Origin of the sequence: Arthrobacter sp. NPDC057009 (assembly GCF_042673905.1) — a bacterium.
Classification (GTDB): domain Bacteria; phylum Actinomycetota; class Actinomycetes; order Actinomycetales; family Micrococcaceae; genus Arthrobacter.
This window is the reverse complement of the sequence record NZ_JBHUSB010000026.1, coordinates 1-52,283: the sequence shown is the minus strand read 5'-3', so window position 1 is coordinate 52,283 and position 52,283 is coordinate 1. Positions and strand designations below refer to the sequence as shown.

The following is a 52,283-nucleotide window of genomic DNA, read 5'->3' as shown; positions in this document are numbered from 1 at the left end:
GTCGCCGACAGGGCACCCGCGCCTCTGGACCAAAACTATCCAGCACCGCCCCTTCGGAGCGCTTCTGTGAAAGGACCAAAGGTGCCCCTCCCGCCCGGCCAGTTCGGCTCCACGGAACCTGCGAAGCCCTCGAGCCCTTACCGGTGGATGCGTTGGCCTGAGCGCTGGATCCCGACGTCCTGGCCAGTCGATGCCGTAACCCCTCGGTCCGGCGTCCAAAACGCGGAAAGCGCCGGAGACGCGACGGCTGAACTTCGAGGGTTCTATAGCGCTCTGTCGAATTTTTAGATCAACTGGTTCATGTGGCTCACGGCAGCACCTACTTGAACTTTGAAAGCTCCATTCTGGCCTCCCCGGTCCTCCCGGGGATGGATCCCAGCAAGCACCCCTCTGGCAAGTGCCCCTACAGCAAACAGGAACAATTCATGACCACTACCCCACACATGTCCGGTCCGCCGGGTACCCCGGCAGCCCGTCCGCTCGGCGTGGCCGCCATCGGCTATGCCTTCATGGGGAAGGCGCATTCAAATGCGTGGCGGAATGTGGCCAGCTTCTTCGATGTCCCGGCCTTTGAACAAAAAGTCCTCGTCGGCCGGGATGCTAAAGCCGTTGCCGACGCCGCCACGAAATATGGCTGGGCCGAGTTCGCCACCGACTGGCGGACCGTCATCACCAGGGACGATATCGACATCATTGATATCTGTGCCCCCGGCTGGATGCACGCCGAGATCGCCATCGCCGCGCTGGAAGCGGGCAAGCACGTGCTGCTGGAAAAGCCGCTGGCCAACACCTTGGCAGAGGCCGAACTCATGACCGCCGCTGCTGCGAAGGCCCGTGCCCGCGGTGTCCAATCGATGGTCGGGTTCAACTATCGGCGGGTTCCTGCCCTGGCACTGGTCCGTGAGCTGATCGAGGAGGGACGTCTCGGCACGGTACGGCATGTACGGGCCGCTTACATGCAGGACTGGCTCGCCGACCCGGATTCACCCATGACCTGGCGGCTGAACAAGGAAACCGCAGGCTCCGGGGCGCTTGGTGACATCGCCTCCCACGCCATAGACCAGGTGCTGTTTCTGCTCGCAGATTCCGTCACAGAGGTATCCGGCCGGCTGCACACCTTCACGCCGGTGCGGCCGGGCAAGAACGGTCCAGAGGATGTGACGGTCGACGACGCCGCCTGGGCCACTTTGTCCCTCGCTTCCGGGGCCATCGCCTCCGTCGAAGTTTCCCGGGTGGCCACCGGCCAAAAGAACTCCCTGAAGCTGGAGATTTATGGCGACAAGGGCGCAGTACTCTTCGACTTGGAAAACCTGAACGAACTCACGTTCCTGGACGCTACCGTCCCCATGCGGGAACAGGGCTTCCGCCGGATCCTTGTCAATGAACCCGCGCACCCCTACATGGACGCGTGGTGGCCGCAGGGGCACATCATTGGCTGGGAACACACCTTCACCCACGAAATCCGCGACTTCCTGGCCGCGATCGGCAGCGGCGGTTCGCCGTCGCCCTCGTTCGAGGAGGGCCTTACCGTGCAGCGCGTGCTCGCAGCCATCGAAGAGTCCGCCAACGCCAAGTCCTCCATTATCCAACTCACCAACCCCGGACCAACAGACACGGCCGGCACCACCGAAGGAGCCTGACATGCCTCGCCCGTACACCCTGTTCACCGGCCAGTGGGCCGACCTCCCCTTCGAGGAAGTCGCCAAGCTCGCCTCCGGCTGGGGCTACGACGGCCTGGAAATCGCCGTCTCCGGCGATCACCTGGACGCCTGGCGCTGGGACGAACCCGGCTACGTCGAATCCAAGCTCGCCGTCCTCGAGAAGTACAACCTGAAGGTCTGGGCCATCTCCAACCACCTCAAGGGCCAGGCTGTCTGCGATGACCCGATCGACTTCCGGCATGAAGCAATCGTTGGGGCCAAGGTCTGGGGCGACGGCGACCCCGAAGGCGTTCGCCAGCGCGCTGCCGAAGAAATGAAACACACCGCACGCCTGGCCAAAGCACTCGGAGTGGACACGGTCGTCGGCTTCACCGGCTCCTCCATCTGGCAGTACGTTGCCATGTTCCCTCCCGTCCCCGAGAAGGTCATCGACGCCGGGTACCAGGACTTTGCCGATCGCTGGAACCCGATCCTGGACGTCTTCGACGAATGCGGTGTCCGCTTCGCCCACGAAGTACACCCCTCCGAAATCGCCTACGACTACTGGAGCACCGTCCGCACGCTCGAAGCTATCGGCCACCGCGAAGCGTTCGGCCTGAACTGGGACCCCTCCCACATGATGTGGCAGGGCATCGATCCCGTCTCCTTCATCTGGGACTTCAAGGACCGGATCTACCACGTCGACTGCAAGGACACGAAGCTCCGGTTCACCGGCCGGAACACCGTCATGGGCTCCCACCTGCCCTGGGGCGACCCGCGCCGCGGCTGGGACTTCGTCTCTGCAGGCCGCGGGGATGTGCCCTGGGAATCCTCCTTCCGGGCCCTTACTGCGATCGGTTACGACGGACCCATCAGCATCGAGTGGGAAGACGCAGGGATGGACCGCCTCCACGGCGCCCCCGAAGCCCTCGCTGCCCTCAGGAAGTTCGATTTCCCGGCCTCCCAGACCAGCTTCGACGCCGCCTTCAGCAGCAAGGACTGAAGCCGGAGGGGGCCGCACAAGCGCTGTTGCCAGGCGAACTTGGGTGCGCTTGGATGAAGGTGACACGTTGATCAAAGCGCATAGAACTGTGGCTCAACGTTTGCAGACCCGAGACTCGCAGCTTTCCAATACTCATGTCAGGGGAAAATCATGTCCTACTCGCTCCAGCTGTACACCGTCCGCAACCAGATCCAGGCGGACCTGAGCGGCACCATCCGGAAGGTGGCGGAGATCGGCTTCACGCAGGTGGAGCCCTACAACTTCGTGGCCACAGCCCAGGAGTTGGGCGCCGCCCTGAAGGACAACGGACTCACCGCCCCGTCCGGCCACGCTCCGCTGCTCAGCCAGGACCAGGACGAAATCTTCGCCGCCGCCAAGGAGCTCGGCATCAGCACCGTCATCGAGCCGTACATCACGGCTGAGCACTGGCAGGACGCGGAGGCCATCCAGGCCACCGCGGCCAAGCTCAACACCGCCGCCAGGAAGGGCGCCGAATACGGCATCCGCGTGGGGTACCACAACCACGCCTGGGAGCTGGAGGCCAGCATCGAGGGCCAAACGGCGCTGGAGTACTTCGAAGGGCTGCTGGACCCCGAACTGGTCCTGGAAGTGGACACCTTCTGGGTTGCCGTGGGCGGCCAGGACCCGGTGGACATCCTGACCAAGCTGGGTGACCGGGTGAAGTTCATCCACATCAAGGACGGTCCCCTGACCACGGACACCAAGGCACAGCAGCCTGCCGGCCAGGGCAAGATCCCGGTGCGGGACGTCATCAACGCCGCCAGGTCGCTGGAAGTCGGCGTCGTGGAATTCGACGACTACTCCGGGGATATCTTCGACGGCATCACCCAGTCGCTGAACTTCCTGAACTCCGGCTCCGCCAAGGCCACTGAACGGGCCCAGGCATGAGCGCCCCCGCATCCACGCCGTCTTCCCACCGGGGTCCGGTCGGCGTCGGCCTCATCGGAGCCGGCAACATCAGCAAGCAGTACCTGGACAACCTGACCGTCTTCCCGGACCTGAAAGTCCACGTCATCGCCGACCTCTTCGAGGAGGCTGCCGAGGCCCGCGCCAAGGAATACGGCATCCCCGAGTGGGGCGGCGTGGATGCCGCACTGAACCATCCCGACGTCGAAATCATCGTCAATCTGACCATCCCGGCCGCACACGTGGAGGTCGCCACCGCCGCCGTCCACGCCGGCAAGCACGTCTGGACCGAGAAGCCCTTCTCGCTGGACCGCGAATCGGGACTGGGGCTGCTGAAGACTGCCGACGCCGCCGGCATCCGCCTTGGCACGGCGCCGGACACCTTCCTCGGCGCCGGACTCCAGACCGCCCGCCGGCTCATCGAACGAGGCGATATCGGCACCCCGCTCACCGCCATGACCACGTTCCAGACCCCCGGCCCGGAGTCCTGGCACCCGAACCCGGCGTTCCTGTTCCAGTACGGCGCCGGGCCGCTGTTCGACATGGGACCGTACTACCTCACCACGCTCATTCAGACGTTCGGCTCGATCCGCAAGGTGGCCGCCATCGGCTCCAAGGCCAAAGAGGTCCGCGTCATCGGCTCCGGCCCGAAGGCCGGCGAGGAATTCACCGTGGACGTCCCCACCCACGTCTCCGCGATGGCCCAGTTCGAAGGCGGCCAGTCCTCGCACAGCGTCTTCTCGTTCGAATCACCCCGCCAGCGGATGGGCTTCGTGGAGATCACCGGCACCGAGGCCACCATCTCGCTCCCGGATCCCAACTATTTCGACGGCGACATCAGGCTCTGGCGCGCCGGTGATGAGGACTGGACAGTCATCCCCGCCACCGGACCGGCCAACGGCCGCGGCATGGGGGTCCTGGACATGGCCCGCTCCATCCGCGCCGGCGTTCCGCACCGCGCCACCGGTAACCTCGCCTACCACGTCCTGGACACTATGGTCTCGATCGCCGAGTCCATCGAGTCCGGAACATTCGTCGACGTCGCAAGCTCCGCACCCGCGTCCGCGGCCCTCCCCGAGGACTGGAACCCCACAGCGCCCACCGTCTAGAAGGCCTCGGAAACGCTCCTACCGCGCCTGCCCGCCGAGAATCCGCTCATAAAGGGCCAGATGGTCGGCCACCATGCGGGCCGAGCTGAAGCGCTCTTCCGCCGCGGCCCGGCAGGCCTGGCGGCTGAGGCCGCCAGCCTCGGCGGCAAGCGCCGCCAGCTGGTCGATGCCGCCCAGGTATCCCGTGACGCCGTGCTCCACGATTTCCGGGGCAGCACCCGCAGGCGTTCCCACCACGGGTGTCCCGGTGGCCAGTGCCTCGATCATCACGAGGCCGAAGGGTTCGGGCCACTGGATCGGATTCAGGAAGGCGACGGCGCCGCCCACCAGCTCGTATTTTTCGGCGTCGGACAGCTGTCCCATGAACTCGACGTCCGGTCCGAGCGCCGGCCGGATGACGTCGTCGAAATAGCCCTGTTCCTCGGGTCCCTGGATCCGGGCACTGGCCCGCAGCGGGATCCCTGCCGCCCGCGCAATGTGGATCGACTCGAGGATGCCCTTGTCCGGGGACAGCCGCCCGACGAAACACAGGTAGCCGCCCGTTCCCTTGCCGACGGGAACGGACGCCACATCCATGCCGTGGTGGATCACCTTCACCACCGGCACCTCCGGCGACCGGCTGACCTGGTCATGGGAAATGGCGATAATTCCGGTGGTCTTCCCGATGGCACGGTACAGATCCGCGGCCTGCCGGGCCAGGCGGATGTGGATCGTGGTAACCACCGGGATTCCGGCCGGCCGATGGGCGTACAGGGGGCCACTCAGGGTGTGGTCATGAATGATGTCGACGCCGCCCATGCCGTCGTAGGCCCGAATGATGTGGCTCAGTTCAGACAGGGCGAGGCCCAGGTCGGCTGGTTCGGAGGGGCGCATCCGCGGGGCAAGGGGTACGGGGCAGGTGCTGTCGGAAGGGGCGGCCAGCAGGACGTCATGCCCTGCCGCCGCGAACCCGCGCGCAAGACTGTCCACCACCCGTTCTGTGCCGCCGTACCCCGGCGGCGGAACCGGGATCCACGGAGCCGATATCAGTCCAATGCGCATTGTCATCTTCCGCAGATCTGTGGCGTGCCCGCCGGGAGTTAGTCCAAACACTATGGCGGGGCCCTCCCTCCGGACAAGGGCTACGTGAAATCCGGCTCCCAGATGGCAGTACCCAGCGAAGTGACCAAAGCAACTGTCCGGGACAGGAATGCCGGGGAAGCCGCGGAAGTTGTCGCAGGCATGAAGATTGAGATCTGGTCAGACGTCGCCTGCCCGTGGTGCTACATCGGCAAGCGCCGGTTTGAGACCGCCCTTGCCGAGTTCCCGCACCGCGACCAGGTGGAGGTGCAGTGGCGCAGCTATCAGCTGGACCCGACCGTGCCCGATCACTACGACGGCACCGAACTCGATTACCTCAGCAAGCGCAAGGGCCTGGCCCCGGACCAGGTCACACAGATGTTCGACCATGTAGCAGCCCAGGCCAAAGGTGAGGGTCTGAACTACCGGTTCGACGCCGTCGTGGTTGCCAACAGCTTTACCGCCCACCGGCTGATCCACCTGGCCGCCGCCCACGGCAAGCAGGACGCCGCGAAGGAACGCCTGCTCAGCGACCACTTCGAACACGGCAAGGACATCGGCAGCCGCGAGTACCTGACGTCGCTCGGCGCGGACCTGGGCCTGGACTCCGGCGAAATCAGCGAGCTGTTCACCACGGATAAATACGCCGACGACGTCCGCCGCGACTTCGCCGAGGCCCGTGCCCTGGGCATCAGCGGCGTTCCGTTCTTCGTGATCGACCGCAAGTACGGACTGTCCGGAGCGCAGCCGGCGGCTACATTCAGCATGGCGCTGGAGCAGGCGTGGCAGGAAGCGCACCCGCTGGTGATGGTGGGCTCGGACAGATCCGGCAACGTGGCGGGAGACGCTGAGGCCTGCGGCCCGGACGGCTGCCCCGTCTGAACCGGCAGGATTACGAACGGAAAACTCGGGAGCGGTTTGGTGACAGATCGCGGTAAGGTGTCCCCATGCCCCGGATTTCGGCCCCCAGCAACGCTGCACAACGCGCCGAGACCCAGCGCCGTATCCTGAACGCCTTCGGCGAGCTTCTGTTCTCCCACGGGCTGCCCGGGCTCACCATGACGGATGTGGCCCGGCACGCTGGGGTTGGCCGCACAGCCGTCTACAACTACTACGCGGACATCGAAGAGCTCCTGATCGCCTACGCCCTCGTGGAGACGGAGCGGTTCATGGCGGGGCTGCGCGAGTCGCTGTCCCGGCTGGACAACCCGGTGGACCGGCTGGCCCTGTACGTGCGGGCGCAGGTGGAGGACCTCAGCCGGCGCCACCTTCCGCCGGGTCCAGCCATGGGTGCCGTCCTTTCGCCGGCGTCGTTCGCCAAGCTGGCTGACCACGTGGGCGGGCTCAGCGACATGCTGCAGGACATTCTCCGCGACGGCATGGACCAGGGCTACTTCCCGGCGGCCGACCCGCTCCAGCAGGCGCAGCTGATCCACGGCACGCTCTCCTCCAGCGCCGCCCGCGGCGGCGACGACTCCGAGGACCTGGAGGAAAGGATTTCGCGCACGGTCCGCTTCATCCAACTGGGCGCCGGGGCACGGTTCGACGACGGCGGCCGTCCCGTACGACTGCACCCGCCGGCCGCTGCGGCCGGCTAAGCGTCAGCCGTCCCCGCCCAGGATCAGCCCGCCCAGGATCAGGGCGTGGCGCCCTGGGTGGGCATGACCGGCCACTGCGAATCGTCGGCAACCCGCCGGCTTTCCCGCGGGCAGCTGAGCTGGCCCGGGGTCTGGTCGACAAGCTGTGGCTTGACCAAACCGCGGTAGTCACTGGTCAGGATCACATCCACGCTGGCATCCTTACGGCCGTCCTGGAAGTAGTCAGAGCCCGGGAGGTTCCGCTGGACAGTGAAGGCCGCCGACTGTCCGGCAGCACCCGAGACGATGGCCGCCACACCGCGGTACCCGGTCTCGGTGTTGGCCACATTGCCAACAACGAACTTCCGGGCCTTGAATTCATTGGCTGCCGCCTTGGCCAGGCCGTTGCGGTTCGTGGCGTTGAGGACGTTTACCTTCACTTTGGCCGGCGGCGTGTAGTCGAAGGTTGTGGCGGGGCAGGCGGAAGAATTCTCCTGGGCCTGGATGGCGGACGGAAACTTGATCTGCCCGCTCATCACACCCATCGCCCCCATGATCCCTGCGACAATGAGGCCCAGCAACAGCACGAGGACCACGCCGTGCAGGATCCGGCGGCGCAGCCGGCCGGGGTTTTCCGCGTTCCCGTCATCATCGACGAACGTGGCCCGGAGCTCCGGGCCCGTAATCACGCGGTGACCGTGCAGGACGGTCAGGTCCTTGGGTTTTCTAGCCATCGATCACGAGCACCCTTGCATGTATCGCGGTGCGCTGGTGGAGTGCTGTCCTCACCGCCCGGTGCAGGCCGTCCTCCAGGTAGAGGGTGCCCTGGTACTGCACCACGTGGGGAAACAGGTCGCCAAAGAAGGTGGAGTCCTCGGCAAGGAGCGCTTCAAGGTCCAGGGTCCGCTTGGTGGTCACAAGTTCATCCAGCCGCACGGGACGGGGCGGAAGGGCCGCCCAGTCTTTGGGGGTACTGAAACCATGGTCGGGGTAAGGGCGTCCCTCGCCCACAGCTTTGAATATCACCCTGCAAGCGTATGCAACCGGCCGGTTCAAGGGAATGTGGTATCAGCGTGCCGCGGGAGGTTGTGGCCAAACAGTAACTATGTGTCACATCCGGGCGGCCAACCCGGACCGGAACGGGTTCGCCGGTGCCGGCTGACAGAATGGAAGCATGACTGCACCCTCTGCGCATGCTGCCCCGCGCTTCGGCACCCACAGGCCGTCGGAACCGGCCCTGGCCCTTCTCCTGGACGTTGACGGACCCGTTGCCAGCCCGGTCACGAGGGATGTGAAACCGGAGATCATTGCCGACCTGGTTGCGCTCGCGAAGGCCGGGGTGCCGGTCATCTTCAACACGGGACGCTCGGACACGTTTATCCGCGAGCAGGTCATGGAGCCCATGATCGCGGCCGGGATGCCGAGTGGAACCTTGATCCACGCCATCTGTGAAAAGGGCGCCGTGTGGTTCAGCTACACCTCGGCCGGTCCGGGGCCCATCCACGTGGACCACGAGCTGGCCATGCCCGCGGCCTTCGGCGATGACATCCGGCGCATGGTGGCCGAGGACTACTCGTCCCACATGTTCTTCGACGAGACCAAGCGCGCCATGGTGTCCGTGGAACAGCACATTGAAGTGCCCAACAGTGAATACCTCGCCGAGCAGAAGCTGTTTGATGCCGAGGCCCTGAAACTGATGGAGCGCCACGACCTGGGAGTCGTGCGGCTGGACCACCATGCACCCAATTCCGACGACGAGATCGACTACCGCCTGGACCCCACCATCATTTCCACTGACATTGAGTCGGTCCAGCTGGGCAAGGACCTCGGCGCGAGCCGCGCCGTGGAGATGCTGGCGGCCCAGGGCATCACACCGCAGGCCTGGCGGACGGTCGGGGACTCCCGCACGGACTACGCCATGGCGGACTGGCTGCACCACAACGACCACGCCGTCAAACACGTCGACGTCCGCCCTGCAGACGGAGTCCCGGCCAAGCCCTACGGCATTCTCACCGCCGCCGACCTGGGCCTGCCCGAAACGGTCATTCACGACGACGCCGGCGCGGCCTTCCTGTCCAGCTGGCGCCAGGCGCTGCTCGGCTAGCTCCCCCTGCCCTGCACGTTTTCCGAGCAGGACTATCATGCAAGTAAGACTTCACCCCCAACAGCATGGGAGAAACACCATTACCGACGTGACGGTTCAGGACGATATCTACTACGGCGCCGAGGCATCCGAGGACATACCCGTACTCGCGGAGGCAACGTCGCCGGCGGCTGTCGCGCGCCTCAAGCACCGCCCCGACGTCATTCGCCGATCGGGCCGGTACGCGCTGATCAATGACACCCGGACGCCCTACCAGGCCATGGTGGAGGACCTGCTCTTCCTGCGGAATGTGCTGGATGGTGCCGGGCTGGATTACCTGCTGGTCCGCGGCAACAATGACCGCCCGGTGATCGCCCTTGACTGGAAGGACCGCAAGAAGCTGCGGTCCGCCCTCGTTGCCGCCTGCCGGAACGAGCCGTTCTACTCCATGACCGTGGACGCGAAGAAGAAAATGTCCGTCCTGGTCGCCGACGGCGAACTGTCCGTCAACCGGCAGGCACGTATTTTCCGGCTGTACCGCCCGCGGGTCGAGCCGGTGGGCGGCTTCGAATTCGGTGCCTCCGCCGGCGTCCAGGTTGAGCTGTGGAGCTTCCTGGGCAACGAAGTGATCCTGCCGATCGAAAACTCCCTCACCCGCCGCACCATGATGGCGCACGAGGCCGTCCGCGGAACGGTTGAACGCTACGGCCACACGTGGCCCACCATCGAGAACATGTTCGCTGACCACGCGAGCGACATCAGCTTCGACATCGACATGGTTTTCTCCTGGGTGGACGGTAGCTCGCCGGAGTACATCGCCGCCCGCCGTGCCCGGCAGTCGCAAGCCGTCCTGGGCGAGGGCGACGACCACGAGGCACGCTACCGGCAGATCAATGAGCTCAAATATGCGCTCCGGTCGGTGTACATGTTCGCGCCGTGGGTCCGCCGAATCTTCATCGCCACGGACTCCCCCGCGCCCGAGTGGCTGAGCGACCACCCGTCAGTGACCATCGTCCGCAGCGAGGAGTTCTTCGCCGACCCGTCGGTGCTGCCTACCCACAACTCGCAGGCTGTGGAGTGCCAGCTGCACCACATCGAGGGGCTCTCCGAGCACTTCCTCTACTCCAACGATGACATGTTCTTCGGGCGCCCTGTGGGCCCGGACATGTTCTTCACCCCGGGCGGCATCACCAAGTTCATCGAGGCGGAGACCCGCATCGGCCTCGGCGAGAACGATGCCGAACGCAGCGGCTTTGAGAACGCGGCCCGGGTCAACCGGAAGCTGCTCTGGAACCGCTTCGGCCGGATCACCACCCGCCACCTGGAGCACACGGCCGCCCCGCTGCGCCGGAGCCTCGTGGCGCAGATGGAGCAGGAGTTCCCGGCGGAGTTTGCAAGCACTGCCGCCAGCACGTTCCGTGCTGCGGACAACATCTCCGTCACGAACTCCTTCTACCACTACTACGCACTGCTGACCGGCCGGGCCGTGACCCAGACGGCGGCCAAGGTGCGGTATGTGGACACCACACTCCGGTCGGGGCTGAAGTACCTGCCCAAGCTGCTGAACAAGCGCAACATGGACTTCTTCTGCCTCAATGACGGCAGCTTTCCGGAAGTTCCGGCGGAGGAACGCGCGGAGCTGGTTACCGAGTTCCTGGAAAAGTACTACCCCATTAAGGCGCCCTGGGAGAAGTAAAACCGGGAAAGCCGAGGCCCCTGCAATGCGGAAAGAACCCCGCCAGGCTACTGGCGGGGTTCTTTCGTGGGTAGTGACGCTACTTCCGCGTGAGGATCGGGCGTTTGGCGCCCTCGGGGATGCGGATTCCGGCTGCGGCCAGGCGGCGTTCCGTCTCCTCAGGGCTGACGTACTCGCCCACAGTCGGTGTGGAACCCAGCGGCACCACTGAATGCACCACGGTGTGCTCGTAAACGTGCACCAGGTTGAAGGCCTGACCGCCGTCGCGGCCGCGCGTGCCGCCCACCGGAACATTCAGGTCCTGGGTGTAGCACGTGGCTGAGGCCACGGACACAGGGATGCCGGCGAAGCTCGCCGTCGTGGAGTAGTGCAGGTGGCCGGCCAGGATGCTGCGCACATCCGAGTTCCGGACTACGGCGGCAAGCGACGCCTGGTCGCGGAGTTCCACCAGCACGGACAGGTCGAGCACCGACGGCACCGGCGGATGGTGCAGCGCCAGGATGGTACCGTCCGGCGCGGGGGTCTCCAGCTGCCCTGCCAGCCAGTCGAGCTGGTTGTCACTGAGTTCGCCGTGGTGGTAGCCGGGCACGGACGTGTCCAAGGTGATGACCCGAAGCCCGTTGACGTAGTAGCTGTGGTCCACGGGATCGTCGTTGCCATGCTGGCCGAAGAGCCCCGCCCGGAAGTTGGCCCGGTTGTCGTGGTTGCCCATGGCCCAGATGACCTGCGCACCGAGATCCTGGCAGGCAGGCTCGACGATTGCGCGGAGCTTGGCGTAGGCCTCAGGATCGCCTTTGTCCGCCAGGTCGCCGGTAAAAATCACGGCTTCGGGGCGGGCACCGGACGCCTTGACCTCGTCGAAGAGCTGAATCAGGCGGGCTTCGCTGTCAACTGCGCCGTATAGGGGGTCCGGACCTCCCAACAGATGGGGGTCACTCAGGTGGAGTAGAAAATGGCGTGGCCGGGGGTGCTCGGCCTCGATGAGCTCCATTGCTGCCTTCGCGGTAGTGAGGAAGCGGGGCGCCTCCTGTGTTCCCTCTCAGTACGCTCCATCCAACCAGATAAAAAGCGAACTATGGGGAAACGGGAGTTAGCATGTTGAAAAATTACGACACCGCCGCCGCGTCCAGGCTACCTTCCTCGCTTTCGTTTCCTTGCCCGGCCATCCTGATGGCCGCTTCGTTAATTTGCCGCGCGTTATTTAGCTTGCAGAGATAAAGGGGAGGACCCGGAGTCCGCCGGCTGTTCCGGGCGGAAGGCTCTTCCGGAACGTGCCCGGCTTGCCTTGCGTGGGGCTACTTATGCCATGGACGACGGCGCGCACTAGCGCCGGTCGGGCCAGCCGGCCGGCAAGTCCGGTACAGCCTGTACATGCGGGGTCGGCCGACGGGCCCGGCTCGGGCACCGGATCGCCGGTCAGGCAGCCGAAACCCGCGCGGCTTCCGTCGGGCGTCGGCGGAATCGTTCGGAGGGAAGTCACATCGTGCTCTCTCGCCGGGTGCATGGCTGTCACTAGTATCAACGGCGTTGGCTTCCGTTGCATTCCCTGGACCTCCTGACCATTTGACTTCATCTGGTGTGCGAACAGCCCGACGGCGGCTGTCCGCCACCGCTTACGGCGCCGTCGTTGGCTCCGCCGTCGGTGCCGCCGGGACAGCTTCCGCCGCTGCCGCATCCTCTGTTGGCGCAACGCTGGGCGCAACAGTGGGCGCGGGGGCGGTCGCCGGTTCCGACGTGGGAACTGGGGCCGGTGCCGTGGTTTCCACGGCCGTCGGCGTCGGGACCGGATCCGGCTCGGGCGCCGGGGCGGGCTCCACAGGCGCGGCCTCTGTTGGGGCCGGTTCGGCACTGGTGATCGGTGCTGAAGGCGCAACCGGATCGGAGGGTGCCGGCGGCGCAGGCTCGGCCGGAGCCACCGGCTCCGTAGGTGCCGGGGCTACCGGAGCGGGGTCCACCGGTGTGGGAGTCGGCGTCGGGGTGGGTGTGGGAGTTGGGGTTGGGGTAGGCGTTGGTGTGGGAGTCGGCGTCGGGGTGGGTGTGGGTGCCGGCGCCGTGGCCGGCTTGGGCTTCACGGCGGCGGGCTTCGGCGCCGTCGGCGTGGGGGACGTTGTAACTGTCGGCTTTGATGCCGGGCGGGAAGTTGACGGAGCGGAGGTCGACGAGCTGACGACCAACGTGGTCCGGGCCGGGGTCGACTTGCCGCTGCGGGGGTTGGCGATTGCGGCTGCCGTGGCCGGGGTCAGGCTGTCGTCGGTGTTGCCCGGCCCGCTGTTTCCGGGAATATTGGGGATCGCCCAGCCGGAAGTGGTTGCGGCGTCGGTGTCGAAACTCGTAAAGACTGCCGGCGTCAGCGCGTCCGTCTGCCGGATGGGCAGCAGGGTCCATTTCGCGGGATCCTGGTGCTGCCCGTTCTTGATGACCTCGAAGTGCAGGTGGCATCCGGTGGAGGAGCCGGTGGTGCCTACTTCTGCGATGACCTGGCCGACGCGCACCGCATCGCCCTTCTCGACGGCGATGCCCTGCAGGTGGTTGTACGTGGTGATCAGGCCGTTGCCGTGATCAATCTCGACCCTGTTTCCCCCGCCCCAGGGGTGCCATCCGGCTGCCCGGACCACGCCGGCGTCGGCGGCGTAAACTCGGGTGCCGCAAGCGGCGGCGAAGTCCCGGCCCCAGTGGAACTCGCCGGCCTCGCCCGTGATCGGACTGTGCCGCAGCCCGAACGAGGAACTGGGGGTGAGGACTTCCAAGGGTGCCATGAGGAAGCCGGCCGCCGGCCGCTTCAACGCGGTGGAGGCCACACCGGGAGACTTGGCAATGCCTGTCTTAGAGGCCTTCACGGTGGAGCCCGAGACGGTGCGGCCGGCAGGAGCCTTCGCGGGTGCGGCGATGCCGGACCCACTGATCGCGTAACTGGGCGGGGTGCTGTCGGGATCCAGGAGCTCCGGTCCGACGACACCCGAGGGAGGTGCGATCGGGACGGCAGCGCCCACGGGCTGCTGGATCGAGGCGGCTGGCCCCTGGAACCCAAAGGCAAAGACGGAAAAGCCTACAACCACCGCTGCGGACAAGCTCCGCAGCGCGATCCGGCCCGGGGCGGTCGCCCTCGGTGCATGTTTGTGTCCCCCGTGATTTGCCACAGAATTCTCCTGGATCGGTACCCGCCAAACTCCTATCTCGACGAGCGTGTCCTCCATTGTGGCCACAGCCCCAAGCACGGCGGTACCCCTAAAACTGGGGGGCCAGCGGGTCCGGTTTCATAGGCTTAACCGGGCCGCCTCGGCGCGCGAGAATGAGTTATGCGGACTTTCCTTAGGGAATGGCAGGCGGAACTGAAAAGAACGCTGACCGGCAGTCCGGATGCCGTGCCGGACTGGTCCCGGAAGTTTGCCCAGGGTGATGACCCCGGATATTTCCTCCCCGGCTCTGCGGTCTGGGCCGTCCACGGCGGCATAGCGACAATCATCGGCGGTATCCGGTCCCTGCTGATGCAAACACTTCACCCCGCAGTCCTCGCCGGGGTCCACGACCATTCGAATTTCCGCGAGGACACGCTGGAGCGTCTGGCCCGGACCACGGCGTGGATCCATGCGCTCACCTACGGGTCCACCGCTGAAGCCCAGGCGGCAACATCGAGGGTGATCCGGCTGCACGAGTCCGTATTCGGAAAGTATGTCGACGGCGACGGCACCGTCAGGGAGTACTCCGCCAACGACCCCGAGCTGCTCCGCTGGGTGCACATTACCTTCACGGACTCGTTTCTCCGCGCGCATGAGCTGTGGGACGGCCCCATCCCCGGTGGCCCGGACGCGTACGTGCGCGAATGGGCCCAGGCAGGCAGGCTCATGGGCGTAGAGTTTCCGCCGGAGAGCAAAGCCGCCCTCGAGCGGGAACTCGAAGAGTGGCTTGCCACCGGCACCCTCCGCTGCGACGAACGCGTTGCCGAAACTGTTGCCTTCATCCGGCATCCACCCCTGCATCCGCTCCTGAAGCCGGGCTACCGGGTACTGTTCAATGCCGCTGTCCTGAGTCTGGATCCTGACTACCGCCGGCTGCTCGGGCTGCATACCGCCCGCCTTGGTCCGCTGCCGGTGCGTCTGGCCGCCAAGGCGACCCTCGTCGTCGTACGCCGCGCCTTGGGCCCGGCCAGCCCGAGCCAGCTGGCCGCCCGCGAGCGGCTACGGAGGCTGGGCGTGACTTAGCCGCCTCCCGCACCGGATTTGTTCGGCATTCAGAAAGGGAAACAGAAAACCCGGCCCTGACGATGTCAGAACCGGGTTTTCCGATGGCGGAGAATGGGGGATTTGAACCCCCGAGGGCGTTAACCCAACACGCGTTCCAGGCGTGCGCCATAGGCCGCTAGGCGAATTCTCCAGCTGCTCTTGAACCAAAAGCAGATACTAGAATACCTGAACTTTCCGGCATCTCCCAATCGGCCGGATTGGCCTCCCGGACAGGCACCTTTTGCGGCGGCTACGGCGCCGGCATCCAAGGCCCGGAACGCCTTGGCCCTGATGGCAGGATGGAGCCATGGTCCAGCTGCATGCGCTTGTGGTTTACGTGCCCGATTCCCACGCCGGAGCTGTGCTCACCGCGATAGGCGACGCCGGCGCCGGCCGGCTGGGCGACTATTCGCACTGCTCGTTCACGTCACCGGGTACGGGACGTTTTACCCCGTTGTCCGGGGCCCGGCCCTTCATCGGCACCCCGGGCCAGCCGGAGGAAGTTTCCGAGGTCCGGATCGAGTGCATCGTCGAAGAGGACGTGCTCGACGCCGTCGTGCAGGGATTGCGGCAGGCCCACCCCTATGAGGAGCCGGCGTTCATGAGCTGGCCCGTGAACGGGCACCGGTGAGACGTTCGCGGCGCCCGCCGAGGGTCCGCCGGAGCCGATTCGGGCCACACCCAAAGTTCGGGTAAAGTATCTGACGGCCCCTCATGTGGCGTCATCCTGTTGAACTCCCCCAGGACCGGAAGGTAGCAAGGGTAGATGGGCTCTGGCGGGTGCATGAGGGGTCTCTTATTTAAATGTCAGTCCCTATAGGTAGGTTTTCCCTGTGACTGTTACAACTGCCCTTTACCGCAGGTACCGCCCGGACTCGTTCGCGGACGTTATCGGGCAGGAGCATGTCACGGAGCCGCTGATGACGGCACTGCGCAAAAACCGGGTGAACCACGCCTACCTTTTCTCCGGCCCGCGCGGCTGCGGCAAGACCACCTCTGCGCGCATCCTGGCCCGCTGCCTGAACTGTGCAAAGGGCCCCACGGACACCCCGTGTGGCGTCTGCCCCAGCTGCATCGAACTTGCCCGCGGCGGAGCCGGTTCCCTCGACGTCATCGAGATTGACGCCGCAAGCCACGGCGGCGTTGACGACGCCCGCGACCTTCGCGAACGCGCCACCTATGCTCCGGTGCGGGACCGCTACAAGATCTTCATCATTGACGAGGCCCACATGGTCACCTCGGCCGGCTTCAACGCCCTGCTGAAAATCGTCGAAGAGCCGCCGGAACACATCAAGTTCATCTTCGCCACCACCGAGCCGGACAAGGTCATCGGGACCATCCGCTCGCGCACGCACCACTACCCGTTCCGGCTCGTGCCGCCGGAGCCGCTGATGGCGTACCTCGAGCAGCTGTGCCACCAGGAGAACGTCCCGGTGGCCCCCGGGGTACTGTCGCTGGTGATCCGCGCAGGTGCCGGATCCGTCCGGGACTCGCTGTCCGTGCTGGACCAGCTCATGGCCGGCGCAGGACCCAACGGCCTCGATTACGAGCTCGCGGTGGCACTGCTCGGCTACACGCACGCCTCGCTGCTGGACGACGTCGTCGAAGCAATCGCCGCTTCCGATGCCGCCACCGTCTTCCGTGCCGTGGACCGCGTCATCCAGACGGGGCACGATCCCCGCCGTTTCGTGGAGGACCTCCTGGAGCGCTTCCGGGACCTCATCATCGTCCAGGCCATGCCGGAAAGCGCCCAGGCGATCCTCCGCGGCATGCCGGCCGACCAAATCGCCCGGATGCAGAACCAGGCACACAATCTTGGCGCAGCCGAGCTCTCACGGGCGGCGGACGTCACCAACACCGCCCTGACGGAAATGACGGGCGCCACGTCGCCGCGGCTGCACCTGGAGCTGCTCTGCGCCCGGATCCTGCTGCCCAGCTCTGAGCAGAGCGAGCGCGGCATTGCCGCCCGGATCGACCGTGTGGAGCGGCGCCTGAACTACTCGGGGTCCGACGCCGGTGCTCCAGCCGCCGTTCCGGCTGCCCCGGCCGTGCCGGCTCCGGCCCCAGCCACGCCTGCTGCTCAGTCGCCGGCCGCACCTGCTCAGGCGCCTGCTCCGGCAGTTCCTGCGGCAGTTGCCGCCGCTGCGGCGGCTCCCGCATCCGTTCCGTCGCCCGACGAGAACCGTCAGCAGGTGCCGGGCCCGCCCAGCATTCAGGCCGCACCCGCGGCGCAGGCTGCACCCGAAAGGGAAGCGCTGGCTGCGCCGCGCATTACCACCGGCGACTGGCCCATGGACGAGGCCGCCGCACGTGACCGCCGGCCCGGCCCGGATTCACACGCCGCTGAGGGCCGGGAACCTGCATTCCAGCGTCCTGCCGCGGCGCCAGCACGGGAGTCCGCCGCGCCAGCACGGGAGTCCGCCGCGCAGCCAGAACAGACCCGTCCGGAACAGACCCAGCGCGCCGAACAGGCCCAGCGTCCCGAACAGACGCAGCGTCCAGAACAGACGCAGCGTCCGCAGCCGGCGGCGGCACAGGCTGCCCCGGCATCTCCCGCCCCGTCCTCCCCCGCGCAAACCTCTGCCCCGCAAACCTCTGCCGGTGCGTCTCCTTCCGGCGCGTCCTCTGCCGGCCTGCCTCCTTCCGCGGGGCACGCCGACGTCGAAGTACTCCGCCGTGCGTGGCCCGAGGTCCTGCAGACCTTGGCAAAGATCAAGCGGAGCACCTGGGCACTCGTGGAACCGAACGCCCAGGTCGGCCAGTTCGACGGCCAGGTCCTTACGCTTATCTTCACCACCTCGGGTCTCGCCGGTGCCTTCGGCCGGGCGGACCACTCCGAGAATCTGCGCCAGGCCATCCACAAGACCATCGGCATCGACTGCCAGATCACCGCCGTTGCAGGCGCCGGCAGCTCAGCGAGCTCTGAACCAAACCCAAAAGCGCGTACTAGCCGGGACGTTCCGGCTACCACCACTGACGCGGATTGGGGCATCGCCCCCGCGGCGGGTGGCTCAGTGCAAGCAGAATCCGCTCCGGCCCGCCCGGAGGCTGGTTCGGTGCCCGGTTCCGCAGGCCCGTCCACCGCGCCTGCCGCCGGGCACGCCGCATCGCCTTCATCCCAGGCTCCTGCGCCTTCCGCGCCGCAGTGGTCCGGGCCTAACATCACGGCGTCCCCATCCGACACCGCCACCTCCGCCGCCGGACGAGTCAGCCCGTCTTCACCGGAAGCTGGACCGAGCTCCGCGCCGCAGTGGTCCGGGCCTAACATCACGGCGTCCCCATCGGGCACCGCCACCGGATCCGGTGATACATCCAGCCCCGCCGCGCCGGCTGCGAACCTCGCATCTGGCGGCGATGGCGACGCCCGCGGTGAATCAGGCAGTGGACTGGCCGCCGCTGGCCACCAGCCTGCCACCACCAGCGATGCCGCGCAGGCAACCGGTGCTGCCCAGCCGATTGCCACACAACCTGGTGCCACACAGCCAGCTCCCCAGCCGGCGGCAAGGCAGGATGCGGCGTCTGGACCGCAGCACCAAGCCGGCGACTATTCCTATCCGGATGACGACTGGGGTCCTCCGCTGGACGAGGACGCGCCTCCGTTGGAAGAAGAGCCCCCCATGGACTGGGAGCCGTCACGCCAGTGGCAGGCCCCCGCGCCGTCGTCGGCACCGGAAGCACGCGGCGCTGCCGCGTCTGCACCGCCGGCGCCGAAAATTCATGCCAGTACTGCTGATTCGGCACCACCGGCACGTCAGTCCGGGCCCGACACCTCCGCTGATCCGTGGTCCCGTGCTGTGGAGCAAACGCCCGGCGTGTGGCTTCTCGGTTCCGAAAGCAATGTGGGCAAATACCGGGGCGCAGCCGACGACCAAAACGGCGACGAGCCAGACGAGTCCGCTGCGCCGGCTTACCCGCCCGCTGCCGCCCAGCCGCCGCACGGCAACGGGGGCGCGGCTGCGGAAAACCAGCCGTCCACGGCCTGGAGTGAAAGCGCTCCGGGCGAGAGCGACGGCCAGGGCGGGAGCCGCCGTGCCGAGGATATGCAGGGCGCGACCTCTCCGGAAACCGCCGAGCGGGGTGCACCGGAGTTTGCTCCTGCCTACGCCATGGCTTCCGCACCGGCTGCCAGCTCCGAGTACGGGGTATCCACCCCGGCCCAGGGTGTCCGCCCGCCGGCCGTGGCCGATGCCACGGACGTCGCCCACGTCAGGGTTCCCGTGTTCGCGGCCAGCCCAGGACCAGCAGTTCAGGCAGGACCTGCAGTTCAAACCGGACCAGCGATCCAGGCGCGCCCCGCCATCCAGGCGGGACCCGCTGTTGCCGCCGCCCGTACCGCCGCGCCCGCCCCTGCAACCGAGACTCCTGCAAGGGGCAAGCTGAGCCTGTACCAGAGGCTTTCCAACAGTCCGGAGGCAGAGGCTGGACGGGCCAAGGCGCCCGCGCGGAGCGTGGAAGAACCGGCGCCATACGTGCAGGACATTCCCAGCGCGGATGACGAAACCATTGAGGAGTCGGGCGTCTTTGGCCGTGCCGCCGTCGAGCGTATTCTGGGCGGAAAGCTCATCGAGGAACGGTCGCTGGACGGCAGCCCCCTGATGCCGAGGTACTAGGGCACGGCAACCCGTGCCCCGCCCGTGAGCGGCACCTGCCCGGTCATCCCCAGACCAAGCAACGAGTTTCAACCAAACAATCGAGGACAAAGTGTACGAGGGTGCAGTTCAGGAGCTGATCGACGAGCTCGGACGCCTTCCCGGCGTTGGGCCGAAGTCTGCGCAGCGCCTGGCGTTCCACATCCTGGAGGCAGATCCCCAGGACATGAAGCGGCTGGTGGAGGCCATCACCACGGTCAAGGAGCGGGTCAAGTTCTGCGCCTCCTGCGGCAACGTCACCGAGCAGGAGCTGTGCAACATTTGCCGCGACCCGAGGCGGGACCCCTCGGTCATCTGCGTCGTGGAGGAGTCCAAGGACGTGCTGGCGGTGGAGCGCACGCGTTCGTTCCGGGGCCGGTACCACGTGCTCGGAGGCGCCATCAACCCGATCGCCGGGGTGGGCCCCGAGCAGCTGAGGATCCGCGAACTGCTCAACCGGCTCAGTGACGGCGCCGTCCAGGAGATCATCATCGCCACTGACCCGAACCTTGAGGGCGAGGCAACGGCCACGTACCTGGCGCGCATGCTGCGGTCCATCGGGGTCGCCGTCACCCGGCTCGCCTCCGGGCTTCCCGTGGGCGGCGACCTCGAATACGCCGACGAAGTCACCCTGGGCAGGGCCTTCGAGGGCCGCCGGAACGCGCTCAGCTGACCGGAACGGTCACAATTCCACAGGCGGCAGACCGCGGCGATAAACTGTTGAAATCAATATGCCGCCGTGCCGTAAGGCCGTCTGGCCTCCAGAACCCAATTTGATCCAGTGAGGGTGCACGCATGAGTATGCCCAGTACCGATGTGAAAACCGAACCGCAGCCGCAGGAGCTGCCCGCAAATGCTGCTGTCACCAAACAGCTGATCGTGCAGAAGTTCGGCGGCTCCTCGGTGGCTGACGCTGACGGCATCAAGCGCGTGGCCAGGCGCGTGGTCGACGCCCAGAAGGCCGGCAACGAAGTCGTCGTCGTCGTCTCCGCAATGGGTGACACCACCGACGAACTCCTCGATCTTGCCGCCCAGGTCACCGACTCCGCCCCGGCCCGCGAGATGGACATGCTCCTCTCGGCAGGCGAACGCATCTCCATGGCCCTGCTGGCCATGGCCATCAACAAGTTCGGTGCATCCGCGCAGTCCTTCACGGGCTCCCAGGCCGGCATGATCACGGACGGCATCCACGGCAAAGCGCGGATCATCGACGTCGACCCGCACCGCATCCGTACCGCCCTGGACAAGGGGCACATCGCCATCGTCGCCGGCTTCCAGGGCATGACGCGCGCCACCAACGAGATCACCACGCTAGGCCGCGGCGGTTCGGACACGACGGCTGTGGCCCTCGCCGCCGCCCTCGAGGCTGACGTCTGCGAGATCTACACCGACGTTGACGGCATCTACACCGCGGACCCCCGCGTCGTTCCGTCGGCCCAGAAGATCGACCGCATCTCCAGCGAGGAGATGCTGGAACTGGCCGCCTCCGGCGCCAAGATCCTCCACCTCCGGTGCGTCGAATACGCCCGGCGGTTCGGCGTGCCGCTGCATGTCCGTTCCTCATTCAGCCAGAACGAAGGCACCTGGGTCATGCCCGGCGCCGATGACAAGATCACGACTCAAGAGGGAGTTGCCTTGGAGCAGCCAATCATCTCCGGTGTTGCACACGACCGCTCGGAAGCAAAGGTCACCGTTGTGGGTGTTCCGGATATCCCGGGCAAGGCAGCCGCGATCTTCCAGGTCATCGCGGACGCGCACTCGAACATCGACATGATCGTCCAGAACGTCTCCACGCACGGCACCGGCAGGACGGACATCTCCTTCACCCTGCCCATCGTCGAAGGCGCCGACGCCCTTGCCGCCCTCCACGCCGCGCAGGCTGAAATCGGCTTCGAAAGCATCGAGTACAACGAGCAGATCGGCAAGCTGTCGCTGATCGGCGCCGGCATGCGCTCCCACCCGGGCGTTTCGGCCACGTTCTTCAAGGCCCTGTCCGCCGCAGGCATCAACATCAACATGATCTCCACGTCGGAGATCCGGATTTCCGTGGTGACCCACGCTGACCTGCTCGATGACGCCGTCCGCGCCATCCACAAGGCGTTCGACCTGGACAGCGAAGCCGTCGCCACCGTCTACGGCGGTACCGGCCGCTAAGGTGGTGCCTGCTGGCACTTCGCCAGTGCAGAAGTAAGCCCGGTGCGCTCATGCGCACCGGGCTTCTTCACTTACAGGGCTTGTCACTTATTCAGGTCGCTCTTGCGGACAGCATAGTGGTGCCCCTCGGAGTCGGTCTCGACCTCGAACTGGGCCAGATCCTCTTCGGAAGCGTGCTCGTAATCGTCATGCAGGTGAACCACCGGTGCAGCTGAGTCGCCTACAGCGGCAGGGCCGAATACGAACCGGAGCCTGTCCGTCAGATTCATAAAGCCAGTGAGCACATGTGCCACAAGTCCCACCCCCTTCCCTGCTTGAAGGCGGAGAGCGTCTGCCCTTCGACTGCCGGTGCCCTTATTTTACGCCGCGGCACGCGAAAAGAACCCCGACGGGGCAGGGTTCAGCCGCCGGCATGGTCCAGGCCGCCGGGGTTTTCAGCGTCCGCTAGCGGAGGGACTTATCGTCCGGGTTGCGCGGCACAACATACGTGCTGCCGTCGGGGCGGCGGACGGTTTCCCACTGCTGCGTCTCGGCCTCGCGCTGGGCGAGCAGTTTACGGTTTTCCTCGGTCATGTCGTGCACCAGCGAACTCCTGTTCGCGGGGCCAAAGACCGCCCTAAGCTTGCCGGTTGCCCGCATGAACCGCTGTGCGGCGTTCTCTTTTGCCACGGTATCCACTCCATTTCAGGACTACTGCCACTATCAAGGATACACCGACCGTTAGTGCACTAACTATTGCCGCTCCCCGCCCGCCCACCTTGCACCAAAGCAGTTAAGCCACGACGCCGGGACCCACCACGCGTGGTGAGTCCCGGCGTCGTCCGTCCTGGGGAACTGCGGCACTAGGCCACCGGCCGCACCGCCACCGGTGAACGCACGGCGTTGTCGCCCGAGGTCCATGTCAGGGATCCGGTGGAATACGCGTTCAGCGGAGCCCCGGCGGTGATGAAGGTAATGGTGAACCTGGCGCTTTCGCCCTCGGCCAGGGTCACTTCTGCCGGACTGACAGTCGCGGTGATGCCGGGGAGGGTGATCGCCGCCCGGTAGGTTCCTGCCGTCACCGCGGTGACAGTGCGCGTGACCGTCTGGCTGCCGGACATGGCGCCCAGGGCCACGGAGGGAAGGTTCACGTCCTTGGCTGCGATGGGGGCCACACCAAGGTCAATCCCCTGGCCCTGGAGGAAGCCCATCCAGTCGCTGATGCCGGCATCGTAGACGAGCCCCGGCGAGTCAAACCGGGCCGGATCAACATGGCCGGCGCCCTGGGCAAAGACGTCATGCACTGCGGCTCCCTTGGCGTTGACCAGGTCATAGGCCGTGGTCATGATGGCTGATTTCACGGCCGCCGGGGACCACTGCGGGTTCTTGCCCAGCAGCAGCGCGCCCGAGCCTGCAATCTGCGGGGCCGCCATGGACGTGCCGGAAAGGAACCCGAAGGTCTCGCCGTTGAAGCCCACCGGAGAAACGGCAGCCAGCACGGCCACGCCGGGAGCTGCCACATCCGGCTTGAGCAGGTCTCCGTTGGAGGCCAGGCTCGGACCCCGGGAGGAGAACTCCGCAATCTGGGGCACTGGCGGCGGTGTGGCTCCGGTGGTATCGGTCGCCTTGAGGCTTGCCGTCATGCCCGGCGTAGCCGCCACCACGTCCTTGATCTTCGGGTCGTTCACATGGACCGTGGGCACACTGTGCAGATCGGCGTCGAGTGAGCCCGGCACCAGGTTGACCAGGACCATGCCCACGCCACCCGCACGCTGGACCTCGGCGCTCTTGTCCACGCGCGCAATCACACCGCGGTCGCAGACCACGATCTTGTCGGCAACCTTGGCGGGGTCCAGGGAATTCGGCGCGCACAGGGCCGCGTCCGCAGCCGCTGCCGCGGCCGCCTTCACGTCCGCGGCCAGCACGATCGGCTGGGAGTCCACCTCGCTGCTCATGACGCTCGCCCCGGCGAATTTGCTGCCATCCGACAGTTCGGCGGTTCCGCGCAGCGTGTTGTCAAACGTGGAGGCGCCCACCGTGGTGATCCAGGGGCCGGCGTGGTTGACGGTCGAGGCCGTCGGGCCCGAGTTGCCGGCGGAGGCTGCCACAAAGATCCCTGCGGCCGCGGCGTTGAGGAACGCGAGCGAAACGGCATCGACGGTGGAGTTGTTGTTTCCGGAAATGGAGAAGTTGAGCACGTCCACGCCGTCGAGGACGGCATCCTGGATGGCATTGAGAATGTCCGATTCCACGCAGCCGGTAGCCTCGGGAATGGCGCCCTCCCAGCAGACCTTGTACACCGCAATCTTCGCTGCGGGCGCAACGCCTGAGCTCTCGCCGAAGTCCCGGCCGCCTGCCGTCTGGGTGACGTCACTGTTTCCCGCAGCCGTGCTGGCCGTGTGGGATCCGTGGCCGTTGACGTCAAGCGGCGAGAACTTCTCCTCCGGGGACCGGAACTCCGGAGGGACCGCTGCCTTGTAGGCCTTGTCGTAGAACCGGGCACCGATGACCTTGCTGTTGCATTCGGTGCCATCGAACGCGTCGCCGGCCACACAGTCACCCACAAAGGTACCGCCGTTGGCTTTGCGCATCGCGATCACGTTGCCCTGAAGGCGGTACGGCACGCCGACATCCGGGGTGCCGGACAAAGGATCAACCGTCTCCCCTTCGAAGAACGGGTTGTCCGGGGTGTAGCCGGTGTCCAGCACGCCCACGACGATGCCTTTGCCAGCCTCTTCCTTGCCCCCGAACTGCTGGTCCCAGACGCCGTCCCTGCCGGGCAGTCCGAGGAAATCTGTGCTCGAGTAGTCCGGCTTGCGGATGCTGTCCGGGACCACTGCCAGCACGTCGCCATCACCCGCGAGCGCCTTGACCTGCGCGGCGGACAGGACAGCGCTGAAGCCGTTGAGGGCCAGGGTGTAGTTCCTGCTGATGGTCACACCCTTCGACGCTGCCTCCTGCCGCTGCTTGGCCTTGAGATGGGCGTCGTACTTGCGTGAGTTCGGGCCGGACGGGTTCAGTTTCTTCCCCTTGGGCACCGCCGTGCCCGGGATGCCGGGCACGCCACCGGAGTAGGTGGCCAGCGGTTTGTCCTTGAGCATCACAATGTAGCGCCCGTCGTCGAGTGGCGAAGAGGCTGGCTGAATGGCGGCTGGCTGGGTGGCTGCCGTTGCCGGCACGGCGGCCGGGGCTGCGATGCCCTGGCCAACGACCATTGCCAGTCCGACGGCAAATATGGCCGGCAGCCTTCTGCTGTATCCGGGGCGGGTAGTGGACTGCTGAGGGATCATGGGGGATGCCTTCCTTTGTTCAGGACCTGTAGACCTTCGGTCCCACGAACTGGACGCTCTGCCCCCCATGGGCGTCATCACTGTATGGTTATGCCGCGCACCCGTTGATGTCAGAAAGATACCGCCTACGCACCGAAGAATCGATACCCTTCCGTTAGCAATTGCCGGGTACCGTTATCCGCCCGTTCCGGACGGCCCGGTGCCCCGACGGTAGAATGGGAAAAACTTGAGGAGACCCGGCATGCGCAAGCAACTGATTTCTGTGCTGCTCGCCCTCGCAGCGACGGGCGGTCTCGCAGCCTGCACCCCCGACACCGGAACCGGCCAGCCCACGGCCACCCCGGGTGCCACCACAGGCTCGCCCGGGACCTCATCGCCTGGCACCCAGACGCCCGGCACCGCGTCACCCGGTACACCCGGCACCGGCAGCCCCAGTACCCCCGCCCCCGGCACAACACCGCCCGACGCCGAGACAACGGTCCCTGCGCCCGCCCCGCCTTCCGCTGCTCCCCTGCCGTCCGGCCCCAGCGCCGGAGACGCCGAACTGTCCATCACGGTCAAGGCCTCGAAGGACGGCAAGGCCGTCAACTACACACTGGTCTGCAAGGGCGGCGTCCCGATGGCAGAGAGCCAGCACCCCAGCGCGGCCGCGGCCTGCTCGGCGCTGAAGAACAATGCAGCCATCCTGAACCGCGCCACTCCGCCCAAGGGCATCTCCTGCACCCAGCAGTATGCCGGCCCCCAGGTGGCCAGCGTGACCGGCGAGGTTAATGGCACCCCCGTGGAGACCTCCTTCGCCCTGCGGGACGGCTGCCAGATCGGAGCCTGGAACGCAGCCAAGGACATCCTCGGCGCTGCAGCCGGGGCACTCTAGCAGCATGGCAGGAACAGCTTTGACGATCCGCGCTGCCCAGGTCCTCTCCCCCGCTGACTGGCGGGGACGGGAAGCGGCACATGCCCGCCGGGTACGCCGGTACGCCGACCCCTACCTCGCCCGCCGCTCGGCCGGGCGGAAGCATCCCGTGGAGGACTTCCTCTTCACCTACTACACCCAGAAGCCCGGGCAGCTGCTGCGCTGGCATCCCGGGGACGGCGTGGTGCTTTCCGGAGCGGAGGCAGCCGCCCGCAAGGACTGGAAGTGCTACAGAGCGCTCGACGGCGGTGAGCTGGCACTCCTGGGCCTGCCGTCCGGAAGCGTCGCGGTGACCTTCGACCGGGAGACGTTCCTGGCCGAGCGGCGTGAGGCGCTCCGCTTTGCCCGGATCATCCTCGCCGGAACGGCCGCGCGTCCGGCGCAGTTCGGGTGCTTCGGCCTGCACGAGTGGGCCATGGTTTACCGGCAGGAGAAGTTCGAGCTGCGCCACGAATACCTCAAGCTGAGACTCGGCGGTGCCGGAACTGACAAAGTGGTGGAGGACAACCGGATCCGCTGCTCGCACTTCGATGCCTTCCGGTTCTACACGCCTGACGCCGTGCCCCGCAACGAACTGGCCCCCAGCCGGGAGAACCAGCGGACCATGGAACAACCCGGGTGCCTGCACGCCAACATGGACCTCTACAAGTGGGCCTACAAGCTCTCCCCCGCTCTGCCGAGCGAACTCGTGATGGACTGCTTCGAGCTGTCGTGGCGGGTGCGCGCCATGGACATGCAGGCCTCCCCCTATGACCTCACCGACTGGGGCTACCCGGCCATTCCGATTGAGACGCCGGACGGCAAGGCGGCGTATGTGGAGCAGCAGCGGGCGTTCTCCGCCGAAGCCCAGGTGCTGCGGGGCCGGCTGCTGGCTGCCCTGGCGCCGCTCCTCGACGGCCTCGACCCGGAGGCCTGACGGTGACCGAGACGCCTGGTTCCCCGGACCTGGAACTTGACCTGACCGTTGCGCTTACGCATGCACCGGGCGGCCCGGAACACGTCTTTGTCCTCGTGAGCCGTTCCGGCCAGCTCGTCGAATCAACGCTGCCGGATCCAGCGGCGGCGATTGCCGCCGTCGGGCGCTTCGGCGAACGGATCTTTTTCCCGGAGCCGGGCCCGCCCAAGCTGTGCACCCAGCAGTACGGCGGCCCCCAGGTGGCGGTGGTGACGGGCACCTTCAACGGCCGCGATGTGAACTCACGGTTTTCTTTGACTGACGGCTGTGAAATTGCCCGCTGGCGGGCGCTGTCCCCGCTGCTGGGCGGAGTGGCCGGGTCCTCCGGCGCCATCTGAGCTGGCGGAGATCTTGCGGCAGGCACGGCGAAGGCCGGCGGGACCCTGGCTTTTTGAGCCACGCCCGCCGGCCTTCGCTGTGGGGCCCTTCCGGGAGCCCGGTTCCGGGACCTTCCTAGATGGAGTTATCCGGTGACCGCGTCAGGTCCTCGTTCTGGACCTTCCCCTGTTCCTTCATTTTCTTCGGATCTTCCGAAGCCGGTGCAACCGCGACGGCGCCGCCCTCCGCCACCACCACGTTCACGAACGTCGGGGAGCTGGTCCCGTCGAAAGTGATCCGTCCGATGTAGGAGCCGGGAGCCAGGTCCTTCCAGGCGAGGACGAGCTCCCCGCCAAGGCCGTTCGCAAGGCGGACGGGATCCGGAGTCACGGTGGCGTTGCCTTCATTTGCGCCCAGGACCGCCGCGTCCACGGAAGCCCTGGTCGCCTGGCCGTTGGGGCTGTCGTAAAGGTTCACGAACATGCGATACGTGCCTGCAGCAGGGTTGGGAATCGAAACGGACTCGCTTGCCGCGCCGGTGGCGGCCACGATCCCCCGCCCGTCCGGGGTGATGACCACCATGTCGAAGTCGGCGTTCTCATCCGCGGAGATCACGGACAGCTTGGCCAACGGCGCCCCGGCCGGGACTTCCACGGTCTTCGTGAAATTCGACGCGTCAGTCGCGTACCGGAAGGGCCCGGGCACAAGTTCGATGGCCGAGGAGTCCGCCTTCGACAGGCCGTCGAGGGTCACGTTCGTGGGCGAGCCTGAACCCGAGACGATACCGATCTTCCCGGAACCGCTGGCCCCCTCCGACGTGAAGGCGATGTTCTTGGGAGCCACTACCGACTGCGGCCGGACCGCGATCGGTGACGTCACGGTCTTGTTGGCACCCTGCCACGTGAGTGAACCTGCCGTGAACTCGCCCAGCTGAGCGCTCTGGTTTTCGAAGGCCACCTTGAACGTGCGCTTCTCTCCCGCCGCACCGAAGGTGAGGATGGACGGGGTTACCGTCACCTTCACACCGGGCACGCTGGCCGTGGCCCTATAGGTCCCTGCTGTCAGGGCCGTCACGGTGCGCGTGACTTCAATCCTGCCCGCCAGGTTTCCCAGCGAGAAGGACGGGACGTTCATGTCACGCGGCCGCGTGCTGCCGAGTCCGGCGATGCCCAGGTCCATGCCGGTTCCCTGGATGAAGCGAAGGTAGTCATCGCTGCCGGCGTCATACACCAGTCCGGGATCCAGGACACGTGCCGGATCGACCTGGCCTGCACCCGTGGCGAGGACGTCGGTGTTCTTGCTGCCGTCTGCGAGCTTGACGTCACCGGCGGTGGTCATCATGGCGGACTTCACGGTGGCCGGTGACCAGGTGGGGTTCTTGCCCAGGATGAGCGCGCCGAAGCCGGCAACGTGGGGTGAGGCCATGGAGGTGCCGGACATGAAGCCGAACTGGTCGCCGCCCGAGCCGATCGGGGAAACGCCGGCCAGGACCGCCACGCCGGGCGCGGCGACGTCCGGCTTCAGGAGATCAGAGTCCGTGGCAAGCAGCGGTCCGCGGGAGGAGAAGCCGGCGATCTGCGGCTGCGCCTCGAGGGGCAGTCCCGTGGTGTCCTTGTTGACCAGGGAGACCGTGAGGGCCGGGTTCGCCGCCACCTTGGCCTTGATGGTCTCCGTGGCAGGCGGGTTCACGTGCACGGTGGGGACGGAGTGCTTGTCGGCGTCGAGCGATGACGTGGCCAGGTTGACGAGGATCATGCCCACCCCGCCGCCGCGCGCAACCTCGGCGCTCTTGGCCACCCGGTCGTAGACGCCGCGGTCACAGACCACCACCTTGCCGGAAATCTTGGCCGGATCGAGCGAGCCGGGGGCGCACAGCGACGGGTCGGCCGCCTGGCCGGATGCCACGTTGGCGGCGAGCACAACGCCTGCGCCGGCAACTTCGCGGTTCATGATGCTGGCCCCGCGGAATTTGCTGCCGTCGGAGAATTCGACGGTGCCCTGCAGCTCCTGCGAGAAGGTACTGGCCGCTACCGTCGTGACCCACGGCTCGCCATGGTTCACGGTACTGGCTTGCGGACCCGAGTTTCCTGCGGAGGTGGCCACGAAGATGCCGGCCGAGGCAGCGGAGAGGAATGCCATGGACACAGGATCCGTGGTGGTGGAGGTGGTGCCGGAGATGGAGTAGTTCAGGACGTCGACTCCGTCGAGGACTGCCTGGTTGATGGCGTCGACGGCGGCCGAGGTGTAGCAGCCGCCGGTGTTGGGATCTTTGTCCTCCCAGCAGATCTTGTAGATGGAGAGCTTCGCGGCCGGTGCGATGCCGCCGGTCAGGCCGAAGCTGCGTCCGTCAACGAAGGTCTCCACGTCAGCGTTGCCCGCCGCCGTGCTTGCCGTGTGCGTTCCGTGGCTTCCCACGTCCACAGGCGAGATCACTTCCTCCGGGGCCCGGTCCCCCTTGGCCACGGAGTCCTCGAAGGCATCAGAGAAGTACCTGGCACTGAGGACCTTGGAGTTGCAGGCTGTTCCGTTGAAGCCCTCACCCTTTTGGCACTCGCCCTCGAAAGTGCTGCCGTCCGCCTTCAGCATGGCGATCCTGCCGCCGGTGGTGCGGTAGGGCACGCCTACCTTCGGGTTGCCCTTGAGCTGGGCGACTGCACTGCCGGCGAAGAACTGGCTGCCTGGCGTGTAGCCGGAGTCGATGACGCCCACCACGACGCCCTTGCCTGCAGCGGCCTTGCCGCCGAACTGGGTGTTCCAGGTGCCGTTGGCCCCGCTGAGCTTGAGGAAGTCCGTGGTGGAATAGTCGGGCTTCTGCTGGGTATCGGGGGCCACCGCGAGGACCTGGGGGTTCTTGGCCAGGTTCAAAGCCTGTTCGGCGGTAAGTGTGGCACTGAAGCCGTTGAGCGCCGCGGTGTACGTGCGGCGGATCTGGACCTTTTCCTTTTCAGCCAGCGCAGTCTGCTTTGCCTCCAGGTGGGCCTGGTACCGGCGCACCTCTGCCCGGCTCGCGTCGAGTTTGCGGCCGGAGCGCGGCTTCGTGGCCTGCAGGCCGGGCGTGCCGCCCTCGTAGGTGGCGGCGGGCTTCTCGGTCAGGACCACAATGTAGCGCCCGGCCGAGTAGTCGTTGGGGTCGACGTTCTTTTGCTGGACGGCGGGAGCCGCATTCTGCGACGGCGCCGCGGTTGCCGGCAGTGCGCCGACTGACGAAAGGAGCAAAGGCAAGCCGACAACCAGTGCCGCTGCTTTCCGGGCCCCCCGGCTTCGGAAGAAGCTTTTTCCTGCTGATTTCACGAGTGGTTTGAACCTTTCATAAGGAACAGCCCCGGCTACATTGCCGGGCGCAGGCGGCAACGACACGTGAAGATGACAGGTCCTGTCGATCCCAGCAATCGCGACCGATCCCCACAGTACCTACTGAGAGCCGCATATGACATAGGGCACAAACCATGAATTTACTTTTTTGTCACAGTCCTCGACACAGGCATCAAAAAGCGGCGGGCGCCCTGAAAGGCACCCGCCGCTGGAGAGAGAAAGTTTGCCGCGCCGTCCTGCCGGGAGCTGCTGCCCGGAGGAGCTACTGCCGGGGCGTGCGGACCACTTCGCTGATCCACTGGCGCGTCTTCTCGTCCACCGGACCCGCCACCCGGTCCTGCCCGCCACCGCTGCGGACTTTTCCGCCCCGTCCGGCGCCGCCCCGCCCAACGCGGTTCTGCGCAACCCGGTTCTGCCCAGCACCGTCCTGTCCGGCACCGCCCCGTCCGGCACCGCTCTTGCGGGCTGCACGGTCGGCCCTGATCTTCTGGACCACCATTCTTCCGAGCCCGGCGAACACCGCCGCGGCCATCACCGGCAACAGGACGGATTTCGGTTTCTCAGCCATTCCGCAATCCTACTGAGCATGCCAGCGGCGGGCCAGAGCCGGCGTCGTTCTTCCCGCGCTCCGGCGTCCCCCGCACCCGATACGAAAGTGGTGCGCCGGGCCCGGTAGAATAGGGCATGCAAGCTCGCGGAGCGCCCGTCCGTGCCATGCCAAATGAATGCCGTGCCGATTGAATGCGGTGCCATTTGAACAGCCAGGCAGCTTTAGGAATGGCGTGAGACGGCACCACTCCGCTGCGCCCTTACCCAATGCACATGCACAGGAGTTACCGGATGCCCCGGATCGTTGTCGACGTCATGCCCAAGCCCGAGATTCTGGACCCGCAGGGGAAGGCCATCGTGGGTGCACTCCCCCGCCTGGGCTTCACCAGCTTCAGCTCTGTCCGCCAGGGCAAGCGTTTCGAACTGACCGTTGACGGCGAGGTGACCGAGGACATCCTGGCCCAGGCCCGCGATGCCGCCGAAACCCTGCTGTCCAACCCCGTGATCGAGGACGTCGTGAACGTCGAGGTCGTCGAGGCCTGAGATGACTGAACTTCCCCTGATCGGCGAGGCAGTCGCCGTCGCCGCCGACGCTCCTGGTGCTCGCAGGCTCGCCGGTGCCAAAATCGGCGTCGTCACCTTCCCGGGTACCCTGGATGACCGCGACGCCGCCCGCGCGGTCCGCCTGGCAGGCGGCACGCCCGTCGCGCTCTGGCACGCGGACACCGAACTGGGTGACGTGGACGCCGTCGTGATCCCCGGCGGATTCTCCTACGGTGACTACCTCCGTGCCGGCGCCATTTCCCGCTTTGCCCCGCTGATGTCGAAGATCATTGACGCCGCCAACTCCGACGCGAAGCTGCCCGTGCTGGGCATCTGCAACGGTTTCCAGATCCTGACCGAGTCGCACCTGCTGCCCGGGTCCATGATCAAGAACGACCACCTGAAGTTCATGTGCCGCGACCAGGTGCTGCGCGTGGAGAACAACAGCACCGATTGGACGCTGGACTACGCGCCGGGCCAGGAGATCACGGTGCCGCTGAAGAACCAGGACGGCCAGTACATCGCCGACGAAAAGACCCTGGACGCGCTTGAGGCCGAAGGCCGCGTGGTGTTCCGCTACGTGGGCTTCAACCCCAACGGCTCCCGCCGCGACATCGCCGGCATTTCCAACGCCGCTGGCAACGTAGTGGGCCTCATGCCGCACCCGGAGCACGCAGTGGAAGTTGGCTTCGGCCCCGAATCCCTGGACGGCATCGGCGGGACGGACACCGACGGCCTGGGCTTCTTCACCTCCGTGCTGAACAAGATTGTGGGAGCAAACAAATGACCGAGATCTCAACCAGCTCGATCACCGAGAACAAGAAGTTCAACATCGACACCGTCGAGAACGCGGCCAAGACGCCGGACACCGAACTGCCCTGGGCTGAACTTGGCCTGAAGCAGAACGAATTCGACGAGATCGTCAAGGTCCTGGGCCGCCGCCCCACCGGCGCCGAGCTCGCCATGTACTCCGTGATGTGGAGCGAGCACTGCTCCTACAAGTCCTCGAAGAACCACCTGCGTCAGTTCGGCGAAAAGGTGACGGACGAGATGAAGAAGGACATGCTGGTGGGCATCGGCGAAAACGCCGGCGTTACCAACCTGGGGGACGGCTGGGCCGTGACCTTCAAGATCGAGTCCCACAACTCACCGTCGTTCGTTGAGCCGTACCAGGGTGCCGCCACCGGCATCGGCGGCATCGTCCGCGACATCATCTCCATGGGCGCCCGCCCGGTTGCCGTGATGGATCCGCTGCGCTTCGGCGCCATCGACCACCCGGACACCGCACGCGTCATGCACGGCGCGGTCGCGGGCATCGGCGGCTACGGCAACTCCCTCGGCCTGCCGAACATCGGCGGCGAGATGGTGTTCGACTCCGTGTACCAGGGCAACCCGCTGGTCAACGCCCTCGCTGTGGGCGTCATGCGCCACGAGGACATCCGCCTGGCCAACGCCTCGGGCAAGGGCAACAAGGTGGTCCTGTTCGGTGCACGCACCGGCGGCGACGGCATCGGCGGCGCCTCCGTGCTCGCATCCGAGTCCTTCGACGACACCAAGCCGTCCAAGCGCCCGGCCGTCCAGGTGGGCGACCCGTTCGCCGAAAAGGTCCTCATCGAGTGCTGCCTGGAGCTGTTCAAGGGTTCGCTGGTTGAGGGTATCCAGGACCTTGGTGCGGCAGGCATCTCCTGCGCCACGTCCGAACTCGCCTCCAACGGCGACGGCGGCATGCAGGTTGAGCTGACCTCCGTGCTGCTGCGCGACCCCACGCTGACGCCGGGCGAGATCCTGATGTCCGAGTCGCAGGAACGCATGATGGCCGTGGTCACGCCGGAGAACGTCGAGGCCTTCGAGGCTGTCATGGACAAGTGGGCCGTGGAGTACGCCTGGCTGGGCGAGGTCACGGACACCGGCCGGCTCATCATCACCTGGGACGGCGACGTGATTGTCGACGTCGATCCCCGCACCGTGGCGCACGACGGTCCCGTCTACGACCGCCCGTTTGCCCGCCCGGAGTGGCAGGACGCCGTCCAGGCCGACAAGTTCACCGGATCCGTGCAGGACGCCGGCCGCCCCTCCGCCCCGGCTGAACTGGCCGCAGCGGTGACCGAGCTGGTCGCTTCGCCGAACATGTGCGACAAATCCTGGATCACCAACCAGTACGACCGGTACGTCGGCGGCAACACCGCCATGGCGTTCCCGGACGACGCCGGCGTGGTCCGCGTTGACGAGGAATCCGGCCTGGGCGTGGCCCTGGCCACCGACGCCAACGGCCGCTACACCTACCTTGACCCGTACCACGGCGCGCAGCTGGCACTGGCCGAGGCCTACCGCAACGTCGCCACCTCCGGCGCCGTACCGATGGCCGTCAGCGACTGCCTGAACTTCGGCTCTCCCGAGGACCCGGACGTCATGTGGCAGCTGGCCGAGGCCATCCGCGGCCTGTCCGACGCCTGCATGGTGCTGGGCATCCCGGTCACCGGCGGCAACGTCTCGCTGTACAACCAGACGGGCACGACGCCGATCCACCCCTCCCCGGTGGTGGCAGTGCTGGGCAAGCTCGACGACGTCGCGCGCCGCACGCCGTCCGGCTGGCGGGAAGACGGCGCAGCCATTTACCTGCTGGGCACCACGGCCGCCGAACTTGACGGTTCGGAATGGTCCAACCTGCGCGGCCACCTCGGCGGCCTGCCTCCCAAGGTTGACCTGGAGAAGGAACGCGCCCTGGGCGAGATCCTGATCAACGCCTCCCGCGACGGCATGGTGGACTCCGCCCACGACCTTTCCGAGGGCGGCCTCGGCGCGGCCCTCGTGGAGTCGTCGCTGCGCTATGGCGTCGGTGCCCGGATCGCGCTGCAGGATGTCCTGGACCGAGACGGCGTTGACCTCTTCACCGCGCTGTTCTCCGAATCCCAGGGCCGCGCCGTCGTCTCGGTGCCCCGCTCTGAGGAAGTCCGGTTCAAGGACATGTGCACCGCCCGCGGCTTCGAGCACCTCCGCATCGGCGTGGTGGACGCAGCCAGCGGACAGCTGGAGATCAACGGCGTGGACACCCTCTCGCTGGACTCCCTCCGCGAAGCCCACGAGGCCACCCTGCCGAAGTACTTCGGCTAGGGGCTCAAGCCCATCGGTTGCTCCGTAACTGCCCTTTTGACCCGTCATTAGGGCAGTTACGGAGCAATCGTTGTTAACGCCCGCGCCGCCACCCGGCCTGGACCAGTGCACTGCGGACCTTGGCAACGGCGGCCTTGCCGTCATTGAGCAGGTGACGCTTGGAGATCCGGACTTCCGTCCAGCCCAGGGCCGCATAGCGTTCTGAACGCGCGATGTCGCGTTCAATCTGCAGCTCGTCACCGTGGTGCTCCCCTTCGTACTCGATGCCTATCCGGTACTGCTTGTAGGACAGATCCGGCTCATGATGACGCACGCCATCATCGGACAGGATCGGCACATTCACTTCCGGTTCCGGCAGGCCCGCGCGGACAATCGCGAGCCGAAGCATAGTCTCCTGCGGTGAGTCCGCTCCCACCCGGATGAGCCTGATGGCCTCCTTGGCCTTGCGCAGCCCGCGCTTGCCCTTGTGTCTGTCGATCATGCGCTGGAGGTCCGCCAGCGTACACAACGGCTGGTCCCGGTCTTCGAACTCGGGGCGGGGAATACGCACACAGCTGTCGCCCGCCACCACAAGCTCGTCCACACTCAGCATTTCGGCGAGATCGAGCCACGTCCGTTCCGGTGTGGTGACGGGGATGCCGTCAACGGTGGTGACTTCATCGTCGTAGAGCTTCATCCGGTGGACGATGACGTGCGGCCGGTTTAGATGGGCCGCACCCTCAGGCCTGATGATGTCGAACATATCCGAACGCCCTTTCCGTCGTCGTCGCGGCAGGTTCAGAAGTTCGGCCGCGGTGAAGTGCGATGCGGCGCATCGCTCGTTGACTTCGATGAAGGGCCGCACCCTGACGCTCAAGGCAAGCTCCGCCGTCGGGCATTCTGCACGGATGCCTCTGCCCAGCGACGTGAGCGAGCGGTGCCGCAGCCGCTTGGACGTGATGCCGGCGCGGCCGGCCTCGCCAACGGTGAACGGCCTGTCCTGGAATTTATTCGGCAGCGGGCGTGCGGTCTTCATGGCTACATGAGAGCAGAAAGAACGCCTCTGCTGCTGAAGTTATCCACAGCCCCTATCGGTTGCTCCGTAACCGCCGTTTTCAGGGCTCAAAAGGGCGGTTGCGGAACAGTCGATGGGGTTTAATCCTCGCTGTGGATCTCCCGCTGCCGGGCGCTCAGCAGCTCCAGCTCGGGGCGGTAGGCCACGAAGCGCTCGACGGCGGTTAGCACCTCCACGAGGTGCGCCCGGTCGGCGGCAACCAGGCCGGCGCCGATCCGGGTGCGGCGGTACTGGTCGTGGTCCCCCACCTCGGCCACGGAGACCTCGTAGCGCCGCTTGACCTCGGCCAGCAGCGGTCGCACGACGGACCGCTTCTCCTTGAGGCTGTGTACGTCACCAAGGAGGATGTCGAACTCAATCCAGCCGATCCACATGCCGTTAATGCTAGCGAGTGCTCCGTAACTGCCCTTTTGAGGGTTCAAAAGGGCAGTTACGGAGCACTCGACGGGACTCAGATGGTGAGCTCGCCCATCGTGTCCCAGCCTTCGCCGTCGAGCTGGCGGCTGATAATGCGCGGGGTTTCGGCGAGGGCCTGCGGCATGTCCGCCATGGCCTTCTTGAAGTGGGCGCTGTTGACGTGGTCGCCCGCGGCGTCGTCCTTGAAGGCTTCGACGAGGACGAATTCGTTGGGATCATCCACGCTGCGTGACCAGTCGAACCACAGGTTGCCGGGCTCCTGGCGGGTTGCCTCGGTGAAGTCGGCAACGAGGCCGAGCCATTTCTCGGACCAGTCGGGCTTGACCTTGAATTTGACGACGATGAAGATCACGGGGCTATGCCTTTCGTTGGGTTGATGGGTCAGTTGTGTTGGCGGGTTAATGGGCGGCGAGCGCCTGCTCGCACTCTTCGATGGCCTCGCGCGCGTACTTCTGCTGGGCCGGGGTTCCGACCCGCTCTGCCCACTGCTCGGCCAGCTGGAATTCCACCAGCGCCTCGGTGAGCCGGCCCGCAGCATGCAGGGTCCAGCCCAGGTTGTTGTGCAGCGCCACCATCCAGCGTTTGGTGCGCTCATCGTGCACGGTGGAGGCGTACTCCAGGGCGCTCCGGGTCCAGGGTTCCGTGTGGGCGGTGTCGGCGATGGCCAGCATGTGGAGCGCGTCGACGGTCAGGTACTCCTCACCCAGATGGTCGCCGAGCTCAGCCGCCTGCTCGAACAGCGGCACCGCCATGGCCGCGTGGCCGCTCGAGTTCAAAATGCGCCCGCGCTCCAGCAGGACGCGGACACCGACGGTCGGTTCGTCCCCGTCGATGGCGTCGAGGAGGGCGTCAGCCTCTTCGTAGCGCCCCTGGAGTCCGATGGCGCGGCCCAACTGGGTGGCGAGCTCGGCGCGCTCGTCGGCGTCGTACCGCGGGTCGGCCAGGGCTTCCCGGAAGCGCTGCTCGGACAGTTTGGGATCCTCGAAGTTCCACAGCAGGTCAAGGGTCTTTTGGTCCAGCATGTATCTCTCCTGATCAGCTTTCACCGGCGGCGAGTTGGCGTGCACCTTCAATGTATCGGGAAGTCATGAGGCGCTGCGCCCGGCGGGCCAGCGCGCCGCCCGCAGCGTAAAACCAGTTGGACGGCCTGCTGAACGCGGTGATGCTGACGAACACCCGGCCCTGGGCGTCGATCTCGGCCACGAATGACTCCTCCCCCCGCACGGGATGGCCAGGGAGGCTGCCGTAACCGAAGCCGGCCGACTGTGGGCCGCCACCGGGGGCGGGCCGGTGCACCCAGATCACCTCACAGGGTGCGTTGAGGCGGAAGGGCCCGACGCCGAAACCGCTCACCACGCGTGCGCCGGGAACAACGACGCCGGACTCGGTCCGGACGCGCAGGCCGGACCGCCGCTGCAGCTCCCAGGCCAGGATTCCCTCGGCCACCCGGTGGTAGGCGGCGGCCCCTTCGCCGAGATAGGTCCTGGATGCCACCTTGCGGTACCCGGCCGGAGACCCGCCATGTTCGGTGGCGCCGATGTCCGGGTAGTTCAGCTCGCCGCGGGCCAGCCGGCGCTCAGTCATCTGACCGGCTCCGTGCTGCACCCGTACTGTCCTGGCTCCGGCCCCGCACCCCGGCAAGCCGTGCCCAGCCGAGCTGCTCCTGCTGCTTGCGGTTCAGCGAAGCGACTACGAGGTCGTAGGAGTCCTCCACCATGTCCCGGACCATGTCGTCCGGCAGGGCTCCGTCCAGGCGGACCCCGTTCCAGTGGGTCTTGTTCATGTGCCATGCGCCGGTGATTTCCGGATGAACGGCCCGCAGCTGTTCGGCCAGGGCTGGCTCGCATTTGAGGCTGACCGACCAGTCATCCGGATCCATGGCGGACAACGCGAACATCTTGGCCTCCTGACGCGCCCCGCCGGACACCGCCGCCCTCACCTTGAACACCGATGTTTCAGGGCCAAACGGGAAGTCCTCGAAGGCCCCCGGAAACGACAGGCAGATTTCTCTCAGTCCGGCTGGGTCCATGCAGCGAGCCTACAAAGCCTTCCCGGGCAGTGCTAGTCTGCGATCATGGCAGCTGCCCAGGAGACCATACCTGTGCTGGATCTCGGCTCCGCACGCCGGGCCGACGGGTCGTTCAGCCCTGAATTCATAGAGCAGCTCCGCGATGCCACGCACCGGGTGGGCTTCTTCCAGGTCATCGGCTACGGAGGTGCCCCCGGCCAGGCGAAGGAGCTGCTGGCAACGATCAGGCGTTTTTTCGACCTTCCCCTCGAAGAACGTATGAAGCTCGACAACCGCCTGTCTCCGCATTTCCGCGGCTACACCAGGATGGGCACGGAGGTCACCCAGGGAAGGGCGGATGCGCGCGAGCAAATCGACTACTCACCCGACCGTGAGCCGGTGACGGACTATCCGGCGGACCAGCCCTATTGGCTCCTTCAGGGGCCCAACCTGTGGCCGGACGAGGCGATGCCGGAGCTGGAGCGCACGGCAATGGCCTGGGCTGAACTCATGTCCGGGGTGGGAGCGGAACTCATGCGGGCCATCGCAGTGTCCCTCCGGCTGCCCGAGGACTACTTCGACGAGCCCTTCGGGGACGCGCCGGCCTGGATGGGCAAACTGGTCCATTACGTCGGCGGCGTGGTGGAAGCGGCCGGTGACCAGGGCGTCGGGTCGCACGCGGACTACGGTTTCGTTACCCTCCTGCTTCAGGATGACGTGGGCGGTCTTGAAGTGCTGCCGCCGGGAACTACCGAATGGGTCCCGGTGGAGCCCATTTCCGATGCGCTGGTGGTGAACCTTGGCGAGATGCTGGAAGTTGCCACCGAGGGTTATCTCGCGGCCACCATCCACCGCGTACAGGCCCCGCCGCCCGGGGTTGACCGATACTCCGTTCCATTCTTCTGGTCCCCGCGCCTCGATGCCGTGATAGAGCCGGTGCCCCTGCCTGAGGACCTCAAAGCCCAGGCCCGCGGCATCTCCGACGACCCGTCCAATCCGATGCTCGCCTCATTCGGCCTGAACATGCTCAAAGGCCGGATGCGTGCCCATCCGGATGTCACGGAGCGCCACTATCCGGGACTGCTGAAGCGCTAAATGTTGCGGCCGGCGCCTGTGCACGGGACCTGTCAGGGCTAGATGCCCACGCGCCACCCTTCGCGGGCGGGGCAGGAATTCACAACAACTTCGAGCCCTGCGGCCTTGGCCCTTTCCACCGCGGCGTCGTCGAACACGCCCAGCTGCAGCCACACGGCCTTGGCGCCGACGGCGATGGCCTGGTCGATGACCGCCCCTACCTTCTGTGAATTGACGAAGCAGTCCACGACGTCGATCGGGTGCTTTTCCGCCGGAATCTCCGCGAGGCTGCGGTACCCCTTCTCCCCGTGCACGTCGTCACCCGGCAGGTTGACCGGGATGATCTCCATGCCCATGCGGTCGCGGATAAACAGCGAAACGTCGTACGCGGAGCGCCACTCGTTCCGGGTGAGGCCGACTATCGCCCAGGTACCCTTCGTTCGCATGAGCCGGTCAATTACCGCCTGATCGTTTTCGTGAGCCATGTATCAACTCTACTCTTGCGCCATTTCCGGAGGATTCCCGAATATCTGAAGGCCACGTCGGTCGATCGGGCGTGATGAACGAATATTACCGTTCAAAAAGGGCCGATTTTGTGAAATCGTGCATCTGGGCTTGAGTAGATAACGACCATCCCGAGCGGCCGAGAGACCTGGATCGATGAAGCCGCAGCAACCCCCGGTGACGTGAGACGACCATTCCCACGGCGCTGTTCTTCCGCCCCGGCGGAGCTGGGGGTGCTACTGCCAGGACCGATGGAGTGCTGCAATGACCCCAGAGAATACTTTTGCCCTGCCCACCCTTGCCCGGATTCCTTCTGAGGCAACCCCACATACCACTTCGGACGCGACGGCGGTCGAAGCAGGGCTGCGTGACGCGCCCGGCTCCTCTTCCGGCTCTTCGGGATGGTCCTCGACCGAGCCAACGGACGGCGCAGTGCACGGCGTCCCCACCGACGGGCCGGCGCGTCACAGCGGTACCACCTCCAGCATCGACCCCGGCAACGTCGCCTTTTGGGAAGAACAGGCCCTCCGGCTGGACTGGGCCGAGCTGCCCGGTGCTGAAAAGTCCGGCAGCCACAGGCCGTGGCATACGGCGCACAGCTGGGTGCCCGCCGACGTCGGAACCGGCCGCGGACCCGAGATCAAGTGGTTCGACGGCGGCAAACTGAACGTCGCATACAACTGCGTGGACCGGCACGTCGAAGCCGGACGCGGGAACAAGGTGGCCCTCTTCTTCGAGGGTGAACCGGGCGACCGCCGCACCATCACCTACGCCGAACTGCAGCGTGAGGTTTCCAAGGCGGCCAACGCACTGCTGGCACTCGGTATCACCAAGGGTGACCGCGTGGTCATCTACCTGCCCGTGATCCCGGAAACGGTCATCATTACCCTTGCTGTGGCACGGATCGGCGCCGTCCACTCCCTAGTGTTCGGCGGGTTCTCCGCCGAGGCCCTGCGGTTCCGGGTCGAGGACACGGGGGCGAAGCTGCTGGTGACCACTGACGGCCAGTTCCGCCGCGGCGTGGCCGTACCGGTCAAGGACAACGCCGATGCCGCCGTCGCCGGGGACAACGCGATCGAGCGCGTCCTGGTCATCAACCGCACCACCGCCCCCGAAGCTCTCTCCACCGTCCCCATGACCGCCGGCCGCGACGTCTGGTGGCACGACGTCGTCGAACCTGCCTCCGATGTCCACGAACCGGAGGCGTTCGACGCCGAGACCCCCCTGTTCATCATGTACACGTCCGGCACCACGGGAAAGCCCAAAGGGCTCGTACACACCTCGGGCGGTTACCTGACCCAGGCGTCGTGGAGCTTCGAGCACCTGTTCAGCAACCCGGACCCGGCACTGCGGGACCAGGATGTGCACTGGTGCACCGCCGACCTCGCCTGGGTCACGGCGCACACTTACGAGATCTACGGCCCGCTCTCCAACGGCGTCACGCAGGTGATCTTCGAGGGCACCCCCAATACCCCGCACCCGGGCCGGCACTTCGAGATCATTGAACGCTACGGCGTCACGCAGTACTACACGGCCCCTACCCTGGTCCGCTCGCTCATGGGCTGGTTCCCGGACGGCGTGCCGGAAACCTATGACTTCTCCTCCATCCGTCTGCTGGGCACCGTGGGAGAGGCCGTCAACCCGGAGGCGTGGCGGTGGCTCCGCGACAACCTCGGCGCAGGCACCGCCCCGATGGTGGATACCTGGTGGCAGTCCGAAACCGGGGCCACGATCATGTCCCCCGCGCCCACCGACACCGAGTTCAAGCCCGGCTGCGCGGCCCGCCCCCTTCCTGGTGTTAGCACCCGTGTGGTGGACGAGGCCGGCAACCGCACAGCATCGGGCGTTCAGGGCTTCATCGTCGTGGACCAGCCGGGGCCGGCCATCGCCCGCACTGTATGGGGCAACCCGCGCCGCTACTTCGACTCCTACTGGAGCCAGTACGCCGGACAGGGCTGGTTCCTGGCCGGCGACGGCGCCAAGTACGACGACGACGGGGACATCTGGATCCTGGGGCGGGTGGACGACACGCTCAACGTCTCAGGCCATCTGCTCTCCACCATCGAGATCGAGTCCGCCCTGGTTACGCACCCGGACGTGGTGGAGGCCGGGGTCTGTCCGGTGGCCGACACCAAGACCGGGCACGCCGTCGTCGCTTTTGTTGTCCTCAAGGGCGGGGCCTCCACGGAAGTGTCCGACGAGCTCCGCAACCACGTCGCGAAGGAGATCGGCCCGATCGCCAAGCCGCGCGACGTCGTCGTTGTCCCAGATGTGCCCAAGACCCGCAGCGGCAAGATCATGCGCCGCCTGCTGACCCAGCTGTTTGAGGGAACGGCACTGGGCGACACCACCTCACTCCAGAACGAACCGGCCATCGCCGGCATCCAGGATGCGCTGCGCCGCCGCGCTGCCGCCATCCTAGGAAACCCCAACACCGGATTCCCCAACACCGGCCAGAAGTAAAGGAACGAACATGAACGACATCAGCAATGTGGCCCGTCTTTCCGAACCGCTGAAGTTCGCCTACTGGGTCCCGAATGTATCGGGCGGCCTGGTGGTCTCCACCATCGAGCAGCGCACCAGCTGGGACTTCGACTACAACAAAAAACTGGCGCGCATCGCCGAGGAGTCCGGCTTCGAATATGCCCTGACCCAGACCCGCTACGCCGCGTCCTACGGCGCCGACAAGCAGCACGAGGCCACGTCCTTCAGCCTCGCCCTGCTCGCCGCGACCGAACGCCTCAAGGTAATCGCCGCCGTCCACCCGGGCATGTGGCACCCCGGCGTGCTTGCCAAGTTCGTCATCACCGCCGACCACATCTCCAACGGCCGCGCCGCCGTGAACATCGTCTCCGGCTGGCTCAAGAACGAGTTCACCAACTTCGGCCTCGAATGGCTGGAACACGACGAGCGCTACGTCCGCACCGAGGAATTCATCAGGGTGCTCCGAGGCCTGTGGACCGAGAAGGAATACAGCCAGGCCGGCAAGTACTACAACATCACCGACTTCACCCTGAACCCCGCCCCCGTGGCCGTTCCGGGCCGCGCGCACCCGGAGATCTTCTTCGGCGGAAACTCGACGGCGGCCCAGGCCACCGCGGGCCGCGTCGCCGACTGGTACTTCTCCAACGGCAAGGACCTGGAAGGCTTCAAGGAGAACATCGCCGGTGTTGTTGCCGCCTCCGGCGAAACCAAGCGCGGCACCGAAGGCCGGCTCGCCGCCCCAAGGTTTGGCCTCAACGGCTTCGTCATTGCCCGCGGCTCGGAGAAGGAGGCGCGCGAGACGCTGCGCGAGATCGTGGAGAAGGCGCACAAGCCGGCCGTCCAGGGCTTCCGCGACGCCGTGCAGGAAGCCGGCCCGTCCACCAAGGACGGCAAGGGGATGTGGGCGGACTCCACGTTCGAGGACCTGGTCCAGTACAACGACGGCTTTAAGACCCAGCTGATCGGCACCCCGGAGCAGATCGCCGAACGGATCGTGGAGTACAAGAAGATCGGCGTGAACCTCTTCCTGACCGGCTACCTGCACTTCCAGGAGGAAATCGCCGCGTTCGGCCGGGATGTCCTGCCGATCGTCCGCGAGCTCGAGGCGGACCTGGCCCGCAGGAACGGCACGGAACTCGACCTTTCGAGCACTCCTGTTGCCGAGGCGGTGGCTGTCTAATGGCTGACCGCAAATTCGGGTTCCGCACCCGCGCACTGCACGCCGGCGGCACGCCCGACGCCGAGCACGGCGCCCGGGCGGTGCCCATCTACCAGTCGACGTCGTTCGTTTTCAAGGACACCCAGGACGCCGCCAACCTGTTCGCCCTGCAGAAGTACGGCAACATCTACTCCCGCATCGGCAACCCCACCGTGGCCGCGTTCGAGGAGCGCATTGCCTCGCTGGAGGGCGGCATCGGGGCGGTGGCGACGTCGTCGGGCATGGCCGCCGAGTTCATCACCTTCGCCGCCCTCACCCAGTCCGGCGACCACATCGTCGCGGCGTCCCAGCTCTACGGCGGCACCGTCACCCAGCTCGACGTGACCCTGCGCCGCTTCGGCGTGGACACCACGTTCGTGCCCGGCACCGACCCCGCGGACTACGCTGCGGCCGTCCGGGAGAACACCAAGGCGATCTTCGTCGAGGTGGTGGCCAACCCGTCATCGGAGGTCCAGGACCTTGCGGCCCTGGCCAAGGTGGCGCACGACGCCGGCATCCCCCTTGTGGTCGACGCCACCTTGAGCACGCCCTACCTCGTGCGGCCGATCGAACACGGGGCGGACATCGTGATCCACTCCGCCACGAAGTTCATCGGCGGCCACGGCACCACCCTCGGTGGCATCATCGTCGAGAGCGGCCGCTTCAACTGGGGCAACGGCAAGTTCCCCACCATGACCGAGCCGGTGGCCTCCTACGGCAACGTCTCCTGGTGGGGCAACTTCGGCGAATACGGGTTCCTCACCAAGCTGCGCTGCGAGCAGCTGCGCGACATCGGACCTGCCCTGACGCCGCTGGCCGCATTCCAGCTGCTGCAGGGAGTGGAAACCCTCCCCCAGCGCCTGGACGAGCACCTGAAAAACGCGCAGGCCGTGGCCGAATGGCTCGAAGCCGATCCGCGCGTGGCCTACGTGAACTACTCCGGCCTGCCGTCGCACCCGCACTTCGAACGGGCGCGGAAGTACCTCCCCTTGGGGCCGGGCTCCGTGTTCTCCTTCGGCGTGAAGGGCGGACGGGCCGCCGGACAGAAGTTCATCGAGTCCCTGCAGCTGGCCTCGCACCTGGCCAACGTGGGCGACGCCCGCACCCTGGTCATCCATCCGGGGTCCACCACACACCAGCAGCTCAGCGACGAACAGCTCGTGTCCGCCGGCGTACCGGAGGACCTCGTCCGCATCTCGGTAGGCCTGGAAGACCTGGAGGACATCCTGTGGGACCTGGACCAGGCGCTCACTGAGGCACAGAACGCCGCCGCGGATACCGCCGCCGTCCTCGAAGAACCTGCTGACAGCTGCACGATTGGAGCACAGGCATGAGCACCACTGAGCGAACCTGGACTGGCCCGTCTGCGCCGGAGCGCCTGGGCCTGCTGCGTGAAGCGAAGTCGATTGCCATCGTGGGCGCTTCGGACAAGCCGTCACGTGCGAGCTACTTCGTAGCCACCTACCTGCAGTCCTCGACCCGGTACAAGGTGTACTTCGTGAACCCGGTGGTCAAGGAGATCCTCGGCCAGCCGACGTACGCCTCGCTGGCGGACCTGCCGGAGAGCCCGGACATCGTGGACGTGTTCCGCAAGCACGATGACCTGCCGGGCGTACTGGACGAAGCTGTCGCCGCAGGCGCCAAGACGCTGTGGCTGCAGCTCGGCTCGTGGCACGAGGGCGTGGCAAAGGATGCCGAAACGGCGGGACTGAACGTGGTGATGGACCGCTGCGTCAAGATCGAGCACGCCCGGTTCCACGGCGGGCTCCACCTTGCCGGCTTCGACACGGGAGTGATCTCCTCGAAGCGGCAGGTTCTGGCCTAGCAACAGGGCCGGCAAGACCGAAAGAATGAAAAATGCCGGGCTGGATTTTGATGGGGGACAACTTCCAGCCCGGCACTCTCACTTTGGTAATCGACAGGGAACCCTCAGGGGTTACGCGGATTCCAAAACTTTCTAAAAACTTTTTGCGGCCTTCCCCGGCGCCGGTCCACCAGGGCGGATCCCTCAGGACAAGCCGGGAAACCTACGGCGTGCCTGGCACGGGCTTCGCCGGGACGGTCGGCAGCGTGGGCACTGCCGGCAGCGGCTTGGCCGGAAGCTTGGGCACCAATCCTGTTTCGGGGATGGTGGGCAGCTGGCTTGGACGGGCCGGCGTCGGCGATTCGCTCTTTGCCGCTCCGTGGGAAGCTGCTGAACCGGCCGATGCGTTGGGCGAACCATGTGAAGCGGACGAACCTGATTGGGCCGGGGCTACCGGTTCCGACGGCGAAGCAGCAGTTCCGGTAGCTGAGGGCTTGGGCGCAGCAACCGTGGGAGCCGGGACCGCCGGAAGGTCGGCGGGCGACGTGGGCGTTGGTGCCGGTGCTGTTGTCTCGCTGGCCGGCTGGAAGATCCGGACCACGGTATGGCCTACGCTGTTGCGGAAATCCTCGCTGGAGGCTGCGACGGCGCCGGCGCCAAGTCCCATGGCACCGACTACAGCCGCGCCCACCACCATGCCCATCCGGCGCTGCCGGTTGCGGCGGTGCTGCTCGAGGCTGGCGACGTCGGGAGTCGAGGCCCGGCGCATCGCCTGGGTGGGTGCATCCGCAGTGGGTGCGCCCGCAGCGGAGGCACCGTGGGCGAGCAGCGCGGCCAGATCGGCACGCGGCTGGGGTGCGGGGTCCTGGCCAAGTCCGCGCAGTTCTTCGAGGGACCTGCGGAGATCGGCGTCGTCTTCGAGCCCGGAATCCAGGAGGATCGCCTGGATCTCTCCTTCTTCGCGGCCTGCCGGCATGACACTCATGATGCTGCGTGGTCCTTTTCCTTGACGAGTTCTCGCAGGGCGATGAGCCCGCGGCGCTGGAGCTGTTTGATGGCCCCGGGGGTCTTGTTCATGATGCCGGCCACCTGTTCGACCGAAAGGTCCGCGACTATCCGCAGAACCAGAACTTCCCGCTGGTCGTCGTTGAGCATGGCAAGTGAAGAAGCGATTCCGCCGAGCGAGCCGAGCACCTCGTCCTCGGCCGAGTTCGACCGCCGCTCGTCCAGGAGCGGGTCGAACTCGGTGAGCTGCGGCATCCTCGCGGACCGGCGGCGGTCGTCCACAAGCCGCGCGTGCGCCACCGAGAATATGAAGGTCCGCAGCCCGGAGTGGCCGCCCCGGACACTGCTGAGCTTGGGCAGAATGTCAACGAAGACGTCCTGCGTCAGGGCTTCGGCGTCATCCACGCCGCGCGCCCGGAAATAGCCCAGGACGGCGGGGGAAATGGTGCTGTAGACAGCGCTGAAGCCGGAGGGGTCGCCAGAAAGGGCTGCTGACAATTCGTCATCGGTCAGCTGAGCTGCCAAGGAGCTGTCCTTCCCTTTACTGCAGGTGTGCGGCGGTAGTAAGCCTAGCCGCCGCACACCTCACGCCCCTATTCGGGGAACGCCCTGTTTCGCGTGCTGTGAATTACTTGCCGGTGGGCAGGTCGGCACCAGCGTCAACCTTGACGTCAGCGCCTGCAGTGACGGACGCATCGGCCGGCTGGGCCGCGTGGTCCGCCACATCCGGCACGGCCGGTGCGGCGGGCACCTCCGGGGCGGCGGGAACGGCCGGGACGGCCGGGACGCCGGCGCCACCGGGAACAGCGGGGATTGCAGCGGTCACGTCGGCGCCGGCGGCCTTGTCCCCGGCGGAGACGTTGGCGTTGGCGGCAGCGTTGTCCTCGTCAGCTTCGACGGCGGCGTCGGCCGCGTCTGCAGCCTCACCGGCGGCCTTGGCCTTGGCAGCCGGAGCGGCAGGGACAGCCGGCGTGGCCGGGACGGTCGGAACTTCCGGCACCTCGGGGGTGGCAGGAATGGCGGGCGTAGCGGGGGTCACCTCTGCGTGCTGCGTGCTGGACACCTGGGCGGCGTTCGCCAGTCCGATGCTGGAGAAACCTCCGACAGCAACGATGGCGGCTGCGACAGCAATCTTGGTGGTCTTGCTAACACTCTTCATCAGAAAAAAGTCCTTTGGTTGATTTGAAGGCCGGGCCGGAGGCCGATGGGGGACAACCTCCGCCCGGCGCTTACATAGAGGTAATCGCCTCGGCGGTCCCTGAGGTTACGCGCTCCCGGAAATCTTTTTTCTGACGGGATGGTTTCTCCCGTAACGCGGGATGTTTTCCCGCATAAAGCGCGACGGCGGCGGGCCACCGTAAGGTGACCAGCCGCCGTCGGGCGCTGCTTGCTTGAGTTGTTGGTGCTGGCGCCTCCGGCGTCAGTCAGTTTTAGTCAAGGATCAAATCGTTGACAACGATCGTCTGGTCCCGGTCCGGTCCCACGCCGATCGCGGAGAAGCGGGTGCCGGACAGCTTCTCGAGGGCCAGCACGTAGTTGCGGGCGTTCTCGGGCAGGTCAGCCAGGGTGCGGGCGCCGGTGATGTCCTCGGTCCAGCCGTCGAAGTACTCGAAGATCGGCTTCGCGTGGTGGAACTCAGTCTGGGTCATGGGCATTTCGTCATGCCGGACGCCGTCGACGTCGTAGGCCACACACACGGGGATCTGTTCGATGCCGGTGAGGACGTCAAGCTTGGTCACGAAGTAGTCGGTGAAGCCGTTCACGCGGGAGGCGTGGCGGGCCAGGACGGCGTCGTACCAGCCGCAGCGGCGAGGGCGGCCGGTGTTGACGCCGAATTCGCCGCCGGTCTTCTGCAGGTACATGCCCATCTCGTCGAAGAGCTCGGTGGGGAACGGGCCTGCGCCGACGCGGGTGGTGTAGGCCTTGATGATGCCGATGGACCGCGAGATGCGGGTGGGGCCGATGCCCGAACCCACCGAGGCCCCGCCCGCTGTGGGGTTGGAGGAGGTCACGAACGGGTAGGTGCCGTGGTCGACGTCGAGGAACGTGGCCTGGCCGCCCTCCATGAGAACCACTTTGCCCTCGTCCAGGGCGGCGTTCAGCACGAGGGTGCTGTCGATGACCAGCGGGCGCAGCCGCTCGGCGAAGGAGAGGAAGTAGTTGACCACTTCATCCACTTCGATGCTGCGGCGGTTGTAGACCTTGACCAGGAGCTCGTTCTTCTGGCGCAGTGAGCCTTCGACCTTCTGGCGCAGGATCGACTCGTCGAAGACGTCCTGGACGCGGATCCCCAGGCGGGCCACCTTGTCCATGTACGTGGGGCCGATGCCGCGGCCGGTGGTTCCGATGGCGCGGCTGCCGAGGAAGCGTTCAGTGACCTTGTCCAGCACCTGGTGGTACGGGGCGACGAGGTGGGCGTTGGCGGAAACGCGCAGCTTCGAGGTGTCCGCACCGCGGGCCTCGAGGCCGTCGATCTCCTGGAACAGTGCCTCAAGGTTGACGACGCAGCCGTTGCCGATGATGGGGACGGCGTTGGGGCTGAGGATGCCGGCTGGAAGGAGCTTGAGCTCGTACTTCTCACCGCCTACGACGACGGTGTGCCCGGCGTTGTTGCCGCCGTTCGGCTTCACAACGTAGTCGACGCGGCCGCCAAGCAGGTCGGTGGCCTTACCTTTTCCTTCGTCGCCCCACTGGGCTCCGACGATCACGATTGCTGGCATGGGATCCTCCCCCATTCGTTCGGGCCTAGCCCGGCTGGATCACCGAGGTGCTTCAACCGGAGGTCGGCGCCGTTCATGAGAATGCCCCGAGTGGACCGGCTTTCGCTGTTCCTTCGCAGGAACGGCGGCGCAACGGCCCCGGGGCTCTTACCACCCAAGTTTAGCCGATGCCGCCCCGTTCTCCCTTGTCGCGGCCCTCTCACGGGACACGCAGCGCCACAGGGCCGGCCGAGGAGTTGCCCGACGGCGAGGGCAAGCGCTTTGCCACCAAAAGGCTTTTGAAGTGATTTAGCCCTCATTTGTCGCGCAGCCGGCCCTTCCCTCCGCGACTCGGCCAGCGGGGCGTGTGAGCGGAGGGCCTGGCGGTCCGGACGCCTTGCTAAACTGGGGAGGACCGGTCAGGTACCGGTCCACACCTCATTTCACATCACGCCGCATTCGGCATGCCTGCGGCGTGCCGGTCCTGCGGCGCGGCAGCGCGACCCACCTGCAGGAGACACAGCACCACATGACAGCCCTGGCTACCGAATCCTTCCACGAACAGCTCCTGACGCGCCGTTATGAACCCAACGTCGCCGCTGTCAACGAACTGTGCGACGCCCTGCAGCTCGCCAAGCCGGGCACCCAGGTGCCGTACGTCGATCCCGCGCACGACGTCGAGGAATGCCGGATCATCAGCCTCTACTCCAACATCGGCACGGCATCGCCCACTGGCTTCATCATGCCGGGCGACGACGACGCCGCCACCCGCATGCTGGGCATCCAGTGGAAGCTGGGCCTGCGGCCGGAGTACATCATGCCGTGGAACGTCCACCCCTGGCACACGCCGGGCGAGCCGAACGGCAAGTTCACTCCCGACCAGATCCAGGCCGGCCTTAAGCCGCTGCTGAAAGTCCTGGCCCTGGTGCCCCGCGCCTCGGTCATCGTGGCCCACGGCACCGAGGCCAACCGCCTCGCCGGCCTCCTGCTCAAGACCGAAGTTCCGCTGCTGTGGCGCCGGGGACTGAAGACCTACAAGGTCCGCTCGCTGAGTGGCCGCTCCTTCGCCGGAACGCCGGAGCGGCAGAAGCAGTACCTCGACGAGATGCATGTCGCCTACGCCGACGCCATGGCCCGCACCGGTATCCGCAAGGCATAACCCAAGCCGCGAACGGGTTCAACCGACGGCGGGCGGCCACCTTCCCAGGAGAAGGTGACCGCCCGCCGTCGTATTTAACTCAGTTGTGCTGCTTGCCCTCGATGGCTGCCTTGGCCGTGGGGTCGGAGTCGTTGAGGAACTTCTCGATCCGCTCCGGCTCCTCCGCCTCGTTGATGGCGGCGGAAGCACGCCCCAGCGAGTAGAGCGCCCGCAGGAAGCCGCGGTTGGGCTCGTGCTCCCACGGGATCGGCCCGACGCCACGCCAGCCGTTGCGGCGGAGCGAGTCCAGGCCGCGGTGGTAGCCCACCCGCGCGTAAGCGTAGGAATCGATGGTGCGGCCTTCCGACCACGCTTCCTCTGCCAGCACGGCCCACAGCAGCGAAGATGTGGGGTGCTTTTCCACGAGGTCCAGCGCCTCAGCGCCGAGCGCGAGGTGCTGGTACACCTCGGTCTCGGCGGGCAGGAGCGTGGGCTCGGGGCCCAGCAGGTTCTTGCGGAACTCGTCGGACATGATTAGAAGGTCTTGCCTGCGGAGCCGAGCTGCTGGGTGGCTTCGACGACGCGGGCGGCGAGGCCGGCTTCGGCGGAGGCGCCCCAGACGCGGGGGTCGTAGGTCTTCTTGTTGCCCACCTCGCCGTCGACCTTGAGGACGCCGTCGTAGTTGCGGAACATGTGGTCCGCCACCGGACGGGTGTACGCGTACTGGGTGTCGGTGTCGATGTTCATCTTGATGGTGCCGTAGGACACGGCGTCCGCGATCTCCTGGTCCGAGGAACCCGAGCCGCCGTGGAACACCAGGTCGAACGGGTTCTCCTTGCCGATCTTGGCGCCGACCTGGGCCTGGATGTCCTTCAGGATCTCCGGACGCAGCTTCACCCCGCCCGGCTTGTACACACCATGCACGTTGCCGAAGGTCAGGGCCGTGATGTACCGGCCGTTCTCCCCCACACCCAGGGCGTCGACGGTGGCCAGGGCGTCTTCCACCGTGGTGTAGAGCTTCTCGTTGATCTCGTTCTCAACGCCGTCTTCCTCGCCGCCGACGGTGCCGATCTCCACCTCGAGGATGATCTTGGCTGCGGCGGTCCGGTCCAGCAGTTCACGGGCGATGCGCAGGTTCTCCTGCAGGGTCTCGGCCGAGCCGTCCCACATGTGAGAGTTGAACAGCGGGTTGCGGCCGGCCTTGACCTCGGCCTCGGAGGCAGCCAGCAGCGGCAGCACGAACCCGTCCAGCTTGTCCTTCGGGCAGTGGTCGGTGTGCAGGGCGATGTTCACGTTGTAGTTCTTGGCCACCTCACGGGCGAACGCGGCAAAGCCCAGCGAACCGGCCACCATGTCCTTCGTGGACGCACCCGACCAGTACGCGGCACCGCCGGTGGAAACCTGCACAATCCCGTCCGACTCGGCCTCAGCGAAACCACGCAAAGCCGCGTTCAGGGTCTGGGAAGACGTGACGTTGACCGCCGGAAACGCGAAGCCGCCGGCCTTTGCACGGTCGATCATCTCGGCATAGATCTCTGGGGTTGCAATGGGCATGCTGACTCCTAAATCGAATTTCGTCTGCGGGTTGGGTTGACCCTGGAGTGAACCTCGTCGGCTAGGACCATCCTAGCCATTTCTGTTCAGGGGCAGTGTCTCGGCTCACCCGGCCGGGTAACACTTGGCGCAACTTCGATCCGGGGCACCGGCGTGGCAGGAAGTGCCATCTCGGCGAAGCCAGCTAGATGTATTGACCACGGACGTTAGTGACGCTCGGCGTGGTTCGGTGACATGAAGAAGACCTCCGGGTGGAGTGGGGCTTGTCTAGAGTCCAA

48 protein-coding genes, 1 tRNA gene and 1 other RNA gene are annotated in these 52,283 nt (G+C 66.3%); 26 read left to right on the top strand and 24 right to left on the bottom strand.

Translation table 11 applies throughout. The features are described from left to right. Positions 1–425: 425 nt before the first annotated feature. The 4 genes from ACFTR6_RS19955 to ACFTR6_RS19940 all read left to right on the top strand — a co-directional run bounded on the left by ACFTR6_RS19955 (position 426) and on the right by ACFTR6_RS19940 (position 4,679). Positions 426–1,640, top strand: coding sequence for a Gfo/Idh/MocA family protein (locus ACFTR6_RS19955; RefSeq protein WP_377959199.1), 1,215 nt, complete (start codon positions 426–428; stop codon positions 1,638–1,640). Position 1,641: 1 nt separating this feature from the next. Continuing rightward, complete coding sequence (locus tag ACFTR6_RS19950) at positions 1,642–2,643, top strand: sugar phosphate isomerase/epimerase family protein (protein ID WP_377959198.1); 1,002 nt, start codon at positions 1,642–1,644, stop codon at positions 2,641–2,643. A 150-nt stretch (positions 2,644–2,793) separates the two neighbouring features. Then, positions 2,794–3,552 (top strand): sugar phosphate isomerase/epimerase family protein, encoded by a 759-nt coding sequence (locus tag ACFTR6_RS19945; protein ID WP_377959197.1) that lies wholly within the window; start codon positions 2,794–2,796, stop codon positions 3,550–3,552. Further along, positions 3,549–4,679, top strand: a complete 1,131-nt coding sequence (locus ACFTR6_RS19940; protein WP_377959196.1) for a Gfo/Idh/MocA family protein — start codon at positions 3,549–3,551, stop codon at positions 4,677–4,679. The genes ACFTR6_RS19945 and ACFTR6_RS19940 overlap by 4 nt, the downstream gene beginning before the upstream one ends. A gap of 18 nt (positions 4,680–4,697) precedes the next feature. On the opposite strand, the gene ACFTR6_RS19935 is transcribed toward ACFTR6_RS19940, so the two are convergent. Then, positions 4,698–5,720, bottom strand: a complete 1,023-nt coding sequence (locus tag ACFTR6_RS19935; protein WP_377959195.1) for a glycosyltransferase family 4 protein — start codon at positions 5,718–5,720, stop codon at positions 4,698–4,700. A gap of 180 nt (positions 5,721–5,900) precedes the next feature. Here ACFTR6_RS19935 and ACFTR6_RS19930 point away from each other — a divergent pair, with 180 nt between their 5' ends. Both ACFTR6_RS19930 and ACFTR6_RS19925 read left to right on the top strand, forming a co-directional pair. Further along, entirely contained in the window at positions 5,901–6,620 is a 720-nt protein-coding gene (locus tag ACFTR6_RS19930) for a DsbA family protein (protein WP_377959200.1), read from the top strand. Positions 6,621–6,685: 65 nt separating this feature from the next. Continuing rightward, positions 6,686–7,336, top strand: coding sequence for a TetR/AcrR family transcriptional regulator (locus ACFTR6_RS19925; RefSeq protein ID WP_076798958.1), 651 nt, complete (start codon positions 6,686–6,688; stop codon positions 7,334–7,336). Between the two features lie 38 nt (positions 7,337–7,374). On the opposite strand, the gene ACFTR6_RS19920 is transcribed toward ACFTR6_RS19925, so the two are convergent. Both ACFTR6_RS19920 and ACFTR6_RS19915 read right to left on the bottom strand, forming a co-directional pair. Beyond that, on the bottom strand, positions 7,375–8,049 hold the full coding sequence (locus tag ACFTR6_RS19920) for a LytR C-terminal domain-containing protein (RefSeq protein ID WP_083706244.1): 675 nt from the start codon (positions 8,047–8,049) through the stop codon (positions 7,375–7,377). Next, entirely contained in the window at positions 8,042–8,341 is a 300-nt protein-coding gene (locus tag ACFTR6_RS19915) for a type II toxin-antitoxin system VapB family antitoxin (RefSeq protein WP_043417724.1), read from the bottom strand. Before ACFTR6_RS19915 ends, ACFTR6_RS19920 begins: the two co-directional genes overlap by 8 nt. 148 nt (positions 8,342–8,489) lie before the next feature. Between ACFTR6_RS19915 and ACFTR6_RS19910 the strand changes: the two genes are divergently transcribed. Together ACFTR6_RS19910 and ACFTR6_RS19905 are read left to right on the top strand one after the other, a co-directional pair. Beyond that, positions 8,490–9,419 (top strand): hypothetical protein, encoded by a 930-nt coding sequence (locus ACFTR6_RS19910; protein ID WP_377959194.1) that lies wholly within the window; start codon positions 8,490–8,492, stop codon positions 9,417–9,419. A 37-nt stretch (positions 9,420–9,456) separates the two neighbouring features. Beyond that, positions 9,457–11,094, top strand: coding sequence for a stealth family protein (locus ACFTR6_RS19905; RefSeq protein WP_216359077.1), 1,638 nt, complete (start codon positions 9,457–9,459; stop codon positions 11,092–11,094). 79 nt (positions 11,095–11,173) lie between these two features. Here ACFTR6_RS19905 and ACFTR6_RS19900 read toward each other — a convergent pair whose 3' ends face one another. Together ACFTR6_RS19900 and ACFTR6_RS19895 are read right to left on the bottom strand one after the other, a co-directional pair. After that, positions 11,174–12,085, bottom strand: coding sequence for a phosphodiesterase (locus ACFTR6_RS19900; protein WP_377959193.1), 912 nt, complete (start codon positions 12,083–12,085; stop codon positions 11,174–11,176). A 622-nt stretch (positions 12,086–12,707) separates the two neighbouring features. Continuing rightward, on the bottom strand, positions 12,708–14,231 hold the full coding sequence (locus ACFTR6_RS19895) for a M23 family metallopeptidase (protein ID WP_301178645.1): 1,524 nt from the start codon (positions 14,229–14,231) through the stop codon (positions 12,708–12,710). 159 nt (positions 14,232–14,390) lie between these two features. Between ACFTR6_RS19895 and ACFTR6_RS19890 the strand changes: the two genes are divergently transcribed. Further along, the gene (locus ACFTR6_RS19890; protein WP_377959192.1) at positions 14,391–15,293 is read left to right on the top strand and encodes an oxygenase MpaB family protein; all 903 of its coding nucleotides are present in this window, start codon (positions 14,391–14,393) and stop codon (positions 15,291–15,293) included. Between the two features lie 84 nt (positions 15,294–15,377). Here ACFTR6_RS19890 and ACFTR6_RS19885 read toward each other — a convergent pair. Then, positions 15,378–15,465, bottom strand: a tRNA-Ser gene (locus ACFTR6_RS19885). A gap of 156 nt (positions 15,466–15,621) precedes the next feature. On the opposite strand from ACFTR6_RS19885, the gene ACFTR6_RS19880 reads away from it, so the two are divergent. The 5 genes from ACFTR6_RS19880 (at position 15,622) to ACFTR6_RS19860 (ending at position 22,096) form a co-directional block, all read left to right on the top strand. Continuing rightward, positions 15,622–15,945, top strand: a complete 324-nt coding sequence (locus ACFTR6_RS19880; protein ID WP_087872272.1) for a hypothetical protein — start codon at positions 15,622–15,624, stop codon at positions 15,943–15,945. Between the two features lie 72 nt (positions 15,946–16,017). Then, positions 16,018–16,114: signal recognition particle sRNA small type (ffs, locus tag ACFTR6_RS19875), an RNA gene on the top strand. Positions 16,115–16,147: 33 nt separating this feature from the next. Next, positions 16,148–19,924, top strand: a complete 3,777-nt coding sequence (locus tag ACFTR6_RS19870) for a DNA polymerase III subunit gamma and tau (protein ID WP_377959191.1) — start codon at positions 16,148–16,150, stop codon at positions 19,922–19,924. Between the two features lie 91 nt (positions 19,925–20,015). Further along, positions 20,016–20,615, top strand: coding sequence for a recombination mediator RecR (gene recR, locus ACFTR6_RS19865; protein ID WP_087872270.1), 600 nt, complete (start codon positions 20,016–20,018; stop codon positions 20,613–20,615). Between the two features lie 122 nt (positions 20,616–20,737). Further along, positions 20,738–22,096 (top strand): aspartate kinase, encoded by a 1,359-nt coding sequence (locus ACFTR6_RS19860; protein WP_076798966.1) that lies wholly within the window; start codon positions 20,738–20,740, stop codon positions 22,094–22,096. A gap of 83 nt (positions 22,097–22,179) precedes the next feature. Here the strand turns inward: ACFTR6_RS19860 and ACFTR6_RS19855 are convergent, their stop codons facing one another. The 3 genes from ACFTR6_RS19855 to ACFTR6_RS19845 form a co-directional block, all read right to left on the bottom strand. Further along, positions 22,180–22,365 (bottom strand): hypothetical protein, encoded by a 186-nt coding sequence (locus tag ACFTR6_RS19855; protein WP_236783142.1) that lies wholly within the window; start codon positions 22,363–22,365, stop codon positions 22,180–22,182. A gap of 175 nt (positions 22,366–22,540) precedes the next feature. Next, positions 22,541–22,735: a hypothetical protein gene (locus ACFTR6_RS19850; RefSeq protein ID WP_194718022.1), complete on the bottom strand. Its 195-nt coding sequence runs from the start codon at positions 22,733–22,735 to the stop codon at positions 22,541–22,543. Between the two features lie 203 nt (positions 22,736–22,938). Then, positions 22,939–25,365 (bottom strand): S8 family peptidase, encoded by a 2,427-nt coding sequence (locus ACFTR6_RS19845; RefSeq protein WP_377959190.1) that lies wholly within the window; start codon positions 25,363–25,365, stop codon positions 22,939–22,941. A gap of 241 nt (positions 25,366–25,606) precedes the next feature. Between ACFTR6_RS19845 and ACFTR6_RS19840 the strand changes: the two genes are divergently transcribed. The 3 genes from ACFTR6_RS19840 to ACFTR6_RS19830 are packed head-to-tail and all read left to right on the top strand — an operon-like array spanning position 25,607 to position 27,571. Then, positions 25,607–26,239, top strand: coding sequence for an SSI family serine proteinase inhibitor (locus tag ACFTR6_RS19840; RefSeq protein WP_087872267.1), 633 nt, complete (start codon positions 25,607–25,609; stop codon positions 26,237–26,239). Between the two features lie 4 nt (positions 26,240–26,243). Beyond that, entirely contained in the window at positions 26,244–27,194 is a 951-nt protein-coding gene (locus tag ACFTR6_RS19835; protein WP_087872266.1) for a 3-methyladenine DNA glycosylase, read from the top strand. A gap of 2 nt (positions 27,195–27,196) precedes the next feature. Further along, on the top strand, positions 27,197–27,571 hold the full coding sequence (locus tag ACFTR6_RS19830; protein ID WP_377959189.1) for a serine protease inhibitor: 375 nt from the start codon (positions 27,197–27,199) through the stop codon (positions 27,569–27,571). Between the two features lie 115 nt (positions 27,572–27,686). Here the strand turns inward: ACFTR6_RS19830 and ACFTR6_RS19825 are convergent, their stop codons facing one another. After that, on the bottom strand, positions 27,687–30,767 hold the full coding sequence (locus ACFTR6_RS19825) for a S8 family serine peptidase (RefSeq protein ID WP_253250297.1): 3,081 nt from the start codon (positions 30,765–30,767) through the stop codon (positions 27,687–27,689). Between the two features lie 358 nt (positions 30,768–31,125). Next, complete coding sequence (locus ACFTR6_RS19820) at positions 31,126–31,431, bottom strand: hypothetical protein (protein WP_377959201.1); 306 nt, start codon at positions 31,429–31,431, stop codon at positions 31,126–31,128. Positions 31,432–31,703: 272 nt separating this feature from the next. Between ACFTR6_RS19820 and purS the strand changes: the two genes are divergently transcribed. The 3 genes from purS to purL are packed head-to-tail and all read left to right on the top strand — an operon-like array spanning position 31,704 to position 35,066. Beyond that, on the top strand, positions 31,704–31,955 hold the full coding sequence (gene purS / locus ACFTR6_RS19815) for a phosphoribosylformylglycinamidine synthase subunit PurS (RefSeq protein ID WP_003798434.1): 252 nt from the start codon (positions 31,704–31,706) through the stop codon (positions 31,953–31,955). 1 nt (position 31,956) lies between these two features. Further along, positions 31,957–32,742: a phosphoribosylformylglycinamidine synthase subunit PurQ gene (gene purQ / locus ACFTR6_RS19810; RefSeq protein WP_076798973.1), complete on the top strand. Its 786-nt coding sequence runs from the start codon at positions 31,957–31,959 to the stop codon at positions 32,740–32,742. Then, positions 32,739–35,066: a phosphoribosylformylglycinamidine synthase subunit PurL gene (purL, locus tag ACFTR6_RS19805; RefSeq protein ID WP_377959188.1), complete on the top strand. Its 2,328-nt coding sequence runs from the start codon at positions 32,739–32,741 to the stop codon at positions 35,064–35,066. The genes purQ and purL overlap by 4 nt, the downstream gene beginning before the upstream one ends. Positions 35,067–35,139: 73 nt before the next feature. Here purL and ACFTR6_RS19800 read toward each other — a convergent pair whose 3' ends face one another. From ACFTR6_RS19800 to ACFTR6_RS19775, 6 genes are all read right to left on the bottom strand, one after another. Beyond that, a complete protein-coding gene (locus ACFTR6_RS19800) occupies positions 35,140–36,081 on the bottom strand; it encodes a hypothetical protein (protein WP_377959187.1) in 942 nt (313 codons plus the stop codon). 119 nt (positions 36,082–36,200) lie between these two features. After that, positions 36,201–36,494 (bottom strand): DUF503 domain-containing protein, encoded by a 294-nt coding sequence (locus tag ACFTR6_RS19795; protein ID WP_076798976.1) that lies wholly within the window; start codon positions 36,492–36,494, stop codon positions 36,201–36,203. Positions 36,495–36,571: 77 nt separating this feature from the next. Beyond that, on the bottom strand, positions 36,572–36,889 hold the full coding sequence (locus ACFTR6_RS19790; protein ID WP_087872260.1) for a putative quinol monooxygenase: 318 nt from the start codon (positions 36,887–36,889) through the stop codon (positions 36,572–36,574). A 46-nt stretch (positions 36,890–36,935) separates the two neighbouring features. Further along, positions 36,936–37,559: a hypothetical protein gene (locus ACFTR6_RS19785; protein ID WP_076798978.1), complete on the bottom strand. Its 624-nt coding sequence runs from the start codon at positions 37,557–37,559 to the stop codon at positions 36,936–36,938. A gap of 13 nt (positions 37,560–37,572) precedes the next feature. After that, positions 37,573–38,121 carry a DUF1990 family protein gene (locus tag ACFTR6_RS19780; protein ID WP_377959186.1) on the bottom strand — a complete coding sequence of 183 codons (549 nt, stop codon included), beginning with the start codon at positions 38,119–38,121 and terminating at the stop codon, positions 37,573–37,575. After that, positions 38,114–38,566: an MmcQ/YjbR family DNA-binding protein gene (locus ACFTR6_RS19775; protein ID WP_377959185.1), complete on the bottom strand. Its 453-nt coding sequence runs from the start codon at positions 38,564–38,566 to the stop codon at positions 38,114–38,116. The genes ACFTR6_RS19780 and ACFTR6_RS19775 overlap by 8 nt, the downstream gene beginning before the upstream one ends. A 45-nt stretch (positions 38,567–38,611) precedes the next feature. Here ACFTR6_RS19775 and ACFTR6_RS19770 point away from each other — a divergent pair, with 45 nt between their 5' ends. Beyond that, positions 38,612–39,640, top strand: coding sequence for an isopenicillin N synthase family dioxygenase (locus ACFTR6_RS19770; protein ID WP_377959184.1), 1,029 nt, complete (start codon positions 38,612–38,614; stop codon positions 39,638–39,640). A gap of 38 nt (positions 39,641–39,678) precedes the next feature. Here the strand turns inward: ACFTR6_RS19770 and ACFTR6_RS19765 are convergent, their stop codons facing one another. Further along, positions 39,679–40,104 carry a CoA-binding protein gene (locus ACFTR6_RS19765; RefSeq protein WP_377959183.1) on the bottom strand — a complete coding sequence of 142 codons (426 nt, stop codon included), beginning with the start codon at positions 40,102–40,104 and terminating at the stop codon, positions 39,679–39,681. 283 nt (positions 40,105–40,387) lie between these two features. Here ACFTR6_RS19765 and acs point away from each other — a divergent pair, with 283 nt between their 5' ends. The 4 genes from acs to ACFTR6_RS19745 are packed head-to-tail and all read left to right on the top strand — an operon-like array spanning position 40,388 to position 45,630. Further along, positions 40,388–42,586, top strand: coding sequence for an acetate--CoA ligase (gene acs, locus ACFTR6_RS19760; protein ID WP_377959182.1), 2,199 nt, complete (start codon positions 40,388–40,390; stop codon positions 42,584–42,586). Between the two features lie 10 nt (positions 42,587–42,596). After that, entirely contained in the window at positions 42,597–43,787 is a 1,191-nt protein-coding gene (gene sfnG, locus ACFTR6_RS19755; protein WP_377959181.1) for a dimethylsulfone monooxygenase SfnG, read from the top strand. Then, positions 43,787–45,139, top strand: a complete 1,353-nt coding sequence (locus tag ACFTR6_RS19750; protein ID WP_377959180.1) for an O-acetylhomoserine aminocarboxypropyltransferase/cysteine synthase family protein — start codon at positions 43,787–43,789, stop codon at positions 45,137–45,139. Before sfnG ends, ACFTR6_RS19750 begins: the two co-directional genes overlap by 1 nt. Beyond that, a complete protein-coding gene (locus ACFTR6_RS19745) occupies positions 45,136–45,630 on the top strand; it encodes a CoA-binding protein (RefSeq protein WP_076798985.1) in 495 nt (164 codons plus the stop codon). Before ACFTR6_RS19750 ends, ACFTR6_RS19745 begins: the two co-directional genes overlap by 4 nt. A gap of 202 nt (positions 45,631–45,832) precedes the next feature. On the opposite strand, the gene ACFTR6_RS19740 is transcribed toward ACFTR6_RS19745, so the two are convergent. From ACFTR6_RS19740 to ACFTR6_RS19725, 4 genes are all read right to left on the bottom strand, one after another. Further along, complete coding sequence (locus ACFTR6_RS19740) at positions 45,833–46,594, bottom strand: hypothetical protein (RefSeq protein WP_076798986.1); 762 nt, start codon at positions 46,592–46,594, stop codon at positions 45,833–45,835. Continuing rightward, on the bottom strand, positions 46,591–47,139 hold the full coding sequence (locus ACFTR6_RS19735; protein WP_377959179.1) for an RNA polymerase sigma factor: 549 nt from the start codon (positions 47,137–47,139) through the stop codon (positions 46,591–46,593). Before ACFTR6_RS19735 ends, ACFTR6_RS19740 begins: the two co-directional genes overlap by 4 nt. Before the next feature lie 103 nt (positions 47,140–47,242). Continuing rightward, a complete protein-coding gene (locus tag ACFTR6_RS19730) occupies positions 47,243–47,773 on the bottom strand; it encodes a hypothetical protein (protein ID WP_377959178.1) in 531 nt (176 codons plus the stop codon). Positions 47,774–48,044: 271 nt separating this feature from the next. After that, entirely contained in the window at positions 48,045–49,334 is a 1,290-nt protein-coding gene (locus ACFTR6_RS19725; RefSeq protein ID WP_377959177.1) for an adenylosuccinate synthase, read from the bottom strand. 508 nt (positions 49,335–49,842) lie between these two features. On the opposite strand from ACFTR6_RS19725, the gene ACFTR6_RS19720 reads away from it, so the two are divergent. After that, the gene (locus tag ACFTR6_RS19720) at positions 49,843–50,472 is read left to right on the top strand and encodes a uracil-DNA glycosylase (RefSeq protein WP_076798990.1); all 630 of its coding nucleotides are present in this window, start codon (positions 49,843–49,845) and stop codon (positions 50,470–50,472) included. 79 nt (positions 50,473–50,551) lie between these two features. On the opposite strand, the gene ACFTR6_RS19715 is transcribed toward ACFTR6_RS19720, so the two are convergent. Together ACFTR6_RS19715 and fbaA are read right to left on the bottom strand one after the other, a co-directional pair. Then, positions 50,552–50,983: a DUF3151 domain-containing protein gene (locus ACFTR6_RS19715; RefSeq protein WP_076798991.1), complete on the bottom strand. Its 432-nt coding sequence runs from the start codon at positions 50,981–50,983 to the stop codon at positions 50,552–50,554. Positions 50,984–50,985: 2 nt separating this feature from the next. Beyond that, positions 50,986–52,005 carry a class II fructose-bisphosphate aldolase gene (gene fbaA / locus ACFTR6_RS19710; RefSeq protein ID WP_377959176.1) on the bottom strand — a complete coding sequence of 340 codons (1,020 nt, stop codon included), beginning with the start codon at positions 52,003–52,005 and terminating at the stop codon, positions 50,986–50,988. Positions 52,006–52,283: the final 278 nt, after the last annotated feature.

Coding starts and splice junctions, on each gene's coding strand:
- ACFTR6_RS19725 (WP_377959177.1), bottom strand. CDS start 49,334: ATGCCAGCAATCGTGATCGTCGGAGCCCAGTGGGGCGACGAAGGAAAA.
- ACFTR6_RS19900 (WP_377959193.1), bottom strand. CDS start 12,085: ATGGAGCTCATCGAGGCCGAGCACCCCCGGCCACGCCATTTTCTACTC.
- ACFTR6_RS19935 (WP_377959195.1), bottom strand. CDS start 5,720: ATGCGCATTGGACTGATATCGGCTCCGTGGATCCCGGTTCCGCCGCCG.
- ACFTR6_RS19715 (WP_076798991.1), bottom strand. CDS start 50,983: ATGTCCGACGAGTTCCGCAAGAACCTGCTGGGCCCCGAGCCCACGCTC.
- ACFTR6_RS19820 (WP_377959201.1), bottom strand. CDS start 31,431: ATGGCTGAGAAACCGAAATCCGTCCTGTTGCCGGTGATGGCCGCGGCG.
- ACFTR6_RS19955 (WP_377959199.1), top strand. CDS start 426: ATGACCACTACCCCACACATGTCCGGTCCGCCGGGTACCCCGGCAGCC.
- fbaA (WP_377959176.1), bottom strand. CDS start 52,005: ATGCCCATTGCAACCCCAGAGATCTATGCCGAGATGATCGACCGTGCA.
- ACFTR6_RS19930 (WP_377959200.1), top strand. CDS start 5,901: ATGAAGATTGAGATCTGGTCAGACGTCGCCTGCCCGTGGTGCTACATC.
- ACFTR6_RS19855 (WP_236783142.1), bottom strand. CDS start 22,365: ATGAATCTGACGGACAGGCTCCGGTTCGTATTCGGCCCTGCCGCTGTA.
- ACFTR6_RS19910 (WP_377959194.1), top strand. CDS start 8,490: ATGACTGCACCCTCTGCGCATGCTGCCCCGCGCTTCGGCACCCACAGG.
- ACFTR6_RS19905 (WP_216359077.1), top strand. CDS start 9,457: ATGCAAGTAAGACTTCACCCCCAACAGCATGGGAGAAACACCATTACC.
- ACFTR6_RS19940 (WP_377959196.1), top strand. CDS start 3,549: ATGAGCGCCCCCGCATCCACGCCGTCTTCCCACCGGGGTCCGGTCGGC.
- ACFTR6_RS19880 (WP_087872272.1), top strand. CDS start 15,622: ATGGTCCAGCTGCATGCGCTTGTGGTTTACGTGCCCGATTCCCACGCC.
- ACFTR6_RS19840 (WP_087872267.1), top strand. CDS start 25,607: ATGCGCAAGCAACTGATTTCTGTGCTGCTCGCCCTCGCAGCGACGGGC.
- ACFTR6_RS19780 (WP_377959186.1), bottom strand. CDS start 38,121: ATGACTGAGCGCCGGCTGGCCCGCGGCGAGCTGAACTACCCGGACATC.
- ACFTR6_RS19860 (WP_076798966.1), top strand. CDS start 20,738: ATGAGTATGCCCAGTACCGATGTGAAAACCGAACCGCAGCCGCAGGAG.
- ACFTR6_RS19920 (WP_083706244.1), bottom strand. CDS start 8,049: ATGGCTAGAAAACCCAAGGACCTGACCGTCCTGCACGGTCACCGCGTG.
- ACFTR6_RS19740 (WP_076798986.1), bottom strand. CDS start 46,594: ATGAGTGTCATGCCGGCAGGCCGCGAAGAAGGAGAGATCCAGGCGATC.
- ACFTR6_RS19890 (WP_377959192.1), top strand. CDS start 14,391: ATGCGGACTTTCCTTAGGGAATGGCAGGCGGAACTGAAAAGAACGCTG.
- ACFTR6_RS19745 (WP_076798985.1), top strand. CDS start 45,136: ATGAGCACCACTGAGCGAACCTGGACTGGCCCGTCTGCGCCGGAGCGC.
- ACFTR6_RS19835 (WP_087872266.1), top strand. CDS start 26,244: ATGGCAGGAACAGCTTTGACGATCCGCGCTGCCCAGGTCCTCTCCCCC.
- ACFTR6_RS19750 (WP_377959180.1), top strand. CDS start 43,787: ATGGCTGACCGCAAATTCGGGTTCCGCACCCGCGCACTGCACGCCGGC.
- ACFTR6_RS19925 (WP_076798958.1), top strand. CDS start 6,686: ATGCCCCGGATTTCGGCCCCCAGCAACGCTGCACAACGCGCCGAGACC.
- ACFTR6_RS19765 (WP_377959183.1), bottom strand. CDS start 40,104: ATGGCTCACGAAAACGATCAGGCGGTAATTGACCGGCTCATGCGAACG.
- ACFTR6_RS19845 (WP_377959190.1), bottom strand. CDS start 25,365: ATGATCCCTCAGCAGTCCACTACCCGCCCCGGATACAGCAGAAGGCTG.
- acs (WP_377959182.1), top strand. CDS start 40,388: ATGACCCCAGAGAATACTTTTGCCCTGCCCACCCTTGCCCGGATTCCT.
- purQ (WP_076798973.1), top strand. CDS start 31,957: ATGACTGAACTTCCCCTGATCGGCGAGGCAGTCGCCGTCGCCGCCGAC.
- purL (WP_377959188.1), top strand. CDS start 32,739: ATGACCGAGATCTCAACCAGCTCGATCACCGAGAACAAGAAGTTCAAC.
- ACFTR6_RS19775 (WP_377959185.1), bottom strand. CDS start 38,566: ATGGACCCAGCCGGACTGAGAGAAATCTGCCTGTCGTTTCCGGGGGCC.
- ACFTR6_RS19730 (WP_377959178.1), bottom strand. CDS start 47,773: ATGAAGAGTGTTAGCAAGACCACCAAGATTGCTGTCGCAGCCGCCATC.
- ACFTR6_RS19800 (WP_377959187.1), bottom strand. CDS start 36,081: ATGAAGACCGCACGCCCGCTGCCGAATAAATTCCAGGACAGGCCGTTC.
- ACFTR6_RS19945 (WP_377959197.1), top strand. CDS start 2,794: ATGTCCTACTCGCTCCAGCTGTACACCGTCCGCAACCAGATCCAGGCG.
- ACFTR6_RS19720 (WP_076798990.1), top strand. CDS start 49,843: ATGACAGCCCTGGCTACCGAATCCTTCCACGAACAGCTCCTGACGCGC.
- ACFTR6_RS19795 (WP_076798976.1), bottom strand. CDS start 36,494: ATGTGGATCGGCTGGATTGAGTTCGACATCCTCCTTGGTGACGTACAC.
- ACFTR6_RS19950 (WP_377959198.1), top strand. CDS start 1,642: ATGCCTCGCCCGTACACCCTGTTCACCGGCCAGTGGGCCGACCTCCCC.
- ACFTR6_RS19770 (WP_377959184.1), top strand. CDS start 38,612: ATGGCAGCTGCCCAGGAGACCATACCTGTGCTGGATCTCGGCTCCGCA.
- ACFTR6_RS19850 (WP_194718022.1), bottom strand. CDS start 22,735: ATGCGGGCAACCGGCAAGCTTAGGGCGGTCTTTGGCCCCGCGAACAGG.
- purS (WP_003798434.1), top strand. CDS start 31,704: ATGCCCCGGATCGTTGTCGACGTCATGCCCAAGCCCGAGATTCTGGAC.
- sfnG (WP_377959181.1), top strand. CDS start 42,597: ATGAACGACATCAGCAATGTGGCCCGTCTTTCCGAACCGCTGAAGTTC.
- ACFTR6_RS19785 (WP_076798978.1), bottom strand. CDS start 37,559: ATGCTGGACCAAAAGACCCTTGACCTGCTGTGGAACTTCGAGGATCCC.